This window comes from Pseudomonas sp. EMN2, assembly GCF_009650555.1.
In the GTDB taxonomy this organism is placed as follows: Bacteria; Pseudomonadota; Gammaproteobacteria; order Pseudomonadales; family Pseudomonadaceae; genus Aquipseudomonas; species Aquipseudomonas sichuanensis.
The window spans coordinates 1-57,671 of the sequence record NZ_VZZR01000067.1; the positions used below are offsets into that span (position 1 = coordinate 1).

The 57,671-nt window shown below is 65.2% G+C and carries 50 protein-coding genes and 1 pseudogene (1 of these 51 running past the window's edge); 43 read left to right on the forward strand and 8 right to left on the reverse strand.

Annotation, left to right across the window (positions count from 1 at the left end; translation table 11 throughout):
• The 23 genes and pseudogenes from F6X61_RS19485 to trxC form a co-directional block, all read left to right on the forward strand.
• The coding region (locus F6X61_RS19485; RefSeq protein WP_153788005.1) for an aldehyde dehydrogenase family protein at window positions 1-908 on the forward strand (908 nt) is incomplete at its 5' end.
• Between the two features lie 78 nt (window positions 909-986).
• Window positions 987-2,684 (forward strand): choline dehydrogenase, encoded by a 1,698-nt coding sequence (gene betA / locus F6X61_RS19490; RefSeq protein ID WP_153788006.1) that lies wholly within the window; start codon window positions 987-989, stop codon window positions 2,682-2,684.
• A 413-nt stretch (window positions 2,685-3,097) separates the two neighbouring features.
• Window positions 3,098-3,811 carry an autoinducer binding domain-containing protein gene (locus tag F6X61_RS19495; protein ID WP_153788007.1) on the forward strand — a complete coding sequence of 238 codons (714 nt, stop codon included), beginning with the start codon at window positions 3,098-3,100 and terminating at the stop codon, window positions 3,809-3,811.
• Between the two features lie 125 nt (window positions 3,812-3,936).
• The gene (locus F6X61_RS19500) at window positions 3,937-4,491 is read left to right on the forward strand and encodes an acyl-homoserine-lactone synthase (RefSeq protein WP_153788008.1); all 555 of its coding nucleotides are present in this window, start codon (window positions 3,937-3,939) and stop codon (window positions 4,489-4,491) included.
• Window positions 4,492-4,541: 50 nt separating this feature from the next.
• Window positions 4,542-5,480, forward strand: coding sequence for a diiron oxygenase (locus F6X61_RS19505; RefSeq protein WP_153788009.1), 939 nt, complete (start codon window positions 4,542-4,544; stop codon window positions 5,478-5,480).
• Between the two features lie 16 nt (window positions 5,481-5,496).
• On the forward strand, window positions 5,497-6,087 hold the full coding sequence (locus tag F6X61_RS19510) for an aminodeoxychorismate/anthranilate synthase component II (RefSeq protein ID WP_178125853.1): 591 nt from the start codon (window positions 5,497-5,499) through the stop codon (window positions 6,085-6,087).
• A 31-nt stretch (window positions 6,088-6,118) separates the two neighbouring features.
• Window positions 6,119-7,579: an aminodeoxychorismate synthase component I gene (gene pabB / locus F6X61_RS19515; protein WP_153788011.1), complete on the forward strand. Its 1,461-nt coding sequence runs from the start codon at window positions 6,119-6,121 to the stop codon at window positions 7,577-7,579.
• Complete coding sequence (locus F6X61_RS19520; protein WP_153788012.1) at window positions 7,576-8,589, forward strand: prephenate dehydrogenase dimerization domain-containing protein; 1,014 nt, start codon at window positions 7,576-7,578, stop codon at window positions 8,587-8,589. Before pabB ends, F6X61_RS19520 begins: the two co-directional genes overlap by 4 nt.
• A 37-nt stretch (window positions 8,590-8,626) precedes the next feature.
• Window positions 8,627-8,830: a chorismate mutase gene (locus F6X61_RS19525; protein WP_256671389.1), complete on the forward strand. Its 204-nt coding sequence runs from the start codon at window positions 8,627-8,629 to the stop codon at window positions 8,828-8,830.
• Window positions 8,831-8,832: 2 nt separating this feature from the next.
• Window positions 8,833-10,155, forward strand: a complete 1,323-nt coding sequence (locus tag F6X61_RS19530) for a hypothetical protein (protein WP_153788014.1) — start codon at window positions 8,833-8,835, stop codon at window positions 10,153-10,155.
• Window positions 10,152-11,858 carry a thiamine pyrophosphate-dependent enzyme gene (locus tag F6X61_RS19535; protein WP_178125854.1) on the forward strand — a complete coding sequence of 569 codons (1,707 nt, stop codon included), beginning with the start codon at window positions 10,152-10,154 and terminating at the stop codon, window positions 11,856-11,858. Before F6X61_RS19530 ends, F6X61_RS19535 begins: the two co-directional genes overlap by 4 nt.
• A gap of 37 nt (window positions 11,859-11,895) precedes the next feature.
• Window positions 11,896-15,948, forward strand: a pseudogene (locus tag F6X61_RS19540) (amino acid adenylation domain-containing protein); the annotation flags it as partial.
• Between the two features lie 6 nt (window positions 15,949-15,954).
• Window positions 15,955-17,583, forward strand: a complete 1,629-nt coding sequence (locus tag F6X61_RS27655; protein WP_371923727.1) for a (2,3-dihydroxybenzoyl)adenylate synthase — start codon at window positions 15,955-15,957, stop codon at window positions 17,581-17,583.
• A 31-nt stretch (window positions 17,584-17,614) separates the two neighbouring features.
• On the forward strand, window positions 17,615-18,502 hold the full coding sequence (locus F6X61_RS19545) for an isochorismatase family protein (protein WP_153788017.1): 888 nt from the start codon (window positions 17,615-17,617) through the stop codon (window positions 18,500-18,502).
• The gene (locus tag F6X61_RS19550) at window positions 18,499-19,269 is read left to right on the forward strand and encodes a 2,3-dihydro-2,3-dihydroxybenzoate dehydrogenase (RefSeq protein ID WP_153788018.1); all 771 of its coding nucleotides are present in this window, start codon (window positions 18,499-18,501) and stop codon (window positions 19,267-19,269) included. The genes F6X61_RS19545 and F6X61_RS19550 overlap by 4 nt, the downstream gene beginning before the upstream one ends.
• 99 nt (window positions 19,270-19,368) lie before the next feature.
• Window positions 19,369-20,013 carry a hypothetical protein gene (locus F6X61_RS27035; protein WP_178125856.1) on the forward strand — a complete coding sequence of 215 codons (645 nt, stop codon included), beginning with the start codon at window positions 19,369-19,371 and terminating at the stop codon, window positions 20,011-20,013.
• Entirely contained in the window at window positions 20,010-21,419 is a 1,410-nt protein-coding gene (locus F6X61_RS19555) for a chorismate-binding protein (RefSeq protein WP_178125857.1), read from the forward strand. The genes F6X61_RS27035 and F6X61_RS19555 overlap by 4 nt, the downstream gene beginning before the upstream one ends.
• Before the next feature lie 88 nt (window positions 21,420-21,507).
• Window positions 21,508-23,418: a threonine--tRNA ligase gene (gene thrS, locus F6X61_RS19560; protein WP_153788020.1), complete on the forward strand. Its 1,911-nt coding sequence runs from the start codon at window positions 21,508-21,510 to the stop codon at window positions 23,416-23,418.
• A 268-nt stretch (window positions 23,419-23,686) separates the two neighbouring features.
• A complete protein-coding gene (locus tag F6X61_RS19565) occupies window positions 23,687-24,754 on the forward strand; it encodes a 3-deoxy-7-phosphoheptulonate synthase (protein ID WP_153788021.1) in 1,068 nt (355 codons plus the stop codon).
• 283 nt (window positions 24,755-25,037) lie between these two features.
• Window positions 25,038-26,780, forward strand: a complete 1,743-nt coding sequence (locus F6X61_RS19570) for a potassium/proton antiporter (protein WP_110995330.1) — start codon at window positions 25,038-25,040, stop codon at window positions 26,778-26,780.
• Window positions 26,781-26,815: 35 nt separating this feature from the next.
• On the forward strand, window positions 26,816-30,124 hold the full coding sequence (mscK, locus tag F6X61_RS19575) for a mechanosensitive channel MscK (protein ID WP_153788022.1): 3,309 nt from the start codon (window positions 26,816-26,818) through the stop codon (window positions 30,122-30,124).
• A 163-nt stretch (window positions 30,125-30,287) separates the two neighbouring features.
• On the forward strand, window positions 30,288-31,748 hold the full coding sequence (selO, locus tag F6X61_RS19580) for a protein adenylyltransferase SelO (RefSeq protein ID WP_153788023.1): 1,461 nt from the start codon (window positions 30,288-30,290) through the stop codon (window positions 31,746-31,748).
• Window positions 31,749-31,863: 115 nt separating this feature from the next.
• The gene (gene trxC / locus F6X61_RS19585) at window positions 31,864-32,298 is read left to right on the forward strand and encodes a thioredoxin TrxC (RefSeq protein ID WP_153788024.1); all 435 of its coding nucleotides are present in this window, start codon (window positions 31,864-31,866) and stop codon (window positions 32,296-32,298) included.
• Between the two features lie 11 nt (window positions 32,299-32,309).
• Here the strand turns inward: trxC and F6X61_RS19590 are convergent, their stop codons facing one another.
• The 3 genes from F6X61_RS19590 to F6X61_RS19600 form a co-directional block, all read right to left on the reverse strand.
• Entirely contained in the window at window positions 32,310-32,666 is a 357-nt protein-coding gene (locus tag F6X61_RS19590) for a type II toxin-antitoxin system HigA family antitoxin (protein WP_153788025.1), read from the reverse strand.
• Window positions 32,656-32,964 (reverse strand): type II toxin-antitoxin system HigB family toxin, encoded by a 309-nt coding sequence (locus tag F6X61_RS19595; RefSeq protein ID WP_153788026.1) that lies wholly within the window; start codon window positions 32,962-32,964, stop codon window positions 32,656-32,658. Before F6X61_RS19595 ends, F6X61_RS19590 begins: the two co-directional genes overlap by 11 nt.
• A 72-nt stretch (window positions 32,965-33,036) precedes the next feature.
• Window positions 33,037-33,810 (reverse strand): ParA family protein, encoded by a 774-nt coding sequence (locus F6X61_RS19600; RefSeq protein WP_110995334.1) that lies wholly within the window; start codon window positions 33,808-33,810, stop codon window positions 33,037-33,039.
• Between the two features lie 313 nt (window positions 33,811-34,123).
• On the opposite strand from F6X61_RS19600, the gene F6X61_RS19605 reads away from it, so the two are divergent.
• The 19 genes from F6X61_RS19605 to F6X61_RS19695 all read left to right on the forward strand — a co-directional run bounded on the left by F6X61_RS19605 (window position 34,124) and on the right by F6X61_RS19695 (window position 50,605).
• Window positions 34,124-34,840 (forward strand): beta-ketoacyl synthase chain length factor, encoded by a 717-nt coding sequence (locus F6X61_RS19605; RefSeq protein WP_153788027.1) that lies wholly within the window; start codon window positions 34,124-34,126, stop codon window positions 34,838-34,840.
• Window positions 34,816-35,634 carry a 1-acyl-sn-glycerol-3-phosphate acyltransferase gene (locus F6X61_RS19610; RefSeq protein ID WP_153788028.1) on the forward strand — a complete coding sequence of 273 codons (819 nt, stop codon included), beginning with the start codon at window positions 34,816-34,818 and terminating at the stop codon, window positions 35,632-35,634. The genes F6X61_RS19605 and F6X61_RS19610 overlap by 25 nt, the downstream gene beginning before the upstream one ends.
• Window positions 35,603-35,875 (forward strand): phosphopantetheine-binding protein, encoded by a 273-nt coding sequence (locus tag F6X61_RS19615; protein ID WP_023632703.1) that lies wholly within the window; start codon window positions 35,603-35,605, stop codon window positions 35,873-35,875. Before F6X61_RS19610 ends, F6X61_RS19615 begins: the two co-directional genes overlap by 32 nt.
• Window positions 35,876-35,884: 9 nt before the next feature.
• Window positions 35,885-36,139, forward strand: a complete 255-nt coding sequence (locus F6X61_RS19620) for an acyl carrier protein (protein WP_110995337.1) — start codon at window positions 35,885-35,887, stop codon at window positions 36,137-36,139.
• On the forward strand, window positions 36,136-36,681 hold the full coding sequence (locus F6X61_RS19625) for a hypothetical protein (protein ID WP_153788029.1): 546 nt from the start codon (window positions 36,136-36,138) through the stop codon (window positions 36,679-36,681). The genes F6X61_RS19620 and F6X61_RS19625 overlap by 4 nt, the downstream gene beginning before the upstream one ends.
• Window positions 36,678-38,357, forward strand: a complete 1,680-nt coding sequence (locus tag F6X61_RS19630) for an AMP-binding protein (protein ID WP_153788030.1) — start codon at window positions 36,678-36,680, stop codon at window positions 38,355-38,357. Before F6X61_RS19625 ends, F6X61_RS19630 begins: the two co-directional genes overlap by 4 nt.
• The gene (locus tag F6X61_RS19635) at window positions 38,350-39,084 is read left to right on the forward strand and encodes a glycosyltransferase family 2 protein (RefSeq protein WP_153788031.1); all 735 of its coding nucleotides are present in this window, start codon (window positions 38,350-38,352) and stop codon (window positions 39,082-39,084) included. The genes F6X61_RS19630 and F6X61_RS19635 overlap by 8 nt, the downstream gene beginning before the upstream one ends.
• Complete coding sequence (locus F6X61_RS19640) at window positions 39,081-40,013, forward strand: glycosyl transferase (RefSeq protein WP_153788032.1); 933 nt, start codon at window positions 39,081-39,083, stop codon at window positions 40,011-40,013. The genes F6X61_RS19635 and F6X61_RS19640 overlap by 4 nt, the downstream gene beginning before the upstream one ends.
• On the forward strand, window positions 39,994-41,538 hold the full coding sequence (gene hutH / locus F6X61_RS19645) for a histidine ammonia-lyase (protein ID WP_153788033.1): 1,545 nt from the start codon (window positions 39,994-39,996) through the stop codon (window positions 41,536-41,538). Before F6X61_RS19640 ends, hutH begins: the two co-directional genes overlap by 20 nt.
• On the forward strand, window positions 41,531-41,956 hold the full coding sequence (locus F6X61_RS19650) for a thioesterase family protein (protein WP_153788034.1): 426 nt from the start codon (window positions 41,531-41,533) through the stop codon (window positions 41,954-41,956). The genes hutH and F6X61_RS19650 overlap by 8 nt, the downstream gene beginning before the upstream one ends.
• 80 nt (window positions 41,957-42,036) lie before the next feature.
• Window positions 42,037-42,642 (forward strand): outer membrane lipoprotein carrier protein LolA, encoded by a 606-nt coding sequence (locus F6X61_RS19655; protein ID WP_153788053.1) that lies wholly within the window; start codon window positions 42,037-42,039, stop codon window positions 42,640-42,642.
• The gene (locus F6X61_RS19660) at window positions 42,632-44,953 is read left to right on the forward strand and encodes an MMPL family transporter (RefSeq protein WP_178125858.1); all 2,322 of its coding nucleotides are present in this window, start codon (window positions 42,632-42,634) and stop codon (window positions 44,951-44,953) included. The genes F6X61_RS19655 and F6X61_RS19660 overlap by 11 nt, the downstream gene beginning before the upstream one ends.
• The gene (locus F6X61_RS19665; protein ID WP_153788035.1) at window positions 44,950-45,690 is read left to right on the forward strand and encodes a class I SAM-dependent methyltransferase; all 741 of its coding nucleotides are present in this window, start codon (window positions 44,950-44,952) and stop codon (window positions 45,688-45,690) included. The genes F6X61_RS19660 and F6X61_RS19665 overlap by 4 nt, the downstream gene beginning before the upstream one ends.
• Window positions 45,687-46,172: a DUF3261 domain-containing protein gene (locus F6X61_RS19670; RefSeq protein ID WP_153788036.1), complete on the forward strand. Its 486-nt coding sequence runs from the start codon at window positions 45,687-45,689 to the stop codon at window positions 46,170-46,172. Before F6X61_RS19665 ends, F6X61_RS19670 begins: the two co-directional genes overlap by 4 nt.
• On the forward strand, window positions 46,169-47,362 hold the full coding sequence (locus tag F6X61_RS19675; protein ID WP_153788037.1) for a beta-ketoacyl-[acyl-carrier-protein] synthase family protein: 1,194 nt from the start codon (window positions 46,169-46,171) through the stop codon (window positions 47,360-47,362). The genes F6X61_RS19670 and F6X61_RS19675 overlap by 4 nt, the downstream gene beginning before the upstream one ends.
• On the forward strand, window positions 47,359-47,829 hold the full coding sequence (locus F6X61_RS19680; protein ID WP_153788038.1) for a hotdog family protein: 471 nt from the start codon (window positions 47,359-47,361) through the stop codon (window positions 47,827-47,829). Before F6X61_RS19675 ends, F6X61_RS19680 begins: the two co-directional genes overlap by 4 nt.
• Entirely contained in the window at window positions 47,822-48,550 is a 729-nt protein-coding gene (fabG, locus tag F6X61_RS19685; protein ID WP_153788039.1) for a 3-oxoacyl-ACP reductase FabG, read from the forward strand. The genes F6X61_RS19680 and fabG overlap by 8 nt, the downstream gene beginning before the upstream one ends.
• A complete protein-coding gene (locus F6X61_RS19690) occupies window positions 48,550-49,776 on the forward strand; it encodes a beta-ketoacyl-ACP synthase (RefSeq protein ID WP_153788040.1) in 1,227 nt (408 codons plus the stop codon). The genes fabG and F6X61_RS19690 overlap by 1 nt, the downstream gene beginning before the upstream one ends.
• A gap of 25 nt (window positions 49,777-49,801) precedes the next feature.
• Complete coding sequence (locus F6X61_RS19695) at window positions 49,802-50,605, forward strand: hypothetical protein (protein WP_153788041.1); 804 nt, start codon at window positions 49,802-49,804, stop codon at window positions 50,603-50,605.
• A gap of 5 nt (window positions 50,606-50,610) precedes the next feature.
• Here F6X61_RS19695 and F6X61_RS19700 read toward each other — a convergent pair whose 3' ends face one another.
• Window positions 50,611-51,513: a LysR family transcriptional regulator gene (locus tag F6X61_RS19700; RefSeq protein ID WP_153788042.1), complete on the reverse strand. Its 903-nt coding sequence runs from the start codon at window positions 51,511-51,513 to the stop codon at window positions 50,611-50,613.
• Between the two features lie 111 nt (window positions 51,514-51,624).
• Here F6X61_RS19700 and F6X61_RS19705 point away from each other — a divergent pair, with 111 nt between their 5' ends.
• Entirely contained in the window at window positions 51,625-52,866 is a 1,242-nt protein-coding gene (locus F6X61_RS19705) for an MFS transporter (RefSeq protein WP_153788043.1), read from the forward strand.
• 150 nt (window positions 52,867-53,016) lie between these two features.
• Here the strand turns inward: F6X61_RS19705 and F6X61_RS19710 are convergent, their stop codons facing one another.
• From F6X61_RS19710 to F6X61_RS19725, 4 genes are all read right to left on the reverse strand, one after another.
• Complete coding sequence (locus F6X61_RS19710) at window positions 53,017-53,364, reverse strand: YgiW/YdeI family stress tolerance OB fold protein (RefSeq protein ID WP_028689103.1); 348 nt, start codon at window positions 53,362-53,364, stop codon at window positions 53,017-53,019.
• A gap of 164 nt (window positions 53,365-53,528) precedes the next feature.
• On the reverse strand, window positions 53,529-54,593 hold the full coding sequence (gene hemE / locus F6X61_RS19715) for a uroporphyrinogen decarboxylase (protein WP_153788044.1): 1,065 nt from the start codon (window positions 54,591-54,593) through the stop codon (window positions 53,529-53,531).
• A gap of 161 nt (window positions 54,594-54,754) precedes the next feature.
• Window positions 54,755-56,266, reverse strand: a complete 1,512-nt coding sequence (locus F6X61_RS19720) for an amidase family protein (RefSeq protein ID WP_153788045.1) — start codon at window positions 56,264-56,266, stop codon at window positions 54,755-54,757.
• Between the two features lie 127 nt (window positions 56,267-56,393).
• Window positions 56,394-57,671, reverse strand: the 3' portion of a protein-coding gene (locus tag F6X61_RS19725; RefSeq protein ID WP_153788046.1) for an FAD-dependent oxidoreductase. Its footprint extends 141 nt past the window's final position; only the last 1,278 of its 1,419 coding nucleotides appear in the window; the start codon falls outside the window, past its right edge; the stop codon is at window positions 56,394-56,396.

Consider the following 57,671-nt stretch of genomic DNA (forward strand, 5'->3'; position numbering starts at 1 on the left):
CCGAGATCTACACCGAAGCCGGTCTGCCGAACGGCGTGTTCAACGTCCTGACCGGCAGCGGCCGTGAAGTCGGCACCTGGCTGACCGAGCACCCACGCATCGAGAAAGTCTCGTTCACCGGCGGCACCACCACCGGCAAGAAAGTCATGGCCAGCGCTTCGAGCTCGACGCTCAAGGAAGTCACCATGGAACTGGGCGGCAAGTCGCCGCTGATCATCTGCGCCGACGCCGACCTGGACAAGGCCGCCGACATCGCCATGATGGCCAACTTCTACAGCTCCGGACAGGTCTGCACCAACGGCACCCGCGTGTTCATCCCTGCCTCGATGAAAGCGGCCTTCGAAGCCAAGATCGCCGAGCGCGTTGCCCGCATCCGCGTCGGCAACCCGGAAGACGAGAACACCAACTTCGGCCCACTGGTCAGCTTCGCCCACATGAAAAGCGTGCTGGGCTACATCGCCAAGGGCAAAGCAGAAGGCGCCCGCGTGCTGTGCGGCGGCGAGCGTCTGACCGAGGGTGAATTCGCCAAGGGCGCGTTCGTTGCCCCGACCGTGTTCACCGACTGCACCGACGACATGACCATCGTCAAGGAAGAGATCTTCGGCCCAGTGATGAGCATCCTCAGCTACGAGACCGAGGAAGAAGTCATCCGCCGCGCCAACGACACCGAATACGGCCTGGCTGCCGGTGTCTGCACCAACGACATCAGCCGCGCCCACCGCATCATCCACCAGCTGGAAGCCGGTATCTGCTGGATCAACGCCTGGGGCGAGTCGCCGGCAGAAATGCCGGTTGGCGGCTACAAGCAGTCGGGCGTCGGCCGTGAAAACGGCGTCAGCTCGCTGGCTCAATACACTCGCATCAAGTCGGTCCAGGTCGAGCTGGGCGGCTACAACTCGGTCTTCTAAGGCCCTGTCCCGCCACGCCCGTGCTCTTGCGCACGGGCGTTCCCGCTCCCTGATCACCGCCAACACGAGGGTACTTTCATGTCCCATGAATTCGATTACATCATCGTCGGAGCAGGCTCCGCCGGTAACACCCTGGCCACCCGCCTGACCGAAGACGCCAGCGTCACCGTCCTGCTGCTGGAAGCCGGTGGCCCCGACTACCGCTTCGACTTCCGCACCCAGATGCCGGCCGCCCTGGCCTTCCCGCTGCAGGGCCGCCGCTACAACTGGGCCTACGAGACCGATCCAGAGCCGCACATGGACGGCCGCCGCATGGAATGTGGCCGCGGCAAGGGCCTGGGTGGCTCTTCGCTGATCAACGGCATGTGCTACATCCGCGGCAACGCCATGGACTTCGACGGCTGGGCTGAACTGCCAGGCCTGGAAGACTGGACCTACCTGGACTGCCTGCCGTACTTCCGCAAAGCGGAAACCCGTGACATCGGCCCCAACGACTACCACGGCGGCGAAGGCCCGGTCAGCGTTGCCACGCCTAAAGCCGGCAACAACCCGCTGTTCCACGCCATGGTCGAAGCCGGCGTGCAAGCCGGTTACCCGCGCACCGAAGACCTGAACGGCTACCAGCAGGAAGGCTTCGGCCCGATGGACCGTTCGGTGACCAAGAACGGCCGCCGTTCCAGCACCGCCCGTGGCTACCTGGACCAGGCCAAGAAGCGCCCGAACCTGACCATCGTCACCCACGCCCTGAGCGACCGCGTGCTGTTCGACGGCAAGCGTGCCGTTGGCGTGACCTACCTGGTCGGCGACAGCGAAGAGCGCGTCGAAGCCCGTGCGCGTAAAGAAGTCATCGTCTCCTCCGGCGCCATCGCCTCGCCGCAGCTGCTGCAGCGCTCCGGCGTCGGCCCGCGCGCCCTGCTGGAAAGCCTCGACATCCCGGTGGTCCACGACCTGCCAGGCGTCGGCGAAAACCTGCAGGACCACCTGGAGCTGTACCTGCAGTACGCCTGCACCCAGCCGGTGTCGCTGTACCCGTCGCTGCTGTGGTGGAACCAGCCGGCCATCGGCGCCGAGTGGATGTTCAACGGCACCGGCATCGGCGCCAGCAACCAGTTCGAGGCCGGTGGTTTCATCCGTACTCGCCCTGAGTTCAAGTGGCCGAACATCCAGTACCACTTCCTGCCGGTCGCGATTAACTACAACGGCTCCAACGGCGTGAAAGAGCACGGTTTCCAGGCGCACATGGGTTCCATGCGCTCGCCGGCCCGTGGTCGCATCCAGGCCAAGTCGAAGAACCCGCGCCAGCACCCGAGCATCCTGTTCAACTACATGGCCACCGAGCAGGACTGGCAGGAATTCCGCGACGGCATCCGCCTGACCCGCGAAATCATGGCCCAGCCGGCGCTGGACCCGTACCGCGGTCGCGAGATCAGCCCGGGCGCCCACGTGCAAACCGATGAAGAGCTGGACAAGTTCATCCGCGAACACGCCGAAACAGCCTTCCACCCGTCCTGCTCGTGCAAGATGGGCACCGACGACATGGCGGTAGTGGATGGCGAAGGCCGCGTGCATGGCATGCAGGGCCTGCGAGTGGTCGACGCGTCGATCATGCCGCTGATCATCACCGGCAACCTCAACGCCACCACGATCATGATCGCCGAGAAAATCTCCGACAAGATCCGTGGCCGCAAGCCGCTGCCGCGCAGCACCGCCAAGTACTACGTGGCGGGCGATGCACCGGTGAAGGGCAAGCCGATGCGTGAGGTGAAGCAGGCCTGACCCCTGCTACCACCTCGGTTGGACTGGCCGGCCTTGTCGCCGGCCGGTCTGGCCAACCCAAGTGTCAGCGCAGTTACCTGCCCTGGCAGATGCTGCAGCCTACCCGCCCCCGATACGTTTCCACGCAACCCTGCCATTTGCGCCCTCCTTGGCCAAGATCTTGCCCGAGAGGCAACTGATCCCCCCGCCACCCAGCAAGCAGCCTCGCTTGCGCCCGCCTCTGCCACACAGATCTCAACCCGCCGATTCCCCACTGCGCAGCCAAGAGCGCCGGTTGGACGTTGATCGGATTTTCGGGACCGATGAAACATCTGTCATAAATTGGATCCAAAATCAGGAATGCCATATCCTTCATTTCCCAAGAGACCAGCGCAGCTCTAGTGGCACCCTACACAGCGACAATGAGAACAATCATGGACGGTTGGCAAATTGAGCTTTTGCATGCACTGGAAGGTGCTGTTGACGAGAACGTCATCTTCGCATTGATTCTGGAAGCCAGCGCCGCGCTGGAATTCAACTTCTGTGCCTATGGCCAGCAGATCCCGTACCCGCTCTCGAGCCCCAAGGCGATCATGCTGAACAACTACCCTGCACCCTGGCAGGAGCGCTACAGCGCGGCCAGGTACATGGAGAGCGACCCCACCATCCTCCTTGGTCGGCAGTCGGAGCGGCCCATCATCTGGAGCGACCAACTCTACGCACAGACGCCCGAGTTGTGGGAGGAAGCCCGCGCGCATGGCTTGCGCAAGGGACTGTCGCAATCGATGCTCAACGCTGGCGGCAGCTGCGCCATGCTCACGGTGGCCCGCAGCGACTCGCAAATCAGCGAACGCGAACTCCACGAAAAAGGCGACAAGCTACGTTGGTTGGCCAGCACGTCTCACGCCTCGCTCAGCTCGATCCTGAACAGACGACACAGGAACGCCGAAGCCCCCGAGCTCACCGAACGTGAGCGAGAAGTGCTCAAGTGGACCGCAGATGGCAAATCAGCCAGTGAGATCGCCGACCTGCTGACGCTGTCCAAGAACACTGTCGACTTCCACATCAAAAATGCCGTGCGCAAGCTCAAGACCGCCAACAAGACCGCTGCGGTAGTGCGCGCGGCCATGCTCGGCTTACTGTTCTGACGCCCCTGCCCATGGCTACAACATGACAACTGCATGACTGCCAACCTACTGTTTTTAGTAGGTTACACATTTGGTTACTGATGTATTTAATAGCTCCGCCCATGAGAGTCTGCGGAGCCCGAGAAATGGAATTCATCACTGGAAAGCTGGAAACACTGGACGCCAGCATACGCTCGGCAATGGCGCACTATCGGTATCAGGTATTTGTCCGAAAATTGGGATGGAACCTGGATTGCGAAGAAGATTCCGAGTTCGATCAGTTTGATAGAGACGACACGGTTTATATTCTTGCCAGGGACAGTCAGAAACAAGTGGTTGGTGTGGCGCGCTTATTGAGTACTGCCACACCTTATTTGCTCAGTGAAGTATTTCCAGACTTGCTTGCCGGCCAGCCACTGCCGGCCAGCGAGCAGGTCTGGGAGTTGTCGCGCTTCGCCGCCGCCGACACCGGCGCCTCCTCAGACTGCCTCGAGCGGCAGACTTCCTCACCCAATGCAATTGCCCTGATGCAGGCGACTTTGCGCTGCGCAGCGGAACACGGGGCACGCAAGCTGATCACCGTGTCACCGCCAGGTATTGAACGGCTGTTGCGCAAGGTCGGCATAGACGCCTCCCGTGCCGGCGAAGTCTGCAGCAAATACGGCCAACCCTTGTATGCATCCTGGATCACTGTGAACTGAGCGGCGAACAGTTCGCCCATCGTTCCCTCCCCACCTGATTGGAAATAACCATGAGCCTCGACCAGATCAACGATCATTGGTACGCGAAAGCGACTGTGCGCAGTACACCGCGAATTATCGTGCCGGATTATGACGGTGAACAACTGATCTATCCCGTCTCGCGTTGCGCAATGTGTGAGCACCCGATCATTCAAGCGCATGGCAAGCGCATTAAAAACTATGTATTGACCCAGGCGGCCTATCAGTTTCTCTATAACGTCGGCCTATTGGAAACAAAGTTTATTATCCAATGCTGCCTGGACATGCTGCATGACAAGTTCCCCGGTATCGGCGAGGTGGAAAAACTACAGGCCCTCACGGTAATCATCGACGAGGGCTACCACGCTCATGTGGCACTCGACTATCTGACCCAGATGAATGAAAAAAGCGGTATCGAGGCCATCGAGGTGCCACAGACCAACCAGAAGCTGGATGCGACCGCCAGAGCCTACGCGCAACTGCCAGAATCGCTGCGTACCGAATTCCAGCTGCTGGCCGTGACCATCGCCGAGAACGTGCTGACCGACGAAGTGGCCAACCTGGGGCGCGAGCGTGAGCTGAGCCAGTCGTTCACCACACTCATGGTCGACCATGTCCGTGATGAGGGGCGACATTCGCGGTTCTTCGCCGACGTGATGAAAAAACGCTGGCCAACCCTGCCGCTAAGCACCCGCGAGCGCTTCGGCATGATGCTACCCGCCTATCTCGACGATTTCCTGAATGTCGATCCTGAACGACGCTTCGAGCGCCGCATGCTGGCCCACTGTGGCCTGAGCCCCGAGCAAGCCGAACAGGTGATCCACGAGTCCGATCCGACCTTCCATGCCGATCACGCGCGCATGAAGAAATCGATCCTCCAGCGTCTGTACCGCCTGCTGCGGCAAATGGGCATTCTCGACCTCCCGCAGGTCAGGGAAGCATTTGCCGACCGCGACTACGTCAGCGCCTGAGTGGAGGGCAACTGCCGTGAAAACCCTGATCGTCGATAACTTCGATTCATTTACCTACAACCTTTTCCAGTTCATGGGCCAGGTTTGCGGTGAGGAACCTGATGTCTTCACCAACGACGTGTCGCCGGCGGACATCGATCTCGACCGTTACGCCGCCATCATCATTTCCCCCGGCCCAGGCACCCCAGCGCGCAAGGCCGACATCGGCCTGAGCGAGGACGTCATACGCGATGCCCGTGTACCGGTACTGGGCGTTTGCCTGGGGCACCAGTGCATGGCCCACCTGCACGGGATGGACGTGGTGCATGCCCCCGAACCGATGCATGGGCGCCTGAGCCGCATCAGCCATGACGGCCAGGGCGTGTTTTCCGGGCTGCCTGCCGACCTGACCGTGGTGCGCTATCACTCGCTGATGGTGCGCCAGATCAAATCGCCGTTCGTCGTCAGTGCCTGGGACCAGAACGGCATGATCCATGGCATCCGCCACAAGGATCGGCCACTGCACGGCATCCAGTTCCACCCCGAATCCATCTGCACCGAGGCAGGCCTGCAAATGCTAGGCAATTTCCGTGACCTCGCACACCAGCACCGCGGCACCTGTTGCTGACAGCCCGCGCCAGCCTTTCCGGAGATTCCAGATGAGTGACAACCGTGTCGAATTCCGGGCCCTTGATCATGTGCCCGACACCCTGGCGGCCTTCGAGCAAGAGTTCGCCCAGTCCCCGGCCTGCTTCCTGCTGGAAAGCAGTGTGGTGATCGAAGGGTTCTCTCGCTTTACCTTCATGGGTGACTCGCAAGGCCGTTGGGCCGAAGTACTGCGCTACCAGCAGCAGAGCGCCAGCGTCGAAGTGCGCCGACTCGAGGGCACGCAGCACGAACCGGCAGAGGATTTCCTTGAATGGCTCAGTGCGCGCCTGGCTGCCCAGCACACCCCCTGTCCTGCCGAACTGCCGTTCGACTTCAACCTCGGTTATGTCGGGGTCCTGGGCTACGACCTGAAAGTAGCCAACCTGGGCGACCCGGTCTGGTCGTCGCCAACCCCTGATGCCACCTTCCTGCTCGCCACACGCATGCTGGTGATCGACCATCAGGAAAACCGCAGCTACCTGTTGCACCTGGTCAAGGACGAATACGACCAACCAACGGCCGACGCCTGGCTCGACCACGCCAGCGCACGCCTGCAGGCACTGCCCGCCGCCCAACCCCTGACCCGGCGCCCCCGGCGCATGTCGCTTGAGCAGGTCGAACAGTGGATCGCGGCCCATGCCAACGCCCGGCACGCGAAAGCGGACTACATCGAGAAAATCCTCGAAGCCCAGCGCCAGATCGTCGATGGCGAAACCTATGAAGTCTGCCTGACCAACCTGGTGGAACTGCCTTTCGAGCATTCCGCCTACGCCCTCTACAAGATCATGCGCGAACTCAGCCCCGCGCCCCACGCTGCGTACTACGCCATTCCCGGTTTTGAAATGGCCAGTTCCTCCCCCGAGCGCTTCCTCAAGGTCGACCGCCTGGGCCAGGTTGAAGCCAAGCCGATCAAGGGCACTCGACCACGCAGCAACGACCCCCGGGAAGATCAGCGCCAACTCGACGATCTGCGCCAGGACGAAAAAGACCTTGCCGAGAACCTGATGATCGTCGACCTGCTGCGCAACGACCTGGGCCGGGTGTGCCAGATCGGCTCAGTGAAAGTACCCGGTCTGTTCGTGGTGGAGAGTTACTCCCATGCTCACCAACTCGTGTCGACTATCCAGGGCCAGCTCAAGCCCGGCATGCAGGCCCTCGACTGCGTCAAAGCCAGCTTCCCCGGGGGTTCGATGACCGGCGCCCCGAAAAAGCGCACCATGCAGATCATCGGAGCGCTGGAGCAAGGCGCCCGGGGCGCTTACTCAGGTTCGCTGGGTTGGCTGTCGCTGAGCGGCGCCTGCGACCTGAGCATTCTCATCCGCAGCGTGGCGGTGCACGATGCACTGGCTCGCTTCGGTGTCGGCGGGGCCATCACCGCGCTGTCCGACCCTGAGAGCGAATACGTCGAGACCGTGGTCAAGGCTAGCGGCGTGGTGGAAGCGATCGCCCTGCTTGACGAGGTGAGCGCATGAGCCTGCCCCGCCACGAGAACGACAGGCAAGCGATCGTGGTCGGCGCCGCCGGCTCGATCGGGCGCATGCTCTGCGAACAGCTGAGCGCAACCGGCCTGAAGGTGCTGGGCGTCGACCTGGAGCCGACGCAGCCGCCTGCAGGCTGCGAAGTCATCCAAGGCGACATCCGCGCCCCAGGCACGGCACTGTGCCAGCAACTGGCGAGTGCGCACATGCTGGTGCTGGCGGTCTCGGAGAACGTGCTGTTGCAGGCGCTTCCCGCCTTGCTGCCGCACCTTGCGCTGGACTGCCTGCTGGTCGAAACCCTGTCCATCAAGAATGCCTTCGCCACGCTGGTTCGCGATGTCTCGCTGCCGCAGACGGTAGTTGGGCTCAACCCGATGTTCTCGGGTGACCTGGCGCCCGAGGGCCGGCCGGTGGTAGTGGTGCCCTACCAGGCTGGCGCGGCAATCGATGACCTGCGCGAACGCCTGACAAGCCGCGGCATGCGCCTGTACACGCTGACGGCGCAGCAACATGACCAGACCATGGCGCTTTTGCAGACCGTCGGCCACTCCATGGTGCTCGCCTTTGGCCACACCCTGGCGGCCAGCGACGTGCCCTTGGCGCAATTGATCGAGCTGGCGCCACCGCCATTCAAGGTCATGCTTGCCCTGCTGGCCCGCATGATGACCAACCACCCGGACGTGTACTGGGAAATCCAGGCCGGCAACCCGGCCTCCGGAGCCACCCGCGAACAGGCCATTGGCTACCTGCAACACCTTGATGGACACGCCCGCAACGACGCCCACGTCGAATTCCTGGCCGCCATGGCCAGCCTGCGCAATTACCTGCAAGAGGCCCAGCCTCAACTGGCGGCCAGCTGCAGACAGCTGTTCGAGGTGGTGCAGGCGCACACGCCCGACGCCGTGGCAAAAAGCCCGGTGCTGGGCACTCACCGTGAACGCATCGACCGCATCGACGATCAGCTCGTCGACCTGATCGCGCAGCGGGCTGGACATCATTCGTGAGGTTGCCGACAGCAAGCGCGACAGCAACACCGCCGTGATGCAGCCCGAACGGGTTCGCCAGGTGCTCGCCCGCTGCACGGCACGAGGGCGCACGCTCAATGTGCCGGCGCAACTGATCGAGCAGCTCTACCACGCCATCATCGAGCAGTCCTGCCAGATCGAATACGACGTCATCGGCGGCCCTCGCCAGACACTGCTTGCCGTCACACCGGAAGTGTTTTCACAGACAGGAGTCCGCTGAACATGAACCAGCACAAGCACAACGCCGGCCCGCTCATCGAGTGGCTGGCCCAGACCCTCGACCAGGACTACCAGTACCGTCAGGACACCCTCAGCCTGACCGCCAACGAGAACTACCCGAGCGAACTGGTACGCCTCACCTCCGGCAGCACCGCCGGGGCGTTCTACCACTGTTCCTTCCCCTTCCCGGTACCCATGGGCGAGTGGCACTTCCCCGAACCTGGGCAGATGAACGAGATCGCCGACGACCTGCGCGGGCTGGCCCGGCGCATGCTCGGGGCACAGGCATTCGACTGGCGGCCCAATGGCGGGTCGCCCGCCGAACAGGCGCTGATGCTGGCGGCCTGCAAGCCAGGCGAAGGTTTCGTCCACTTCGCCCATCGCGACGGCGGGCACTTCGCGCTGGAACAGCTGGCGAGCAAGATGGGCATCGAAATCTTCCATCTGCCGGTCGACCCGAACAGCCTGCTGATCGATGTTGCCAGGCTCGATGACCTGGTGCGCCGCAACCCGCACATCCGCATCGTCATCCTCGACCAGTCGTTCAAGCTGCGCTGGCAGCCACTGGCAGAGATTCGCGCGGTACTGCCCGAATCCTGCACCTTGACCTACGACATGAGCCATGACGGCGGCCTGATCCTCGGCGGCGTATTCGATTCGCCCCTGGCCTGCGGCGCCGATGTGGTCCATGGCAATACCCACAAGACCATCCCCGGCCCGCAAAAAGGCTACATCGCCTTCAAGTCCGCCCAGCACCCGTTGCTGGTCGATACGTCGATGTGGGTCTGCCCGCACTTGCAGAGCAACTGCCACGCCGAGTTGCTGCCCTCAATGTGGGCGGCCTTCAAGGAAATGGAAGTCTTCGGCATCGCCTACGCCCAGCAGATGGTGCGCAACGCCAAGGCCCTGGCCAACCAGCTGCACGAGCTTGGCCTGGAGGTTTCCGGGGAGTCGTTCGGCTTCACCGAAACCCACCAGGTGCACTTCGCCGTCGGTACGCTGCAACAAGCCCTGGCCATGTGCGTGGACAGCCTGCATGCCGGCGGCATTCGCTCGACCAACATCGAGATCCCCGGCAAACCGGGTGTTCACGGCATTCGCCTGGGCGTGCAGGCCATGACCCGTCGCGGCATGCGCGAGGACGATTTCCGCCAGGTGGCCGGGCTGGTGGCGGACCTGTACTTCAAACGTACCGAACCCGCGCGCGTAGCGGCCAGGGTCAAGGAGCTGCTGGCTGGCTTCCCATTGGCACCGCTGGCGTTCTCCTTCGACGGGCACATCGACGAGGCATGCCGCCACCTCATCGAGCGGGGTATCCAGCGATGAACGTACTGACCCGGTTGTTCACCGGCTCCCGGGAACTGACCCTGGGACAACTCGTGGGCCATGTGCTGGTTGAAAGCGACATCAGCGACCTGTTCTGCATTCCCGGCGACTTCACGATGCAGCTTTCGCGGGAAATGCTCGGCACGCCCGGCCTGACCTTGCGCACCATGTCCCACGAATACAGCACCACCTTGACCGCCCTGGGGTACGCCTTGGGCGGCCAGGCCCCCGGCGCTGTGTGCTTCACCTACGGCGTGGGCGCCCTGAACGCCATCAACGGCATCGCCCAGGCCTATGTGGAGCGCCTGCCACTGGTGGTGATCTCCGGCTCGCCCGGGCACAAGGAGCGGCAAGGTTCGATGTTCGCTCACCACACCATCGTCGACCACGGCACACAACTGCGCCTGATGCAGGAAGTCACCGTGCACCAGGCGTGCATCGAAGACCCGCACCAGGCCCAGGAACAGCTGCGTGAGGCGATCGCCATCGCCCTGCATGAGTCGCGACCGGTGTACATCGAGATCCCCCGCGACCTGTTCCTGCACAAGGTGCGCCACACACCTCGGCGCACGCCCCTCGGGCGTCAACCGGCGTTGTTCGACCAACAGGCGTTGAGCGCCGCCGAACAGGCATTGAAACTGCTCGATCAGGCCAGCCAGCCGGTGCTGGTGCCTGGCCTGGACATCAAGCGCTGGCACCTCGGCGTCGAAGCCTTGGCGCTTAGCGAGGCGCTCGGCCTGCCCTGGGTCGAAACCCCCATGTCCCGGGGCGGCCTGCCGACAGCGCATGCCAATTACCGAGGCATTTATGCAGGCCCGGCCTCGCCTTCTCGCCTCACCCAGACACTGGTCGACAGTTGCGACGTACTGATGCTGCTGGGCGAGCCCAACTCCGACGTCAACATGGGCATCGTCAGCCAGATCGCCGGGGGCCGACTGATTCACGCCAACGACGGCGTGGTGATGGTCGGCCGTCAGCGCTTCGAACTGAGCACCGAGGCTTTCCTGCGAGCCCTGCTTGGTCTGGCCACGACTGCCCGCCGGCATGGCCAGGCATTGGCACCGCTGGATACGAACCAGGCCACGTTCATCCACCAGGCGGCCCCGGAAGCACTGCCCGCGGCGGATTCGCCGCTGACCCCCTTCGAAATCATCGTCGAGTTCAACAGGGTGTTCAGTGAGCATCCCGACCTTGACCTGATTGCCGATTGCGGTGACGCCTTTTTCATGTCGCTGGGCATGTTCCCGCGCGACGTACTGGCCTCTTCCTTGTACATGAGCATGGGCCTGGCGGTACCGGGCGCCATCGGCTACCAGCTGGCAAGTGGCAAGCGCCCATTGGTGCTGGTGGGGGACGGAGCGTTTCACATGACCGGCAACGAGCTGATGCATGCCGCCCGCTTCGGCACCACGCCCATTGTCGTGATTCTCAACAACCAGCGCTGGACCTCTCTGTCGAGCAAGCCGCAGGACCGCCCGCTGACCGAACAGCCGGACCTTGAGTTCATCGACATCGCCCGCTTCCACAAAGTGCAGGGTTTCACTGCCAACACCTCGCAGCAGCTTCGCGAACAGCTTGCCGAAGCCTTGGCCATGAACCGGCCGGTACTGATCGACGCGCGCGTCGCACCAGACTCCCGCTCCTATCTTTGCGAGCGGTTCTTCGATGCGGTGCAGAAACAGCAGCATCTGCCTAAAGCCTGAGCACCAGTGCCCCAGCCTCAGAATGGAGTCGTTTGAAATGGAAGCCGTCACCACACTCGCGCTCACTGCCGCCCAGCACTCGATCTGGCTGGGCCAGCAGCTCGCCAGCGAGAGCGCCGCCTACAACATCGCCAGCCTGCTGCACCTGGACGGCCGCGTGGACACACAGCGCCTGCAGGCTGCGCTGGACCAGGCGATGAGCGAGAGCACCTGCCTGCGGGCACGCATGGTCGAAGCACAAGGCCTGGTACAGCAGCAAATTCTGCCGATGGCGCAAAGTGTCATCGCCGAACACGCCTTCGCCAACGATAGCCTCGCCCGCCAATGGCTGGCCGGCGACCTGTTGACGCCAGTGGACCTGGAGCACGGCCCATTGCTGCAGGCCAGCGTGGTGCGCGTCGCTGAAAACGCCGATTGCCTGTACGTGAAGAGCCACCATATCGCGCTGGACGGCGTAGGCCTTGGCCTGTTCCTCAAGCGCTGGGCGGCGCTGTACAGCGGACAAGGCGACAGCGCAGCGCCACTGGGAGCCTTTCACAAGGTGCTGGAGGCCGAACAGGCCTACCAGGCATCGCCAGCCTTCACCCAGGACCGTGACTACTGGCACCAACAGGTCGACAGCAGCCTGACCGTGGCCAGCCTCAACCCACAGGTGAAACTGCCGACCAGCCAGGCACTGCTGCACCGCGGCCAGTTGTCCGAAGCGGCGTTCCAGCGCCTGCGCCAATGCGCCACTCAATCGCAGAGCCATTGGGTGCACGCGCTGATAGCTGCCTTTGCCGCCTTCATTGGCCGTAGCACCGGCCAGCGCGATGTGGTCGTCGGCATCCCGATGATGAACCGCCTTGATACCCAGGCGCACGATGTCCCCTGCACATTGGCCAACGTGCTGCCATTGCAGGCGCGAATAGACCCATGGACGCGGGTAAGCGAACTGCTAGCCCAGACCGGCAACGCCCTGGCCGGCATGCGCGCGCATCAGCGCTACCGGGCAGAGGACATCCGCCGCGACTGCAACCTGGTTGGCGAAGGACGGCGACTCACCGGCCCGCAGATCAACATCGACATCTATTCGCCCGCGCTGGCATTCGGCTCGCTTCACTGCGAGGTCGAGGTACTCAGCGCCGGCGCCGCCGACGACCTTTCACTGCAGGTCATGCCCCTGCCTGGCCAAGGGCTGCAAGTATGCGCCATGGCCAACCCGGCGCTGTACGACGCGGGTGCGCTGGCAAGCCACGTCGAGCGTTTCCTTGCCTTCGTTGAAGCGTTCGCCAGCGACGCCGAGCGCCCGCTCGGCCAACTCAGTGCCCACCCACAACAGCCCAGCTCGTCGCTGGCACCAGCCAGCCAACACCAGGCCACACTGCTCGATGGCTTCGCCCACTGGGTTGCCAGCACGCCAGACGCCATTGCGCTGACCTTGGGCGAACGGGCACTGAGCTACCGGGCGCTGGATCGCCAGGCCAATCGCCTGGCGCATCTGATCAAAGCCAACCTGTCGCCCCGTCCATCGTCACCGCAGCGAACCATCGCCCTGCTGCTGGAGCGCTCCCTGGAAACCGTGGTGACCATCCTGGCCGTGCTCAAGTGCGGGGCGGCCTACGTGCCGCTGGACCCCGACGCGCCACATGAGCGCTTGGCCAGCATCCTTGACGAGTGCAACGCCGATATCTTGCTGTGCAGCGAAGCCACGGTGGCCAAGGCCTGCGAGCTGCAGCCTGGCAAGCAACCGTTGAGCATCGACGCCAAGACTGCACTGGAGGCCTTGCAGGAGGCCGCAGATCACGCACCACCGGGCGGGCCACAGCCTCAGGACCTGGCGTACGTCATCTATACCTCAGGTTCCACCGGCAAACCCAAGGGTGTGTGCGTCAGCCACCATAACGTGGTGCGGCTGTTCGGCAGTACTCACAGCTGGTTCGACTACCGCAACAGTGACGTCTGGACCGGCTGCCATGCCTACATGTTCGATGCCTCGGTGTGGGAGATGTGGGGAGCCCTGCTGCACGGCGGGCGCCTGGTGATCGTGCCTGTGGCAATTACCCGCGACCCTCATGCCTTGCTGGAGCTGGTGGTGGACGAACAGGTCACGGTGTTCGGCCAGATTCCCTCGGCGTTCTACCGTTTCATGGAGGCCGAAGCCGACCGCCCCGAACTGACCGCACGCATGACGCTGCGCTACCAGTGCTTCGGTGGCGAGCCCCTCGACCTGGGCCGCCTTGCCCCGTGGTTCGACCTGCCGCGCCCGGCGAACACGCAATTGCTCAATTTGTATGGCATCACTGAAACCACCATCAACACCTGCCATCGTTTCATCACCCGTGAACAGGTAATGGCAAATGCCGGCAGCCTGATCGGCCGCCCCTACGCCGACATGGACGTACTGGTTCTGGATGACGCCTTGCAGCCAGTGCCCGAAGGTGAACAAGGTGAGATGTATGTGCGTGGCGAAGGCTTGGCCCAGGGTTACCTGGCACGCCCCGAACTGGATGCCGTACGCTTCGTCGCTGACCCGTTCGGTGCTTCGGGGCAACGCATGTACCGCAGCGGTGACGTGGCGATCCGCCTGGCCGACGGTGAGCTCGAGTACATCGGCCGCGCCGACCAGCAGGTGAAGCTGCGAGGCTATCGCATCGAACTGGGGGAAATAGAAAGCTGCCTGCGTGCCCACCCATCGGTTTCAAATGCCGTAGCCCTGGTGACAAACGACCGGGCCAACGATCCGAAGCTGATCGCCCATGTCGTGCCGGCACCGGGTTATGCGGTTGGTGACGTAGACAGCGAGGCCTTGCGCGAGCACCTGCGTGAACATTTGCCAGCCTACATGGTGCCAGCAGCTATCGGGGTGCAGCAGGCATTTGCCATCACCGCCAACGGCAAGCTCGATCGCCGTGCCCTGCCCGCGATCGAAGCAAACCATGCGCGCCACCTGGAACCTGCCCGGGACCGCCTCGATGAACAGGTTCTGGCCCACTGGTCAACGCACCTGGACCTGCCACGCATCGGCCTGGACGACGATTTTTTCAGCATCGGCGGCGACTCGATCAAAGCCATCGGCCTGTGCCGGGACATGGGCCTGCCCGTGCTGCAACTGTTCGAACAACCAACGCCCCGCGGCTGCGCCGACTACCTGCGCCACAGTGGCCTGAGCGCCGCTGCCAGCGGCTGGACCCAGGCCATGGGAGCCAGTGCCCAGGCAGGCCGCGCCACGCTGCTGCTGGTGCCGTTCGCCGGCGGCAACGTGTTTGCCTATCGCCAACTGGTAGAGCAGCTTGGCAGCGCCTTCAACTACCTGTGCGTACGCCTGCCGGGCCACGATGTGGTACAGGCCGATGAACCTTTCGCAGACAACGCCACCATTGCCGCCGGCGTGGTCGCCGAAGTGCTGGGCAAGGTGCAAGGGCCGTTGCTGGTTTATGGCCACTGTGCCGGCAATGCGCTGGCCCTGGACATCAGCCGCCGCCTGGAACAGGCCGGCGCCGACCTGCGGGGGTTGACCATCGGCGGCATGTTGCTCGACCTGCAGCCTGAAGAGGTGGAGCAGCAGGTGGCCCAGCGTTCTGGCGAGCAGATCATCGATTTCCTGCGTGAGCTGGGCGGCTTCAGGGAGGTGCCCGATGCCCACAGCCTGGCCGCCATTGCCAGAATGACCAAACACGATGCCGGCCAGACCGCTGCATTCTTCAGCAATGAAGCCAGGCAGCGCGGCAGGCTGCGCGCGCCCATCCATGTCATCGTCGGCAGCGCCGACCCGTTGACCCCGGACTACACCAGTCGCTACCTCGACTGGCAGGCCTACAGCGCAGATGTTTCGCTGGACGTGATCGAAGGTGGCGGCCACTACTTCGTCAGCGAGCAGCCAGAAACACTGGCGCAAGTGCTGCTGCGGCACAACGCAACGCTGGTCACGCCTCAGGCTCGGCGCCTGCAGCGTGTGCTGCGCGACTTCCACAACCCGTTCGATGCCCCCCACGGCCAGTTCCTGCTGCTACGCAACAGCGCCTTGCAGCCTTCGCTATGGCCAAGCTTCAGCCCGATACCGCAAGGCTGGCAGGTGGCATTCGGCCCGGCTTCGCGCCAGCAGTGCCTGGACTACCTGGAGGCCCACGCTCAACCTGCAGCCCCGCAGCTGCCCGGCCTTGACGCCCCCTACTGGCCAGAGCGCTTCGAGCGCTACTACCGCCAGCAGGGCGCCTGGACCGGCGAAACCCTCGATGCCTGTATCGCCCGCCATGCCGGCCACGCCCCCGAGCGGATCGCCTTGACTGACGGGGAGCGCAGCCTTACCTACGCCGAACTGCACAGCCGCTGCAACCAACTGGCCGACGGATTCACCCGCCTGGGGCTACGGCCGGGCGATCGTATCGTGGTGCAACTGCCCAACGTGCTGGAGTTCATCGAGACCACCTTCGCGCTGTTCCGTCTTGGCGTGGTCCCGGTGTTCGCCCTGCCCACCGATCGGCGCAACGAGATCACCCATATTGTCCAGGCCAGCAAGGCCGTCGCGTACCTGATCAAGGATCACGCCCTGGGCTTCGACTATCGGGAGATCGCCCGCGAGCTGCAAACCCTGCCGGATGCGATTCGTCACGTGATCGTACTGGGCGAAGCCGCAGAGTTCACACCCTATGCCAGCCTGTATGGCCGCGACCTTCCTGTTCCGGCCACAGACAGCCGCGCCCCAGCGCTGATCACGCTTTCTGGCGGCAGCACTGCCATGCCCAAGTTGATCCTGCGCCGGCATGACGACTATCTGTACAGCATCCGGGTCAGCGCCAGCATCTGCCAGTTGAGCCCGCAAAGCGTCTACCTGTGCGTGCTGCCTGCCGGGCACAACTTCACACTCAGCTCCCCAGGGTTCATCGGAACCCTGCTTGCGGGCGGCCGTGTCGTGATGCAGGCAGACCCCAGCGGCTCGGCCTGCTTCGCCAGCATCGCCCGGGAAGGGGTGACCTTCACCGCCCTGGTCCCAAGCCTGGCGCAGGCCTGGCTGCACGCGCCACGCCAGCACGACCTGAGCAGCCTGCGCTTCCTGCAAGTGGGTGGCGCGCGCCTGAGCGACGAGGTGGCGGCACGCTTGAGCGAAAGCTTCGACTTCACTCTGCAGCAGGTCTATGGCATGTCCGAAGGGCTGGTCTGCTACACCGACCTCAAGGGCGACCTGGACCAACTGCTGCATACCCAAGGGCGGCCAATGAGCCCGCTGGACGAAATCCTGGTGGTCGATGACGACGATCTGCCGGTCGCCGTCGGGCAGCCAGGGCACCTGCTGGTACGTGGGCCATACACCATCCGTGGCTACCTCGACGCCCCCCAGCAAAATGCCCGGGCATTTACCGCTGATGGCTTCTATCGCACCGGCGATGTGGTTTGCCTGCGCGAGGACGGCTACCTGGTCGTCACCGGCCGCCACAAGGACCAGGTCAACCGTGGCGGTGAAAAAATTGCCGCAGAAGAGATCGAAGGCCACCTGCTGGCCCACCCCGGAGTGCTGGAAGCAGCAGTGATTGGCGTTCCCGACCCGCATCTGGGTGAGCGCACGTGTGCCGTCCTGGTCGTCGCCCCCGGCCAGGGCTGTGACACCGACACCCTGAAGGCCCATTTGCAGGCACGCGGCGTTGCTGCGCAGCGCATTCCCGATCAGTTCCAGTGGCTGCCCAGCCTGCCCAAGACCACCTTGGGCAAGACCGACAAGAAGGTACTGCGCCAGCAATTCGCGGCGTGAACCGCCCCATTTCGATTTCAAGGATACTTCGATGGCAATTCCACAGATTCAGCACTACCCGATTCCCGACCATGCCCCACTGAGCCGACCAGCGCTGCCTTGGTCACCTGCGCCTGAGCGGCTGGCCCTGCTGATCCATGACATGCAGAACCACTTTCTCAAGCCCTATGCCTCACCGGCCTTGGTCGATGCCCTGGTCAAGCGCATCCAGGCCCTGCGCGAAGCGTGCAATGCCCTTGGCATTCCAGTGTTCTATACCGCCCAGCCCGGCGACCAGCCCGTCGATTCACGTGGCCTGCTCTGCGACTTCTGGGGCCCGGGGTTGGCCGATGACGGCTTCAGCCCCAACATCGTCAGCGGGCTGGCACCCGATCCGCAGCGCGATGTGGTGCTGGTCAAGCATCGCTACAGTGCCTTCGCCCGCTCCGACCTGCTCGAGCGACTGCAAGCAGCCGGCCGCGACCAGCTGATCATCTGCGGTGTCTACGCCCATATCGGGTGCCTGGCCACCGCCACCGACGCCTTCATGGCAGACATCCAGCCGTTCGTCGTGGCCGATGCCCTGGCCGACTTTTCCCTGGAGCGTCACCAGTTGGCGCTGGAGCAGATGGCGCACTGTTCGAGCGTTGTGCTGTCGACGCAACAGCTGCTCGATACCCTCGCCCCGTCGAGCGTCGCCCATGACCTGCCGGGCGACGTCGCACGCTGCCTGGCGCTTCCCGTGAACCAGGTCGTGGACGTGGACGACCCGGTACAGCTGGGTCTGGACTCGGTGCGCTTGTTGATGCTGTTCGAGCAGTGGCAGCAAATCGGGCTGCCACTGACTTTCCTCGAACTGCTCGAGCGCCGCAGCATTCGCGCCTGGGTACAACTGGTCGACCGGCGCCTGCAAGCGCAAGCCGCGGGAGCCCCGGCATGAAGCGCTTCCTCGATAAATCCGTACTGGTAACCGGTGCCGCGCGCGGCATCGGTGCGGCAGTCGCCACGCGCCTGCTGGCCGAAGGCGCCACGGTAATCGCCCTGGACTGCGACAGTCAGGGCCTGGAGGCGCTCGCCGAACGCCTGCACTCGGACAACCTCAAGCTTCATTGCGCCGACATCACCGACCGGCAAAAGATCATGAGCCTGGTCGAACGCATCGACGAGCATTACTCACTCGATGGCCTGGTCAACGCCGCCGGCGTAATGGCGTCAGCGCCCTTCGAGCAGCTATCGGCACAGGCCTGGTTGCAGCTTTTCGAGGTCAACGTGCACGGCACCTTCCATGTTTCCCAGTCGGTCGCCCGATGCATGGTGCAACGGCGTCGGGGCGCCATCGTCAGCGTTGCCTCCAACGCCGCGAGCACTCCGCGGGTCAACCTGAGCGGCTACTGCGCTTCGAAGGCCGCGGTGGCCATGCTCACCCGCTGCATGGGCCTGGAGCTCGGCAAGCAGGGTGTGCGCTGCAACGTGGTATCGCCCGGCTCCACCCGTACTCCCATGCTGCACCAGCTGGCCGGCAGCGACGCCACCTTGGACCAGCGCATGGTCCAGGGTGATCTCGGCCTGCACCGCATCGGCATCCCGCTGGGCAAGATCGCCGAGCCCCAGGACATTGCTGCCGGCATTACTTTCCTGCTGTCGGACGATGCCAACCACATCACCTTGCAGGATCTGGTCATGGACGGCGGCGCCACCTTCGGCTGAGCGCCCATCAAGGACAGAGTGAGGCAGACTCCAATGAACATCACCGTTTCGCCCCTCCCCAGGCACGCGCCCAGCAGTGCTGAGGTTTCCCCTGGCCACGTGCGCCAGCTCCTGGACCAGGCCCTCTGCGGCGAAGGCTTCATCCAGTGGATTGAACTGCCGAGCGAGGCAGACCTGGATCGTCACGCCATCGAGATCACCAACCAGCGCCTGCGTCGTTACCTGCAATGGATGATTGCCGGCCCGATACTGACGATTCTGCACGTCACCCCAGCCCAGGCCAGGCAACTGCAGGGTATCAACGATGCCTACCTGGCCATCGGCACGAGCACCGGCCCCGACTGCGCAAGCACGTTGAGCCTGCTCGACAGCCAGCTGCTACCCGCCTGGCCGCATGCGACAGCCCGCCCCCTGTCACTGCAGGCGCATGGGCTCAGCCCGGAGCAAATCAGCCAACGGCTGGCCGACGCCAACCCGGGGAACCCCCACGGCCCAGCCCTGCTGCTATGCGATACGCCGCCACGACACGACGCCGGCCTCTGGCTGTTCGACCCACGCGACAACCTGTACGCCCTGCGCAACGTGGCGCAGCCACGCAGCCTCCCGCACGGCCTGGTGCACCGCTGGCAAGGCAGGCTCGGCCCAACGTCCCGGCCACCGCTACCCGCCCCCACGGACTTCGAAAAAGGACTGCAACTTTGCAGCCATCTGGCCCATGTATTGAGGGAGCCAACCTGCGCATGATCAGCCACTTTGACCTACTCCTCCCCGTGCCCGCGCTGGGCGTGCCCGATACCGGCATCGGGCTGCTCGCCGAACTGAGCAACGTCTTCCCGGAACTTGCCGGGCAGTTCAGCTGCGTGTTCAGCGAACACACCGATGGCTGTGACCGCTCACTGGTCGGGCTTGGCAGCCAGTATCGCCTGCGCGTGACTCGCGAAGCCCAGGCACTGCGCATCGACTGGCTGGACCAGGAGCGCGTGCTGCATCGCGACTCGCTGCACCTGGACAACGAGCGGCCGTTTCATGAGCAACTGTTCCAAGGGGTGGCACACGCCTGGAAAACCCTGGGCGATACCTCGCCAGAGCTGGCAGGTTTGCCCGGCAACGTGCCTCTGCTGGGTGGCTGGCGTTGTGCGACCCACCCCGAGCGCCTGACCGAGCCGATGATCATGACCCTGCCCCGCGTGTTTCTGTGGGTGGAGCATGGGCGTGTCCACGGCGCGAGCTTCGATCCAGCCCACAACCCGCTGATCGAGCAGGCCGTGGCGCGGCTGGCGCCGCGCACTTACCCGGCCTTGCCCGGCGTCAGCAGCTGCGAACTCATTCCGCAGTGCACCGACTACGTCGACAACCTGCTCGACCTCTTGAACGAGATGGCCGTCAGCGATTCGGACAAGGTCGTGATCGGGCGTGAAGTGCGCCTGCGCATGCGCGAAGCAGTAGACCCGTTGCAGTTGCTCGACCAGGTCGCACCCCGCCCCAACCCGCATTATGAGTACCTGTTCCGCTGGGATCAGGGGCCGGCATGGATCGGTATTTCACCGGAAACCCTGATCCGCACCGACGGCAGGAAAGTCGTCGTCGAACCCCTTGCCGGCACCCGTAAAGGCTCAAGCGAAGCGCTCAAGCGCGACCGCTACCGCCAGGAACTGCTGTCGGACAGCAAGGAGCTGGAAGAACACGAAACCGCTGCCCAGCTGTTTCTTGAACAGCTTCAACAGGTTTGCCGGCCGGGTTCCCTGGACATGCGCGAATCCAGGAATGTCATCGACCTGGGCTATGTGCAACACCTCAAGAGCCGCATCGAAGGTGAACTGGCCAGCGAAGCGAACGTGTTCGATGCCCTGGCCGCTGTCTACCCGCCGGCAACCATCTGGGGCAAGCCCCTGGCCATGAGCGGCGACCGCATCCGCCGCTTCGAGTACATCGACCGCGAGTTCTTCACCGGCGGCCTGGGCTACCTCACCCTCGAAGGCCGCTGCAACTTCGCCCTGGCAATCAGAACCGCCAAGGTGACAGAAGCGCATGTGCATATCTTTGCCGGCAGCGGCATCGTCAAGGCCAGTGACCCGTACCGGGAATGGCTGGAAACCGGCAACAAGATGAAACCGTACCTGCAAAACAGCTCTTGGACATATGAAGGGTGATAACGTCGCAACACCTTGCACAGGATTACGCAGGGCTCTCTACACCGGCACAACAGTGCCAACGTCAAACTACATGGACAGCAAAAACATGATCTCTATCGCTCTGCCGGATGGCAGCCGCAAGCAATTCCCGGAGCCACTCAACGTCCAGCAACTGGCACAGACCATCGGCAGCGGCTTGGCGGCCGCGACCCTGGCGGCAAAGGTCGACGGGCGTCTGGTCGATGCCTCGCACCTGCTGACCGGCGACAACACGGTCGAGATCATCACAACCAAAAGCGCAGATGCCCTGGAGATCATTCGCCACTCCACCGCGCACCTGATGGCACAGGCCGTCCAGCGCCTGTACCCGGGCACCCAGGTGACCATTGGCCCGGTGATCGACAACGGGTTCTACTACGACTTCGTGGCCGAGCGCCCTTTCAACCAGGACGACCTGCCGCTGATCGAGGCCGAGATGCAGCGGATCGTCGACAGCGCACTGGCCATCGAACGCCGGGAGCTGCCTCGCGCGCAGGCCATCGAGCTGTTCAGCAGCCTGGGTGAGTCGTACAAGGTGAAGATCATCGAGGATATCCCGGCAGGCGAAACCCTCTCGGTGTATCAACAAGGTGAGTTCATCGACCTGTGCCGTGGGCCACATGTGCCGGATACCGGCAAGCTTGGCGCGTTCAAACTGATGAAGGTGGCCGGGGCCTATTGGCGCGGCGACTCCAGCAACGCGATGCTCAGCCGCATCTACGGCACCGCCTGGTTGAACGACAAACAGCTCAAGGCTTACCTGTCGCAGCTGGAAGAAGCGGAGAAGCGCGACCACCGCAAGCTGGCCAAGCAGCTCGACCTGTTCCACCAGCAGGAGGAAGCGCCAGGCATGGTGTTCTGGCACCCCAAGGGCTGGGCGATCTGGCAGACCGTGGAGCAGTACATGCGCAAGGTGTACCGCGACAGCGGTTATCAGGAAGTGCGCTCCCCGCAGGTGGTGGACAGCTCGCTCTGGCGCCGGTCCGGGCACTGGGACAACTACAAGGAAAACATGTTCGTCACCGAATCGGAAAACCGCCAGTACGCGCTCAAGCCCATGAACTGCCCGGGCCACATTCAGATCTTCAAATTCGGCCTGCGCAGCCACCGCGAGCTGCCGATTCGTTACGGCGAGTTCGGTGGTTGCCACCGCAATGAACCTTCAGGGGCCCTGCACGGCATCATGCGGGTGCGTGCCTTCACCCAGGATGACGGGCATATCTTCTGTACCGAGCAGCAGATCGAGTCGGAGATCCGCACCTTCCATCACCAGGCACAGAAGGTCTACAAGGCCTTCGGCTTCGAGGATGTGGCGGTCAAGATCGCCTTGCGCCCGGAACCCAGCAAGCGCCTGGGCAGCGATGATGTCTGGGACAAAGCGGAAAACCAGCTGCGCTCGGCGCTGCGGGCCTGCGGCGTGAGCTGGGAGGAGCTGCCAGGCGAAGGCGCATTCTACAGCCCCAAGATCGAGTACCACCTGCGCGACGCCATTGGCCGGGAATGGCAGGTCGGCACCATCCAGGTCGACTACCACATGCCCGACCGTCTGGGCGCCGAGTACGTCGACGAACACTCACAGCGGCGCCGCCCGGTCATGCTTCACCGGGCAATCGTCGGCTCGTTGGAACGTTTCATCGGCATCCTCATCGAGCACCACGCAGGGGTTTTCCCAACCTGGCTGGCACCTGTGCAGGCCATGTTGCTGACCGTGACCGAGGCACAGAACGGCTATGCCGACCTGGTTCGCCAGCAGCTGTGTGACCGTGGGTTGCGAGTCGAGGCAGACCTGCGCAACGAGAAAATCGGCTACAAGATCCGCGAAAGCACGCTGCAGCGCGTGCCTTACCTACTGGTGATCGGCGACCGCGAGAAAGACAGCGGCACAGTCGCCGTCCGCAGCCGTGCCGGCGAGGACCTCGGCATACTCAGCGTCGATGACTTCGCCGAACTGCTGCTCAAGGACACCCAGATGCACTGATACGGCCCGCCGCAGGTTCTGAACCCACAGAGCCTGCGGCCAGACCAGGCATCAGCCGGTTTGCCACGGACGCTGAACTCAGGAGACCGTGATGTTCGAAGCCCCACCCGACTAGCGCGGCACGCCGCCTCCCTCTCGAGACCATTCTGCTTTGCCTTGCAGCTACGCGCATGCGTCGTCGGCTCGTGCCTGTGCGTCGACGGCAAAGCGCTGCTTACCCCCGTCAGCGGGCCCTCTGTTCTCCAGAACGACAACCAGGATGTCAGACATGAACACCATTGCCACTTTGCGTTCGCCCGCCCTTGCTTCAGCCAGCCGTACGGACATGGATGCCGTTACCCAGGCACTGCCCAGCGCCCAAGCGCTGAGGGCTGCGCTGCCACTGCACGAACACCTGGCAGTACAGGTGCAACGACAGCGCCAGCACGTTCGCGACATCATCCATGGCACCGACCCGCGCCTGCTCGTGATCGTCGGCCCTTGTTCGCTGCATCATGGCCAGGCTGCCGTCGAATATGGAGGAAAACTGGCCGAACTCGCCGACGAACTGCGTGACCGGCTGCTGATCGTCATGCGTGCCTATGTGGAAAAGCCACGGACCACGGTCGGTTGGAAAGGCCTGATGTACGACCCCAACCTCGACGGCAGCGACGACATGCTGGCCGGCCTGGAGTTGTCCAGGTCGCTGATGCTGGAGCTGGTCGGGCTCGGCCTGCCGTTAGCCTGTGAGATGTTGCAACCCATGGCCGCACAGTATTTCAGCGACCTGCTGAGCTGGGTCGCGATCGGTGCCAGGACCTGTGAATCGCAGATCCATCGCGAGCTGATCAGCAGCCTGGACGTACCGGCGGGTTTCAAGAACGGCACCGATGGCGGCCTGGGGGTGGCCTGCGACGCCATCAACAGCGCTGCCCACCCGCACCGCTATTTCGGCATCGACCTGTATGGCCAGCCGGCGCTGATCAGCAGCACCGGCAACCGCGATAGTCATCTGGTGCTACGCGGTGGACGTAACGGCCCTAACCATCACGCCGACTCCGTCGCCCAGGCACGCGCGCAGCTCATGGCCGCCGGCATCGCCCCACGCTTGCTGGTGGATTGCAGCCATGCCAACAGCAACAAGGACTTTACCCGTCAACCACAGGTACTGGAGCAAGTGCTGGCACAGCGCCAGGCAGGTAACCATGACCTGTTCGGTGTCATGCTGGAGAGCAATCTGAACCCCGGCCGGCAGGACCTTTCGAGGCAACTGCGCTACGGCGTGTCCATTACCGACGCCTGCCTCGGCTGGGACGATACCCGCACGCTGTTGCGCCGCGCCGCCGAACGGGTCTGAAACCGAGCGGCTCGGCCCTGCTTTGCGGCCGATGCAGCGGCCTGCTGAAGGCACCTTCCTGGAGGCATCTCCTTCAAGGTCGTGGAAGGGTCGGATCGAGCGCCGTGCGGGCGGCGCTCGATCTGCTCGAACACCTTGAAAGGCATGGCTTCTCAAGGTGCCTTTTTCATATGCAGAAACGCTTTACATGCTGCCAATTCATCAGGTTAGAATCGATTGGCACGCGACCTGCTAGTTCACACCTTCAGGTCCCTTCCCCCGCGATGTACCGGAGTAACTGCCTTTGGATGCAAGCACCATCAACAGCCTGTTCTTGATCGGCGCATTGCTGGTGGGTGCAAGTATCCTGGTCAGCTCGCTGTCATCGCGCCTGGGCATCCCGATCCTGGTCATCATCCTCGCCGTCGGCATGGTCGCCGGCGTGGACGGCGGCGGCATCATCTTCAACAACTACCCGACCGCCTACCTGGTAGGCAACCTGGCGCTGGCGGTGATCCTGCTCGACGGCGGCCTGCGCACCCGGGTCGCAAGCTTTCGCGTAGCCCTGTGGCCGGCGCTGTCGCTGGCCACGGTGGGCGTGATGATCACCACCGCGCTGACCGGCATGGTCGCCGCCTGGCTGTTCAACCTGAGCATGATCCAAGGCCTGCTGATCGGCGCCATCGTCGGCTCCACCGACGCGGCGGCAGTGTTCTCGCTGCTCGGCGGCAAAGGCCTCAACGAACGGGTCACCGCCACCCTGGAAATCGAGTCGGGCAGCAACGACCCGATGGCGGTGTTCCTCACCGTCACCCTGATCGACATGATCGCCAGCGGCCAGACCGGCCTGCACTGGAGCCTGCTCACCCACCTGCTGCGCGAATTCGGCATCGGTACGCTGCTGGGCCTGGGCGGCGGCTGGCTGATGCTGCAGCTGGTCAACCGCATCAACCTGGCTGGCGGCCTGTACCCGATCCTGGTGATAGCCGGCGGCCTTGCGGTGTTCTCGCTGACCAACGCCCTGCACGGCAGCGGCTTCCTCGCCGTCTACCTGTGCGGCCTGGTGCTGGGCAACAAGCCGGTGCGCAGCCGCCATGGCATCCTGCACATGCTCGACGGCATGGCCTGGCTTGCGCAGATCGGCATGTTCCTGGTGCTGGGCCTCTTGGTCACGCCCCACGACCTGCTGCCCATCGCCCTGCCGGCATTGGGCCTGGCGCTGTGGATGATCGTGGTTGCAAGGCCGCTGTCGGTGGTCGCCGCGCTGCTGCCGTTCAAGGCCTTCCATGGCCGTGAAAAGGGCTTCATCAGCTGGGTCGGCCTGCGCGGCGCGGTACCGATCATCCTCGCGGTGTTCCCGCTGATGGCCGGGCTGCCGGACGCGCAGCTGTTCTTCAACCTGGCGTTCTTCATCGTGCTGGTGTCGCTGCTGGTGCAAGGCACCAGCCTGCCGTGGATGGCCAAGCTGCTCAAGGTCACGGTACCGCCAGACCCGGCACCGATTTCGCGCTCGGCGCTGGAAGTGCACATCACCAGCGAGTGGGAGCTGTTCGTCTACCGCCTGGGCGCCGAGAAGTGGTGCATCGGCGCCGCCCTGCGTGAGCTGAAGATGCCCGAGGGCACGCGCATCGCCGCGCTGTTTCGCAGCGAACAACTGCTGCACCCTTCGGGCAGTACCGTGCTGGAAGTCGGCGACATGCTTTGCGTGATCGGCCACGAACACAACCTGCCGGCGCTGGGCAAGCTGTTCAGCCAGGCACCGCAACGTGGCCTGGACCTGCGCTTCTTCGGTGACTTCGTCCTCGAAGGCGATGCCGAACTGGGCGCGGTGGCCGCACTTTATGGCCTGAAACTCGACGGCCTGGACGCGAAAATGCCGCTGGCGCAGTTCATCCGACAGAAGGTCGGAGGCGCTCCAGTAGTAGGCGACCAGATCGAATGGCACGGCACGATCTGGACCGTCGCGGTCATGGACGGGAACAAGATCCAGAAAGTCGGCGTCAGATTCCCCGAAGGTACCCGGCCTGGCCCCGGCTTGTTCCTCTAAACTCCGATTTGCCCCGTAGCACAAGAATCCTGCCTATGTCCCTGCGCCATTACTGCCGCGCAGCCCTGCTGGGGCTGTGCCTGACCCTCTCGTTCGCGGCCACCGCGGCGGAGGTCCCGACCACCTCGGGTATCCAGAACAGCCTCGACAAGATCGCCGAGCGCAAGCTGCCCGAAGCCGAACAGAAGGCAGTGCAGCAAGTGCTGGAGCAGACCCTGGCACTGCTGGCCAGCAAGGAGGACAGCGAGAAAAAACTCGAAGCCCTCAAGCAGCAACTGGCCACTGCCCCCCAGGAAACCCGCGACAGCCAGCGCGAGCTGGACAAGCTCAAGAACGCCAGCGCCATACCCGTGGCCCAACGCTATGCCAGCCTTACGGTGCCGCAGCTCGAACAGATGCTCAGCGAGCGCAGCACCCAGCAGGGCGAGTTGCAAAAGGCCCTGTCCGAAGCCAACAGCCTGATCATCAACTCGCAGACCCGGCCCGAACGGGCCCAGGCCGAGATCAGCAGCAGCCAGACCCGCGCCCAGCAGATCAACAACAGCCTCAAGAGCGGCAAGGACGGCGGCAAGGCGCTGACCAGCGACCTGCGCAACCAGCTCAACGCCGAGCTGGCCTCGCTCAACGCCCTGACCCTGCTGCGCCGCCAGGAACTGGCCGCCAACAGCCTGCTGCAAGACTTGGGCAACGCCCGTCACGACCTGCTGATCGCCCGCGCCGCGCGGCTGGAGCAAGAGATCCAGGACCTGCAGACGCTGATCAACGACAAGCGCCTGGCCCAATCCCAGCAGGCTGTCACCCAGCAGTCGATCGAAGCGCAGAAGGCCGGCGGCAGCACCGTGCTGGCCAACGAGAGCACCGCCAACCTCAAGCTGTCGGATTACCTGCTCAAGAGCACCGACCGCCTGAACGAGCTGACCCAGCAGAACCTCAGGACCAAGCAGCAGCTGGACAGCCTGACCCAGGCCGACCAGGCACTGGACGAGCAGATCAACGTGCTCAAGGGCAGCCTGCTGCTGTCGAAGATCCTCTACAAACAGAAGCAGGCCCTGCCGCACCTGAAAGTCGACCGCGACCTGGCCGACCAGATCGCCGATATCCGCCTGTACCAGTTCGAGATCAACCAGCAACGCGAGCAGATGAGCAGCCCGTCCAGCTATGTCGACAAGCTGCTGGCCAGCCAGCCGCAGGAAGACGCCACACCGCAGTTGCGCAAGGCCCTGCTGGAAGTGGCGATCACCCGTGGCGACCTGCTCGAACGCCTGAACCGCGAGCTTTCCGCGCTGCTCAACGAATCGATCACCCTGCAACTGAACCAGAAGCAACTGCTCGGCACCGCCCAGAACCTGCGCACCACCCTGGACGAGCAGATGTTCTGGATCCCCAGCAACAAGCCGCTGGACTGGGAATGGCTGCGCTTCGTGCCGGAGCGCCTGGCCGACCAGGTCGCCAGCCTGCCCTGGGGCTCGGGGATCAAGGAACTGGCGGACGGCCTCAGCCAGCGCCCGCTGCTGTTCCTGCCGCTGCTGCTGGTGATCGGCGCCCTGCTGTGGCGACGCAAGTACCTGTACCAACGCCTGGGCAAGGTTCACCAGGACATCGGCCACTTCAAGCGTGACAGCCAGTGGCACACGCCCCAGGCGATCCTGATCAACATCCTCCTGGCCATGCCGGTGGCCCTGGCCCTGGCGCTGGGCAGCTACGCCCTGCAGATCGACGCCCGCGGGCAAAACGCCAACCTCGGCGCCGCCCTCTGGCAACTGGCCCAGGCCTGGCTGGTGTTCTACACCGCCTACCGCATCCTCGCCCCGGGTGGCGTGGCCGAGATCCACTTCCGCTGGCACAAGCCGCAGGTCGAGTTCCTGCGTGGCTGGGTGCGCCGGCTGGGCACCGTGGTGCTGGCCCTGGTGGGCGTGGTGGCGGTGGCCGAACACCAGCCCTCGGCACTGGCCGACGACGTGCTGGGCATCGGCGTGGTGCTGGCCTGCTATGCGCTGATGGCCTGGCTGCTCAGCCGCCTGCTGCTGAGCAGCCCGGCGCACCGCGACACCTCGCTGTTCCGCCGCGCGGTCGGGGTGGCCTTCACCGCCCTGCCCATCGCCCTGTTCGTGGCGGTGTGCTTCGGCTACTACTACACCGCGCTCAAACTCACCGACCGCCTGATCTACACCCTCTATCTGCTGCTGTTCTGGCTGGTGATCGAGGCCGCCTTCGTGCGCGGCCTGTCGGTGGCGGCGCGGCGCCTGGCCTACCAGCGCGCCCTGAGCAAACGCCAGGCGGCCAAGGAAGGCCTGGACGGCGAAGTGCCGGTCGAGGAGCCGACCCTGGACATCGAGCAGGTCAACCAGCAGTCCCTGCGCCTGATCCGCCTGGCCCTGCTGGGTGGTTTCATCGCCGGCCTGTACTGGGTGTGGGCAGACCTGATCTCGGTGTTCTCCTACCTCAACAACTTCACCCTCTACGAATACACCAGCGGCACCGGCGCCGCCGCCAGCATGGTGCCGATCAGCCTCGGCGACCTGCTGGGGGCGCTGGTGATCGTCGGCATCACCTTCGCCCTGGCCGGCAACCTGCCAGGCCTGCTCGAAGTGCTGGTGCTGTCGCGGCTCAACCTGGCTCAGGGCAGCGCCTACGCCACCACCACGTTGCTGTCGTACATCATCGTCGGGGTCGGCATCGTCAGCACCCTGTCGACCCTCGGGGTCAGCTGGGACAAACTGCAATGGCTGGTGGCGGCGCTGTCGGTGGGCCTGGGCTTCGGCATGCAGGAGATCTTCGCCAACTTCATCTCCGGCATCATGATCCTGTTCGAGCGCCCGGTACGGATCGGCGACACCATCACCATCGGCAACCTGTCCGGCACGGTGAGCAAGATCCGCATCCGCGCCACCACCATCACCGACTTCGACCGCAAGGACATCATCGTCCCCAACAAGACCTTCATCACCGGCCAGCTGATCAACTGGTCGCTGACCGACACGGTCACCCGCGTGACGCTGAAGCTGGGCATCGACTACGGCTCGGACCTGGACCTGGTGCGCGATATCCTGCTCAAGGGCGCCCACGAGAACCCGCGGGTGCTCAAGGACCCGGAGCCGATCGTGTACTTCCTCAACTTCGGCGAGAGTTCGCTGGACCATGAACTGCGCATGCACGTGCGCGACCTGGGCGACCGCAACCCGACGCTGGATGAGCTCAACCGCTACATCAATCGGGAGTTCAAGGCGCACGACATCAAGATCTCGGTACGCCAGGTGGAGGTGTTCGTGATGGATACCAAGGGCGGCAAGCAGCAACTGATCCCGATGGAGCAGCCGAAGCCGGATGGCACGCCGGGCGCCTGACCGGCCTCAGATCCTTTATCCTGTCGAGAATCGCTGCGAGGGCTGCGCCCTCGTTCGCGGGTAAACCCGCTCCCACAGAGCCAGCGCGATCCCTGTGGGAGCGGGTTTACCCGCGAAGGGCCGCAAAGCGGCCCCAATCGCACCGAATCCAGGAGCAGGCCCCGTGAAGTCCCTCGACCACCTCAGCTTCGACAACCGCTTCGCCCAGCTCGGCGACGCCTTCTCCACCCAGGTTCTGCCCGAGCCGATCGCCGAGCCGCGTCTGGTCGTCGCCAGCACCTCGGCCATGGCCCTGCTCGACCTCGACCCGGCCCAGGCCGAGCTGCCGGTATTCGCCGAGCTGTTCGGCGGCCACAAGCTATGGGAACAAGCCGACCCGCGGGCGATGGTCTATTCCGGCCACCAGTTCGGCTCGTACAACCCGCGCCTGGGCGATGGCCGCGGTCTGCTGCTGGGCGAAGTACTCAACGACGCCGGCGAGCACTGGGACCTGCACCTCAAGGGCGCCGGCCAGACCCCCTACTCGCGCATGGGCGACGGCCGCGCGGTGCTGCGCTCGTCGATCCGTGAGTTCCTCGCTTCCGAAGCCCTGCACGCCCTGGGCATTCCCAGCAGCCGCGCACTGTGCGTGATCGGCTCGAGCACCCCGGTGTGGCGCGAAACCCGCGAAAGTGCCGCCATGCTCCTGCGCCTGGCCCAGAGCCACGTGCGCTTCGGCCACTTCGAATACTTCTACTACACCAAGCAGCCCGAGCAGCAGCGGGTGCTGATCGACCATGTGCTGGACCAGCACTACCCCGAATGCCGCGACGCCGAGCAGCCCTACCTGGCCATGTTCCGCACCATCGTCGAGCGCAACGCCGAGCTGATCGCCCGCTGGCAGGCCTATGGCTTCTGCCATGGGGTGATGAACACCGACAACATGTCGATCCTTGGCATCACCTTCGACTTCGGCCCTTACGCCTTCCTCGACGACTTCGACGCCAACTTCATCTGCAACCACTCCGACGACCGTGGCCGCTACAGCTATGCCAACCAGGTGCCGATCGCTCACTGGAACCTGAGCGCCCTGGCCCAGGCCCTGACCACGGTGATAGAGGTCGAGCCGCTTAAAGAAGTGCTGGCGCTGTTCCTGCCGCTGTACCAGGCCCACTACCTCGACCTGATGCGCCGCCGCCTGGGCCTGACCACGGCAGAAGATGACGACATGGCGTTGGTAGAACGCCTGCTGCAGCGCATGCAAAGCGGTGGCGTGGACTACACCTTGTTCTTCCGCAAGCTCGGCGACCAGCCAGCGGCCGAAGCGCTGCAAGTGGTACGCGATGACTTCGTCGACCTGGCCGGTTTCGACGCCTGGGGCGCCGAGTACCTGGCACGCTGCCAGCGTGAGCCGGGTAACGCCGAGGGGCGGCGTGAGCGGATGCATGCGGTCAATCCGTTGTATGTGCTGCGCAATTACCTGGCGCAGAAGGCCATCGAGGCGGCGGAGGCGGGTGACTACAGTGAAGTGCGGCGGCTGCATCAGGTGTTGAGCAAGCCGTTCGAGGAACAGGCCGGCATGCAGGCTTATGCCGAGCGGCCGCCGGAGTGGGGCAAGCATCTGGAGATAAGCTGCTCTTCCTGACATTCACCTGTGGGAGCGGGCTTGCCCCGCGATAGCGTCAGCCGCTACAACGTCACTGCCTGATCTGACGCCATCGCGGGGCAAGCCCGCTCCCACGCCCCCCTTGGAGCAATACATGACTGCAACCCTGGTAATCCCCTGCCCCCACTGCAACGGCCTCAGCCGCCTGCCCGCCGACCGCCTGGGCGACAGCCCGAAATGCGGCCGCTGCAAGCAGGACATGCTGTTGTCCCGCCCCTTCGACCTGACCGAAGCCAACTACGCCGCCCAGATCAAGGGCGACCTGCCGCTGCTGCTGGATGTGTGGGCCGACTGGTGTGGCCCGTGCAAGAGCTTCGCCCCGACCTTCGAACAGGCGGCCCGCCAGCTGGCTGGCCGTTGCCGCCTGGCCAAACTCGACAGCGAGGCCAATCGCAATCTTGCCGGGCAACTGGGCATTCGGTCGATTCCTAGCTTGATTCTGTTCAAGAATGGCCGTGAAGTGACTCGCCAGGCCGGCGCGTTTCCACTCCAGTCGCTGCTGGAGTGGCTGCGTGGGCAAGGGGTCTAGAGAGGGGTTTATTACGCTCCCGCAAGGAGCGACTCGTAGGGGATCCTCAAGCCATCGTGAAGGCGCTTGATCATCGAAAGACTCAGGCCACGCTTGCCATTCAACACTTCGGAAACGCGTCCACTCGGGCCGATGTAGCGCTCAAGATCACGTGCTGTAAGCCCCTGTTGATCCATGCAGAACTTGATAGCCTCGATAGGGTCGGCGGCCTGAATGGGATAGTGTTTGTTCTCATAGACTTCGATCAATGTAACAAGCACTTCCATTTCATCCGCCTCGGGCGTGCCGGGCTCGGCCTGGAAAATGGCCTCTAACCGTTTGAACGCGGCCTGCAGATCATCATCACTGCGGATAGGCTTAATATTCATTGATCGTCTCCACATCGATCTCGTCATAACGCCTGTGCGTGCCGACGAACTTCACCCAGGCAATGCCGGCCCGGTACTGCATTTCCACCACGAGGCGGTACTTGTTGCCCCCGATGTTGAACACCACTCGATTGTTGGCACAAACACTGGCAGTTCTGATCTGAGCCTTCACGTCCTGGGGAGAAGACCAGTCTGCCTTGAGCACCAAGTCATGCCAGCTTTCAAGCGGGGCCTTGGCATCCTCATGCCCAGGCATTTCCCAAAACTTGACCAACGTTCGCTTAGCAATTATCCGCATCCCAGCGCAATCTCCCGTTTTGGGAGATATTAGACAGCTGCTGCGAGACCTGCAAGTACGGTTACGTCTGCGCTAAGCGCTACGTTCGAGCAGATCATGCAACTCAACAAACTGCTGAGTCAGCTTATGCCGTGGCTCCAGATGGATCAGCGGCAAACTGGCATGGTGGGATTCGCGCATCTTCACCGAACTGCTCAGATACACCGGCAGCACCGGCAACCCCTCGGCCAGCAATTCATCGAGCATCTGCTGCGGCAGGCTGGCGCGTGACTGGAACTGGTTGACCACGATGCCTTCGACCACCAGTTCGTCGTTGTGGTCTTCCTTCAAATCGTCGATCTCGGCCAGCAGGCCATACAGGGCCTGACGCGAGAAGCTGTCGCAGTCGAAGGGGATCAACACGCGATCAGCGGCGATCAGCGCGGAAACGGCATAGAAATTAAGGGCCGGCGGGGTATCGATGTAGATCCGCTCGTAGTCCTCGTCCAGCTCTTCGAGCAGTTTGCGCAGCTTGTTGATCTTGTGCTTGGCCTCGAGCTTGGGCTGCAGGTCGGCCAGCTCTGCCGTGGCGGTGACCACATGCAGGTTGTCGAACGGTGTTTCGTAGATATCGACCTTGTTCTTCTTGGCGAACGGGCCGCTGGACAGCGACTGCTTGAAGAAGTCGGCGATGCCCATGGGGATGTCGTCGCCGGTCAGGCCGGTCAGGTACTGGGTCGAGTTGGCCTGGGCATCCAGGTCGATCAGCAGGGTCCGATAGCCTTCGCTGGCACTCACCGCCGCCAGATTGCAGGCAATGCTCGATTTGCCCACGCCACCTTTCTGATTGAACACCACGCGCCGCATGTCAGACCTCCGTGTATCAACGAATGCCCGAGTATGTGGCGACACTGCGCCATTGGCCAGCGTTGTTCGCTCAAGTTGACGGCATGCAGCCCGACAACCTGCGCGTAACCGACTGTCGGAAACCGTGCAGCCATGGAAGCGGACATGACGCATATGCGTGTGGATGTTGTCCGATAGCCATCATGTGGATTGATACACGTCCCGTGCACCGGGATAATGCGCGCCACCTTCCCGTGCGCCAAGCCCGCACGGCGCGTGCTCCGAGTCATTCCCACGGACAGGAACTCCCTCAGGGCGGAACGTCACACTCATCATGATCACCTTCGACATCAGCCAATGGCGTGCCTGGGCCCCGGGCCTGCACAGCCCTGCCGACTGGCAGGCCTGGGCGGACGGCGCCGAACGCGAGCCCGGTGCCGAGCAGGCGCCGGACGTGGCGTTCCTGCCAGCCTTGCAGCGCCGCCGCCTGAGCCATATGGCGCGCATGGCCTTTGCCGTCGGCTGGCCATTGGCCGAAGGCCACGCCCAGCTGCCACTGGTGTTCGTCTCGCGCCACGGTGAAACCCCGCGCACCTTCTCGATCCTCAGCGAACTGGCCAGCCAGCAGCCGTTGTCGCCGACCCAGTTCAGCCTGTCGGTGCACAACGCGATGATCGGCCTGTGGTCGATCATGCGCGGGCAAACCTGCGAGATGACCGCCCTGGCCGCCGCCGGCGACGGCTTCGAGCAAGGCGCCATGGAAGCCGCCGCGCTGCTCGCCGAAGGTGCACCGGCGGTGCTGCTGATCGTCACCGAGGAACAACCCCCGGCCGCCTACGCGCCCTGCATCAGCGATGTGCCGTTCGCCTACGCCGTGGCGCTGCTGCTCACCCCCGGCCAGCAATGGCAGCTGTCCCTTGGGCCGGCACAAACGGCGCCAGCCCCCGAGCTGCCCCATGCCCTGGCGTGGCTGCACGCCTCGCTCAGCGGCCACAACGCCTTTTCCCACACCTGGAGCCGTCGCACATGGAACTGGCAACGTCAGCCATGAACCGCCCCCGCGACGCCTACCTGTGGCGCCTGGCGGCCACCGCCCTGAGCTTCCTGCTGTTCGGCCTGGGCGGGCTGTGCCTGCGCCTGCTGGTGTTCCCACTGCTGGCCTGCCTGCCGGGCAGTGGCGAACAGCATCGCCAACGCGCCCGACGCACCATCGGCTGGCTGTTCTGGCGGTTCATCCTGATCATGCGCGGCCTCGGTGTGCTCACCTTCGAGATCAGCGGCGCCGAACGCCTGGGCCGGCGCGGGCAGATGATCATCGCCAACCACCCTTCATTGATCGACGTGGTGTTCCTGCTCGGGCAGGTGCGCGACGCCAACTGCGTGGTCAAGCACAGCCTGTTCGGCAACCCCTTCACCCGTGGGCCGGTGCGCGAGGCGCAGTACATCGGCAACGACGGCAGCCTGGACATGCTCGACAGCGCCGCCGCCTCGCTGCAGCAGGGCCAGCCGCTGGTGATCTTCCCCGAAGGCACCCGCACCCCGCCCGGCCAGGCCCCGGCCTTCCATCGTGGCGCCGCCGCGATCGCCCTGCGCGGTGCGAAAATCATCACACCGGTGATCATCCAGGTCAGCCCCACCACCCTGACCAAGCACGAGCCCTGGTACCGCATCCCCCGGCGGCGCGTGCACTTCAGCCTGCGCGTCGGCGCCGACATCGACCCCCAGGCCTTCGCCAGCCTTGGCCCGGCCCCCCTGGCGTCGCGCAAACTTAACGATTACCTGCACCAGTACTACAACAAGGAGCTCGCCACCGATGAGCGATGCACAGCACGACCTGAACCGTGACATCAAGCAACTGATCATCGACGCCCTGGGCCTGGAAGACATCAGCGTGCAGGACATCGACGACGCACAGACACTGTTCGGCGAAGGCTTGGGCCTGGACTCGGTGGACGCCCTCGAGCTGGGCCTGGCGATCCAGAAGCGCTACGGCATCAAGATCGACGCCGATGCCAAGGACACCCGCAGCCATTTCACCAACGTCGCCACCCTCGCGGCGTTCATCACCGCCCGCCAGGCCGCCTGAGACCGCACCATGCAAACCCGCGAAGACATCTTCAACACCCTCCGTGACGCCCTGGTCGAGCTGTTCGAGCTCGAGCCCGAGCGCATCAGCCTGCAATCGCACCTGTACCAGGACCTGGAAATCGACAGCATCGACGCCATCGACCTGCTCGATCACATCAAGCGCAAGACCGGCAAGAAGATCAGCGCCGAGGACTTCAAGTCGGTACGCACCGTCAACGATGTGGTCGAAGCGGTTCATCGCCTGGTAAACAGCGCGGCATGAAACGCCTGGTCGGCCTCGGCCTGCTGCTGGCCGGCGTGCTGTATCCGTTTGCCGTGCACTACGGCCTGGGCCACTTCGCCCCGTGGCAGTTCGCCCTGCTGCTCGGCGGCCTGTGGCTGGCCCGCGCACTGAGCGCGCCACAACGCCCCGGCGGCCTGTGGATGGCGCTGGCGGCGCTGGGTTTCTGCGCGCTGCTGGCGCTGTCCGACAGCGCGCAACTGCTGCGCTGGTACCCCGTGCTGATCAGCGCCTTCTTACTCGGCCTGTTCGGCAGCAGCCTGCTGCAGGGCATGCCAATGGCCGAGCGCCTGGCGCGGCTGCGCGAACCCGAACTGCCACCGGCGGCGGTGCGCTACACGCGGCGGGTGACCCAGGCCTGGTGCCTGTTCTTCCTGGTCAACGGCCTGATCGCCGCCGGCCTGACCCTGTGGGCGCCGCTGGCCTGGTGGACCCTGTACAACGGCCTGATCGCCTACGCCGCGATGGGCCTGCTGTTCGCCGTGGAATGGCTGATACGTCAACGTGTGCGAGGACGCTCATGAACTGGATCAACCTCGAACACCTGTTGCGCCCGCTGGCCACGTCACGCCCGGTGACCGAGGCGCCGGCCCTGGACCACGCCGCGCTGTGCCGGCAAGCCCTGCGCCTGGCCGGTGGCCTGCAAGCCCGGGGCGTGCAACGCCTGGCGGTGCATGTGGATGACGCAGCGACGCTGGCCATCGCCCTGCTCGGCGCCTGGCGCGCCGGGGCGCAGGTGCTGTTGACCGCCGACCTGCAAGCGCAGACCCGCGCCCGCTGGCAGGCCCAGGTCGACCTGTGGCTCAGCGACCAGCCGGGCGACCCACAACTCGACGACCTGCTGGGCGAACCACTGGCCAGCGCCGACCTCGACCCGGACCTATGCCGCATCAGCCTGTGCACCTCGGGCTCCAGCGGCGAGCCCAAGCGCATCGACAAATGCCTGCGCCAACTGGCCAACGAAGTCATCGCCCTGGAGCAGTTGTGGGGCGCATCGTTGGGCGATGCGCACATCCTCGGCAGCGTCGCCACCCAGCACATCTACGGCCTTTTGTTCCGCGTGCTGTGGCCGCTGTGCGCCGGTCGCGGCTTCGCCCGCAGGGCCCAGCCGTTCCCCGAAGACCTGCAACGCGCCAGCCGCGAACACCCGGCGTTCGCCTGGGTGGCCAGCCCGGCGCTGCTCAAGCGCATGGGCGACAACCTCGACTGGCCCGGGCTGAGCACGGTGCGACGGGTATTCTCCTCCGGCGGCGAACTGCCCGCCGAAGCCGCCGAACGCCTGCACCAGCGCCTCGGCCAGTGGCCCACGGAAATCCTCGGCAGCTCCGAAACCGGCGGCATCGCCTGGCGCCAGGGTGAAGCCCTGTGGCAGCCGTTCGCCGGCGTGGTACTCAGCCAGGATGCCGACGGCGCCCTGCGCATCGCCTCGCCCTACCTGCCTGCCGGCCACGTCGAGCAAAGCGCCGATGCCGCCGAGTTCGCCAGCGACGGGCGCTTTCGACTGCTCGGCCGCCTCGACCGCACCGTCAAGCTGGAAGAAAAACGCATTTCCCTGCCCATGCTCGAACAGGCCCTGTGCGCCCACGCCTGGGTCGCCGAGGCGCGCCTGGGGGTGATCGAAGAAGGTCGCGCCTTCCTCGGTGCCCTGCTGGTGCCAAGCGCCGAAGGCCTGCATGCGCTGCGTAACCAGGGGCGCCGCGCACTGCTGGAGGGCCTGCGTGCGCACCTGGCCGAACACTGCGAGGCCATCGCCCTGCCCCGGCGCTGGCGCCTGCTGCGCCAGCTGCCGTGCAACGCCCAGGGCAAGCTGCCCCAGGCCGAGGTCACGGCGTTGCTGCTGGCCGCTCGCAGCCAGGCCCCCGAGGTGCTGGAACAGGCCCGTGAAGGCAACCAGCTGCAACTGCGCCTGGCCGTGCCGCTGGACTTGCCCTGCTTCACCGGCCATTTCCCGCAGACCCCGGTACTGCCCGGCGTGGTCCAGCTCGATTGGGCCATCGCCCTCGCTGCACCCCTGCTGGCCGCCAACCTGCGCTTCGCCGGCATGGAAGTGCTCAAGTTCCAGCAACTGGTGCGCCCCGGCGACACACTGCAGCTGGACCTGCGCTTCGAGCCGGACCGCAGCAAGCTGTACTTCAGCTACACCCGCGCCGGCCAAGCCTGCGCCAGCGGCCGCATCCTGCTGGAGGCCGCCAGTGCATAAACCCTGCGCGGTGATCCCGGTGTACAACCACGAACAGGCCGTGCCCAAGGTGGTCGACGACCTGCTGCGCGCCGGCCTGCCTTGCGTGCTGGTGGATGACGCCAGCCATGCGCCGTGCGCCAAGGTGCTGCGCCAGCTGGCCGAGCGCGAGGATGTGCACCTGGTGCAACTGGCGGTCAACCAGGGCAAGGGCGGCGCGGTGATGGCCGGCCTGCGCGAGGCCGCGCGGCTGGGCTTCAGCCACGCCCTGCAGGTGGACGCCGACGGCCAGCACGACCTGGCCGATGTCGGCCACTTCCTGGCCCAGTCGCAGGTTTATCCACAGGCGCTGGTGTGCGGTTATCCACAGTACGACGCCAGTGTGCCCAAGGGTCGTCTGTATGCCCGCTACCTCACCCATGTATGGGTGTGGATCAACAGCCTGTCGCTGGCCATTCCCGATTCGATGTGCGGCTTTCGCGTCTACCCGCTGCCGCCAACCCTGGCGCTGATCGACAGCGTCCAACTGGGCAAACGCATGGACTTCGACCCCGAGATCCTGGTGCGCCTGGCCTGGCGCAACCAGCCGATGCGCTGGCTGCCGACCCGGGTGCGCTACCCGCAGGACGGCCTGTCGCACTTTCGCCTGGTGCACGACAACGCGCTGATCTCGAAGATGCACGCCAAGCTGTTCTTCGGCATGCTCCTGCGCAGCCCACTGATCCTATGGCGCCGGTGGCGCCGATGAGCGAGCAGCACTGGGCCGCGCAACGCGAGCGCGGCAGCTTCCGGTTGATGCAGCTGACCGCGCTACTGGCACGCCTGCTCGGGCGCCGGCTGCTCAGCCCGCTGATCCATGTGATCGTCGCCTACTTCTTCCTGTTCGGCCGCCGCGCCCGGCGCAGCGCCTGGCAGTACCAGCAGCGCCTGCACCGCTGGAGCGCAGGGCACACGCCAGCGCCCAGCCAGTGGCAGGTGTTTCGCCAGTTCATGGCCTTCGCCGACGCCCTGCTGGACAAGCTCGACGTGTGGAACGGCCGCCTGCGCCTGGAAGACATCGATATCGTCGACCCAGCCGGATTGCGCGGGCAGCTGCGCGGCGAGCGCGGGCAACTGCTGGTGGGCGCCCACCTGGGCAACCTCGAGGTGTGTCGGGCGTTGGCCGAACTGGGCGAGCAGGTGACCATGAACGTGCTGGTGCATACCCGCCATGCCGAGCAGTTCAACCGCCTGCTCGGCGAGGCCGGGGCCACCCACCTGCGGCTGATCCAGGTCAGCGAGCTGGACCCGGCGATCATGCTGCAGCTCTCGCAACGCCTGGAGCGTGGCGAGTGGCTGGCGATCGCCGGCGACCGCGTGCCGCTGCATGGCGCGCGCACCGCCAGCGTGGACTTTCTCGGCCAGCCGGCCGCGTTCCCGCAAGGCCCGTGGCTGCTGGCCGGGCTGCTCGGCTGCCCGGTCAACCTGCTGTTCTGCCTCAAGCTCGACGGCCGCTACCAGATCACCCTGGAACCTTTCGCCGCACAGCTGCAATGGCGGCGTGCCGAGCGTGACCAGGTGATCCAGCAATGGACGGCCCGCTACGCCGAACGCCTGGCCCATTACTGCCGCCAGGCGCCACTGCAGTGGTTCAATTTCTACCCTTTCTGGAAGAGCGATGACGATGCAACCCCATGAGCCTGTCACCTTCGGCGAAGCGCCGCTGGCCATCGAGGACGTGCTGGCCGTGGCCGAGCGCCGTGCCGCCAGCCGCCTGCAGGACGATGCCGAGTACCGCGAGCGCATCGCCCGTGGCGCACGCTTTCTCGACACCCTGCTCGACCAGGAAGGGGTGATCTATGGGGTCACCACCGGTTACGGCGACTCCTGCGTGGTGGCCGTGCCGCTGGAGCATGTCGAAAGCCTGCCGCGTCACCTGTACACCTTCCACGGCTGCGGCCTGGGCCGCCTGCTCGATGCAGCGGCCACCCGCGCGGTGCTGGCGGCGCGCCTGCGCTCGCTGAGCCATGGCGTGTCGGGGGTGCGCATGGAACTGCTGGAGCGCCTGCAACTGTTCCTCGAACACGACATCCTGCCGCTGATCCCCGAAGAGGGCTCGGTGGGCGCCAGCGGCGACCTGACGCCGCTGTCCTACGTGGCCGCCACCCTCTCCGGCGAGCGCGAGGTGCTGTATCAGGGCGAGCGCCGCAGCAGTGCCGAGGTGCACCGCGAGCTGGGCTGGCAGCCGCTGGTGCTGCGCCCCAAGGAAGCGCTGGCGCTGATGAACGGCACCGCGGTAATGACCGGCCTGGCCTGCCTGGCCTTCGCCCGCGCCGACTACCTGCTGCAATTGGCCACGCGCATCACCGCGCTCAACGTGATCGCCCTGCAGGGCAACCCGGAGCACTTCGACGAGCGCCTGTTCGCCGCCAAGCCGCACCCGGGCCAGACCCAGGTGGCCGCCTGGCTGCGCCAGGACCTGGCCATCGACGCGCCGCTGCCGTCGCTGCACCGCCTGCAGGACCGCTACTCGCTGCGCTGCGCGCCCCATGTGCTCGGCGTGCTGGCCGACAGCCTGGGCTGGCTGCGCGGCTTCATCGAAACCGAACTGAACAGCGCCAACGACAACCCGATCATCGACGGCGACGCCGAGCGCGTGCTGCACGGCGGGCACTTCTACGGCGGGCATATCGCCTTCGCCATGGACAGCCTGAAAACCCTGGTGGCCAACGTCGCCGACCTGCTCGACCGGCAGCTCGCGCTGCTGGTGGACGTGCGCTACAACCACGGCCTGCCGAGCAACCTGTCCGGCGCCGAGGCCGAGCGGGCCATGCTCAACCACGGTTTCAAGGCCGTGCAGATCGGCGCCAGCGCCTGGACCGCCGAAGCCCTCAAGCAGACCATGCCGGCCAGCGTGTTCTCGCGCTCCACCGAATGCCACAACCAGGACAAGGTGAGCATGGGCACCATTGCCGCGCGCGATGCCCTGCGGGTGCTGGAGCTGACCGAGCAGGTCGCCGCCGCCACCTTGCTGGCGGCCAACCAGGGCGTCTGGCTGCGTGGCCGCCAGGCCGACGCCCGGCCTCTGCCGCCCGCGCTCGAACAGATGCACCAACTGCTGCTGGCCGACTTCGCCCCGGTGATCGAGGACCGCGCCCTGGAACACGACCTGCGCCTGTGCCTGACCCGTATCGGCCAGCGCCACTGGAGGCTGCATGCGTAACCCCGGGGTGTTTCACGTCGACAGCGAGATCGTCGTGCCGTTCTTCGATGTGGACAGCATGCACATCGTCTGGCACGGGCATTACGTCAAGTACCTGGAAGTCGCCCGCTGCGCCTTGCTCGAACGCCTGCAGCACGATTACCGCGGCATGCAGGCCTCCGGTTATCACTGGCCGGTGATCGACCTGCAGCTGCGCTACATCCGCGGTGCCACCTTCGGCCAGCGCCTGACCGTACGCGCCAGCCTGGTGGAGTGGGAGAACCGCTTGAAGATCCATTACCTGATCAGCGATGCCGAAACCGGCGAGCGCATGACCCGTGCCAGCACCGTGCAGGTAGCCGTGCATATCGACAGCGGCGAGATGCAACTGGCCTCGCCGCAGGCGATGCTCGATGCGGTTGCCAAGGTGCTGTCATGAGTCGCCTGCTCTGGCCTCATCGCTGGCAAGCCAGCTCCCACAAAGGCTGCGCGGTTCCTGTGGGAGCCGGCTTGCCGGCGATGGGCCGCAACGCGGCCCGCTTCCTCATCACGCTCGGCCTGCTGCTCGCCAGCCCCCTGACCCTGGCCTTCAGCCTCGACGACCTGCAAAAGCAGCTCAGCCAGCCCGCCGTGGTCAAGGGCCCGTTCATCCAGGAAAAACACCTGCGCGCCCTGCCCCAGCCGCTGCTGAGCAAGGGTCGCTTCGTTCTCGCCCGTGACCACGGCCTGCTGTGGCTGCTGGACACCCCGCTGCGCCAGGATTACCGCATCGACGCCAAAGGCATCGCCCGGCGCGACCCGAACGGTTGGCAAACCCTGCCCAGCCGCAGCGCCGGGGCCGAGCAGAACCGCCTGTTCTTCGCCGTGCTGCAGGGCGACAGCAGTGGCCTGCAACGTGATTTCGAACTGGCCCTGTCCGGCGACGCCGGGCACTGGCAACTGCGCCTGACGCCGCGCTCGCTGCTGCTCAAACAGGTGTTCAACCGCATCGACATCGCCGGCGGGCAGTATGTGGAGCGCATCGAGCTGAGCGAAACCCAGGGCGACAGCACCGTGCTGCGCATGCCGGCCAGCACCGCCGCAGCGGCCCTGAGCGACACGGAGCGCAGCGATTTTGCCGACTGAACGCCTGCTGCCGCGCCTGTTCCTCGGCTTGCTGCTGGTGATGCTGGCCATCGCCGGCTGGCAGTGGCACCGCGGCGCGCCGCTGTCGGCCGACCTGATGACCCTGGTGCCCGGCGCCACCCAGGACCCGCAGGTCTTGCGGGCCGAACAGCGCATGCAAGAGCCGCTCAACCGCGAAATTCTGGTGCTGGTAGGCCACCCCGAACGTGAACAGGCACTGGCCCTGACCGAGCGCCTGGCCACGCAATGGCAAGCCAGTGGCCTGTTTGAAAAGGTCCAGTGGAGCCTGCAGACCGACCTGTCGGCATTGCGCGCGCAACTGCTGCAAGGCCGCCTGGCCCTGCTCTCGGCGAACGACCGCGAGCAGTTGATCACCCAGCCCCAGGCCTTCATCGAACAGCGCGTGAAAAGCCTGTTCGACCCCTTCGCCGGTTTCAGCCTGGTACCCAGCCAGGACGACTGGCTGGGCCTGACCGGGCGCATCCAGAACAGCCAGCCGATGCCGGTCAACGTGCAGCTGGATACCGCCAGCGGTGCGCTGGTCGCCGAGGCCGACGGCCAGCAGTGGGTACTGCTGCGGGCACGCACCCAGGGCAACGCCTTCGACATGCACCTGCCATTGCAGGTGGCCGAGCTGCTCGCAGCCAGCCGCCTCGACGCCGACCAGCACGGTGCCCGGCTGCTGGCGGCCAGCGGCCTGCTGTACGCCGCCGCCGGCCAGCAGCAGGCCAGCCGCGAGATCACCTGGGTCGGCGGTGGCGCCACACTGGGCATCCTGCTGCTGTTGCTGTTGGCCTTCCGGCGCTGGCGCGTGCTGCTGGCCTTCGTGCCGGTGCTGGTGGGCATGCTGTTCGGCGCGGTGGTGTGCGTGGCGCTGTTCGGGCAGATGCATGTGATGACCCTGGTGCTGGGCTCGAGCCTGATCGGCGTGGCGGTGGATTACCCGCTGCACTACCTGTCCAAGAGCTGGAGCCTCAAGCCCTGGCACAGCTGGCCGGCCCTGCGCCTGACCTTGCCGGGGCTGAGCCTGAGCCTGGCGACCAGCGTCATCGGCTACCTGGCCTTGGCGTTCACGCCGTTCCCGGCGCTGACCCAGATCGCCGCGTTTTCCGCCGCCGGGCTGCTGGGCGCCTACCTCGGCGCGGTGTGCCTGCTGCCCGCGCTGCTTGCAGGCGTCGAGTTGCGCCCGGCGCAGTGGCCGCTGCGCATCGCGCAATCCCTGACCAGGCTGCGTGAACGCCTGCTGGCCAAGGTGCCGAGCGCGGTGCTGCTGATCCTGGTGCTGCTGTTCTGCGCCGCCGGCCTGTGGCGCCTGGACAGCCGCAACGACATCCGCCAGTGGGTCGGCAGCCCGCCGCAGTTGCTGCAAGAGGCCCAGGCCGTGGCGCGCATCACCGGCTATCAGCCCACCAGCCAGTTCTACCTGGTGCGCGGCAACGATCCGCAGCAACTGCTCGCACGCCTGCAGGCGCTGAGCGGCAAGCTGGGCGAACTGGTCGAGCTGGGCAAGCTCAAGGGCTACATGAGCCTCAGCCAGCTGCTCGCCAGCCCTGCGCAACAGGCCCAGCTGCAACAGGCCCTCGGCCAGTTGCCAGCACATTGGCAACCCTTGCTGGCACTCGGCGTGCCCGAGGCCGCGCTGGCAGGCGAGCTCCAGCACCTGCAACAGCTGCCGCCGCAAAGCATCGACCAAGTGCTGGCCGGCCCGCTGGGCGAAGCCTGGCGGCCCTTGTGGCTGGGCCCGGACGGCGATGGCGTGGCCGCCATCGTCAGTCTGCAAGGCCTGGGCGACACCGCCTTGCTGCGCCTGCAGACCGACGACCTGCCCGGCGTGCAACTGGTCGACCGCCTCAGCGAGCTGAACCAGCTGTTCGCCGCCACCCAGCTCAGCGCCGCCGAACTCAAGCTGTTGTCGTGCCTGCTGATCGTGGTGCTGCTGGTGCTGCCGTTCGGCCTGCGCGGCGCCCTGCGCATCGTCGCCCTGCCGCTGCTGGCGGCACTATGCAGCCTGGCCAGCCTCGGCTGGCTGGGCCAGCCGCTGACCCTGTTCAGCCTGTTCGGCCTGCTGCTGGTGACGGCCATCAGCGTCGACTACGCCATCCTCATGCACGAGCGCATCGGCGGCGCCGCCGTGAGCCTGCTGGGCACCCTGCTGGCGGCAGTGACCACCTGGCTGTCGTTCGGCCTGCTGGCGTTGTCGAGCACCCCGGCAGTCAGCAACTTCGGCCTGGCGGTAAGCCTGGGCCTGGCTTTCAGTTTCCTGCTGGCCCCCTGGGCCGCCCCCCGCGAAGGAGCGCATCCACCGCCATGAACAGCAGCACGTCCAAGGCCTTTTTCAGCGACACCTATGTCGAGGAAACCCGTTTCGGGTTCTGGTTCCTGCGCAGCCACACCTGGCAGCACCATGTGCTGCGGGTGGCAATCAACGACCTGCGCCGGCTGTTCGACGGCAACCCGCCGGCCGCGCCGGTGCTGCTGGATGTCGGCTGCGGCCAGGGCAAGTCGTTCCGTCACCTGCACCAGGTGTTCGCCCCTTCGCGCCTGCTGGGCACCGACGCCGACCCGCACAGCCTGGCGCTCAGCGCCGCCGAGGCCGAACGCCTGGGCATCGCGGTGGAACTGCATGGCAGCGACTGCGCCGCGCTACCCTACGCCGACGCCAGCGTCGATATCCTGTTCTGCCACCAGACCTTCCACCACCTGGTGGAACAGGAAAAAGCCCTGGCTGAATTCCACCGGGTGCTCAAGCCGGGCGGCTACCTGCTGTTCGCCGAGTCCACCGAGGCGTATATCGATACCTGGGTGATCCGCTGGCTGTTCCGCCACCCGATGCATGTTCAGAAGAGTGCCAAGGGCTACCTGCAGATGCTCAGCGCCCAAGGCTTCGAGTTTGCGCCACGGCATGTCTCGTACCCGTACCTGTGGTGGAGCCGCGCCAAGGACTTCGGTCTGCTCGAACGCTTCGGGCTGCGTAACCCACCGCCGGTCGGGCAACGCGAAGAGACCTTGCTCAACGTGGTCGCGCGCAAAGCGCAGGAGACCCCATGAAAGCCTTGCTGGCCATGCTCTGCTGCCTGCTGCTCGGTGCCTGCGCCGCGCGACCGCCCTTGCCTGAGCAAGCGCCCGCGCTGGAACTGCCACGCCAGTTGCACGTCGAACGGGAGCAGGCCGGGCAACGCCAGGACTGGCTGCTGGTGATCCAGCGCGAAGACACCCGCCTGCGCTGGTCGCTGCTCGATCTGCTGGGCATCCCCCAGGCCCGCCAGCTGCTCGATGGCCAGCAGTGGCAGGCCGACGGGCTGCTACCGCCGAACCCGGCGGCGCGCGAACTGTTCGCCGCCGTGCTGTTCGCCCTGACCCCGGCGCAGCAACTGCCACAGGCCTACCCCCAGGCCCGCCAGCAGGATGACCGACGCTGGCTCGGCGAGCGCTGGCAGGTGCGCTATCAGGGCGCCGATACCTTTACCTTGAACCTGGGCCAAGGGCTGCGTTATCACGTCAGCCCGTTGCCCGACGAGAACACCCCATGAGCGCCTATCTCAATGCCCTGGGCCTGGTCTGTGCCCTCGGCCACGACCAGGCCGATATCGCCCGCCGGCTATTTGCCGGCGACTGTTCGGGCATGCTGTCGCAAGCGGGCTGGGTGCCCGCGCGCAGCCTGCCGGTGGGCGCCGTCGCTACCCCGCTGCCCGAGCTGCCGCTGGCGGAACACCACAGCCGCAACAACCAGCTGCTGTACAGCGCCGCGCTGCAGATCGAACCGGCTATCCGTGAAGCGATCGAGCGCCACGGCGCCCATCGGCTCGGCGTGGTGCTGGGCACCAGCACCTCGGGGATCGCCGAGGCCAGCGACGGCATCGCCCACTACCTGCGCGAGCAGCGCTTTCCCGAGGGCTACCGTTACGCCCAGCAAGAGCTCAGCGCCCCGGCCAACTTCCTCGCCGACTGGCTGCAACTGAGCGGCCCGGCCTATGTAATTTCTACCGCCTGCACCTCCAGCGCCCGGGCGCTGATGAGCGCGCGCCGGCTGCTCGACCTGGGGCTGTGCGACGCGGTGCTGTGCGGCGGCGTCGACAGCCTGTGCGGCCTGACCCTCAACGGTTTCAGTGCCCTGGAGGCGGTCAGCGACACCCGCTGCAACCCGTTCTCGCGCAACCGCGCCGGCATCAACATCGGCGAAGGCGCGGCGCTGTTTCTGATGACCCGCGAGGCCAACCTGCAAGGCCCGCGTATCGCGCTGCTGGGCGCCGGCGCCAGCTCCGACGCCCACCATATCTCGGCGCCGGAGCCCACCGGCAAAGGCGCCTTGCAGGCCATGGGCAAAGCCTTGGACAATGCCGGCCTTGCGCCAGCGCAGATCGACTACCTGAACCTGCACGGCACCGCCACCGTGCACAACGACGCCATGGAGGCCCTGGCCGTGCACAGCCTGTTCGGCGCCGGCCTGCCCTGCTCGTCGAGCAAGCCCATGACCGGTCACACCCTGGGCGCTGCCGGCGCGCTGGAAGCGGCGTTCTGCTGGCTGGCCCTGAGCGGGCACAACCCGCAGGGCCTGCTGCCGCCACATGCCTGGGACGGCCAGCAGGACCCGGGATTGCCGGCCCTGGCGCTGGTCGATGGCAACCAACGGCTTGCGCTGGAGCGCGCGCGTTACCTGATGAGCAACTCGTTCGCCTTTGGCGGCAACAATGTCAGCCTGATTCTCGGAGACGCCCCATGATCCCCTGGCCCCTGGCCGAGCTGCTGCCCCATGCCGGTGACATGATCCTCATCGAGCAGATCGACAGCTGCGACGACGAGCAGATCCACACCCGCACCACGGTGCGCCCGGGCGGCCTGTTCAATCGCGCCGACGGCAGCCTGCCGGCCTGGCTGGGCCTGGAGCTGATGGCCCAGAGCGTGGCCGCCTTCGCCGGCTGCCGCGCCCGTCGCCTGGGCCTACCGGTGGAGCTGGGCTTTCTGCTCGGCACGCGCAAGTTCGAATGCGCCGTCGAGCACTTCCCCGCCGGCGCCGAACTGCTGATCCACGCGCAGCGCTCGCTGGAAGACGACAACGGCATGGGGGTGTTCGAATGCCACCTGCGCGGCCCCGGCATCCATGCCACGGCCCGCCTGAATGTATACCGCCCGCCACAGCCCGACCGCTACCTGGCCGAAACCGGCCCAGAGGAACCACAGCATGACTGACAGCATTCTCGTTACCGGCTCCAGCCGTGGCATCGGTCGGGCCGTTGCCCTGCGCCTGGCACAGGCCGGCTTCGACCTGGTGCTGCATTGTCGCAGCGGCCGTGCCGAGGCCGACGCCGTGGCCGCCGAAGTGCGCGCACTCGGCCAGCAGGCCCGGGTGCTGCAGTTCGACGTGGCCGATCGCGCCAGTTGCAAGGCAGTGCTGGAAGCCGATGTCGAAGCCCACGGCGCCTACTACGGCGTGGTGTGCAATGCCGGGCTGACCCGCGACGGCGCCTTCCCGGCGCTGACCGACGATGACTGGGACCAGGTGATGCGCACCAACCTCGACGGTTTCTACAACGTCCTGCACCCGCTGACGATGCCGATGATCCGCCGCCGCGCGCCGGGGCGTATCGTCTGCATCACCTCGGTGTCGGGGCTGATCGGCAACCGCGGCCAGGTCAACTACAGCGCCTCCAAGGCCGGCCTGATCGGTGCCGCCAAGGCCCTGGCGATCGAGCTGGGCAAGCGCCGCATCACGGTCAACTGCGTGGCCCCCGGCCTGATCGACACGGCCATGCTCGACGAAAACGTGCCGGTCGATGAACTGCTGAAGATGATCCCGGCCGGGCGTATGGGCACCCCGGAAGAAGTAGCCGGCGCGGTGAATTTTTTGATGTCGCCCGAGGCGGCCTATATCACCCGCCAGGTGCTGGCGGTCAATGGAGGGCTGTGCTGATGCGCCGCGTCGTGGTCACCGGCATGGCCGGCATTACCGCCCTGGGCAACGACTGGGAGAGCATCGCCGCGCAGTTCGCCGCCGGGCGCAGCGGCATCCGCCGCATGGACGAATGGGACCGTTACGCCGAGCTCAACACCCGCCTGGCTGGGCCCATCGATGACTTCCAGGTGCCCGCGCACTGGACCCGCAAGCAACTGCGCAGCATGGGCCGGGTGTCGCGCCTGGCGGTGGCCGCGGCCGAGCGGGCGCTGGCCGACGCCGGGCTGCTCGACGACCCGAGCATCCGTGACGGGCGCATGGGCGTGGCCTGCGGTTCGTCCACCGGCAGCACCGACGAGATCAAGACCTTCGGCAACATGCTGCTCAACTCCACCTCGGAGGGGCTCAACGCCAACTCCTACGTGCGCATGATGCCGCACACCACAGCGGCCAATATCAGCATCTACTTCGGCCTGACCGGGCGCCTGATCCCCACCTCCAGCGCCTGCACCAGCGGCAGCCAGGGTGTCGGCTATGCCTATGAAGCGATCAAGTTCGGACGCCTGCCGCTGATGCTCGCCGGCGGTGCCGAAGAGCTGTGCCCCACCGAGGCCATGGTGTTCGACGCACTCTATGCCACCAGCCTGAAGAACGACACCCCGCACCTGAGCCCACGCCCCTACGACCTCGACCGCGACGGCCTGGTGATCGGCGAGGGCGGCGGCATGCTGGTGCTCGAAGAGCTGGAGCATGCCCTGGCCCGTGGCGCGCGGATCCACGCCGAAGTGGTGGGTTTTGGCAGCAATGCCGACGGTCAGCACATCACCCGGCCCGAGCAGGTGACCATGCGCCGGGCCATGGAACTGGCGCTGGAAGACGCGGGCCTGGCACCCGAGGCGATCGGCTATGTGAATGGCCATGGCACCGCCACCGAGCAGGGCGATATCGCCGAGACCCTGGCCACCAGCAGCCTGTTCGGGCCGCACATGCCGATCAGCTCGCAGAAGAGCTACCTGGGCCACACCCTGGGTGCCTGCGGCGCCCTGGAATCCTGGTTCAGCATCGAGATGATGAACCGCGAGCAGTACGCCCCCACGCTCAACCTCGACAAGGTCGACCCGCAGTGCGGCGAGCTCGACTACCTGCAAGGCGCCTTCCGCGCCATGGGCCACGAATACGTGATGAACAACAACTTTGCCTTCGGCGGCGTCAACACCTCGTTGATCTTCCGCCGCTGGCGCTGACACGCAAAACCACGGAGTGAAAGGAATGACTCGGATTCACCGCACCCTCGCCTTGCTGGCCATGGCCCTGATCTTCACCGGGTGCACCAGCAAGCCGGTGTACAACGCCAAGGAAGACTTCGCCAGCAGCCTGAACTTCAGCGACGACCAGATGAAACGGGCAATCGTCACCGCGCTCAACGACCGCCAGTGGGTCGTCCAGTCGGTGCGCCCGGGCATGGTCAAGGCGGCCATCACCGTGCGCGGCCGCCACCACGCCGAGGTCGATATCCCCTACAGCCCCACCGAGTTCCAGATCGTCTACCGCAGCAGCTGGGGCCTGGACTACAAGGACGGCAAGATCCACGGCAACTACAACCGCTGGATCAACCGCCTGCGCGACAACGTGCTCAAGGAGCTGTCGTTCAATCCGGACATCGAAGCGGTCAACGCGCTGGGCATCGTCAACCAGGGCGTCGACGGACCGACCTACCTGAGCTTTCGCGAGGGTGTGAAACGCGCCACCGAAGCCGGCCTGCTCGACGGCAGCGTGAAGTTCTACCTGGCCGGCGAAGCACTGCCGACCTCGGTGCGCACCCTGCGCACGGTGAGCAGTAGCCGCAAGACCAACGGCAGCAACAAGAGCGACAGCGAGGCCTGCTTCTGGGCCCTGCAATCGGCGCTGGCAACCCTGCAGCGTGCCGCCCAGGAAGCTGACGCCAACGCCGTGGTGAACATCGCCAGCGTCGACCAGCGCGACCTGTACAAGGACCCGGAGAAGTTCCAGTGCCGCGCCGGCATGCTGGTCAGCGCGGTGGCCCTGCGCGGCGAGCTGGCCCACGTCGACTGACCGGCTCAGGCGGGTGGCGTGATCCGCTGCCCGCCCAGCAGTTCGGCGAAGGCGCGCGCCATCGCCGAGCCCTCGCCGACACGCCGCACCAGCCACACGGCGGTGTCGGCGCCCTCGTCCAGCAAGGTCCTGTAGACCACCCCGTCGATGCGCATGCGCTGGAACGATGCTGGCAGTACCGACACACCCAACCCCGCCGACACCAGGCCGATGATGGTCATCGCCTCACCCGCTTCCTGGGCGAAGTGCGGGCTGAAGCCGGCCTGGCGCGCCAGGCTCAGCAGTTGCGCGTGCAGGCCGCTGCCGTAGCTGCGCGGGAAGAACACGAACGGCTCGTCGGCCAGTGCCTGCATGTACAGGCCCTGCTCGCTGCCTGCGGCCAGCGGGTGGGAGGCATTGATCACCGCCACCAACGGCTCGCGCAGCAATTCGTTGACCTCCAGCCCCTGGGGCAGGGGCATCGGCCGCATCAGGCCGACTTCGATGGACTCGTCGAGCACCGCTTCGGCGACATCGCGGCTGCTCATTTCCTTGAGGTTCAGGTGCACCGCCGGGAACTGCTGGCGGAACGCGTGCAGCGCCTTGGGCAACTTCGAGGTGAAGGGCGCCGAGGAGGTGAAGCCGATCTTCAGCTCACCCAGCTCCCCCAGTTGCGCACGCCGGGCCACGTCGGCGGCCTTTTCCACCTGGGCCAGCACCTGGCGGGCTTCGTCGAGGAACAGCCGCCCGGCCTCGCTGAGCTCGACCCGACGGTTGGTGCGTTCGAACAGCCGCGCGCCCAGCTCCTGCTCCAGGGCCTGGATCTGCTGGCTCAGCGGTGGTTGCGAGATGCCCAGTTGCTGGGCGGCGCGGCCGAAGTGCAGCTCTTCGGCCACGGCGATGAAATAACGAAGGTGACGCAGCTCCATGATCGGCTCCGAACAGGTCGTGAAACGTCTTAAACAGGTCGAACAATATATTGGATCTAATCATTAGCCAGCTATATGATTTTTCCATCGCAACGCCCCGAGGTACCCTCCGTGAGATCCGCCGTCGCCCCCCTGCCCGTCGAACCTGAACCTGCCTTCAACGACATCTGGATCGAGAAAGGCACGCCCGCCTTCATGAAAACCGTGCTGGCGCTGTTCAGCGGCGGCTTCGCCACCTTTGCCCTGCTGTATTGCGTGCAGCCGATGATGCCGCTGCTGTCCCAGGAGTTCGCCATCAACGCGGCGCAGAGCAGCCTGGTGTTGTCGGTGTCCACCGCCATGCTGGCCATCGGGCTGCTGGTCACCGGGCCGATTTCCGACCGTATCGGGCGCAAGCCGGTGATGGTCTGCGCCCTGCTATGCGCGGCCCTGGCCACCCTGGCCAGCGCGGTGATGCCGAGCTGGGAGCTGGTGCTGGCCAGCCGCGCGCTGGTGGGCCTGGCGCTGAGTGGCCTGGCGGCGGTGGCGATGACCTACCTGAGCGAGGAGATCCACCCCCAGCACATCGGCCTGGCCATGGGCCTGTACATCGGCGGCAACGCCATCGGCGGCATGAGCGGGCGGCTGATCACCGGGGTGCTGATCGACTTCGTCAGCTGGCACACGGCGATGCTGGTGATCGGTGGCCTGGCATTGGCGGCGGCCGTGGTGTTCTGGAAGGTGCTGCCCGAGTCGCGCAACTTCCGCCCCCAGGCCATGAACCCGCGCAGCCTGCTGGACGGCTTCGTCATGCATTTCAAGGACGCCGGGCTGCCCTGGCTGTTCCTCGAAGCCTTCCTGCTGATGGGTGCCTTCGTCACCCTGTTCAACTACATCGGCTACCGCCTGCTGGCCGGGCCTTATCACATGAACCAGGCGCTGGTTGGCCTGCTCTCGGTGGTCTACCTGTCAGGGATCTACAGCTCGGCGCAGGTTGGCGCGCTGGCCGACAAGCTGGGACGGCGCAAGGTGTTCTGGGCCAGCATCCTGGTGATGGCCGGCGGCCTGCTGCTGACCCTGGCCAGCCCGCTGGCGCTGATCATCGTCGGCATGCTGGTGTTCACCTTTGGTTTCTTCGGCGCGCATTCGGTGGCCAGTAGCTGGATTGGCCGGCGAGCGCTTAAAGCCAAGGGGCAGGCGTCGTCGCTGTACCTGTTCTGCTATTACGCGGGGTCGAGCGTAGCGGGGACAGCGGGCGGGGTGTTCTGGCACCAGTGGGGCTGGAATGGCATTGGGCTGTTCATCGGCAGCCTGTTGGCAGTGGCCCTGCTGGTGGCGCTGCACTTGAGCAAGTTGGCGCCGAAATCAGCTTGAAAGCGTGGGAGCGGGCTAGCCCCGCGATGACGTCATATCAGCAAACGAAGAATGCACCTGCTGACGCCATCGCGGGGCAAGCCCGCTCCCACGCTTTGAAGCTTGAGGCTTGAGGCTTGAGGCTTGAAGCTTGAAGCTTGAAGCTTCGGATCAGTTGATGATCTCGACGATATCCACATCCACTTCACGGCTCATCAGGTGCTTCTCCACCTCGCCGGTCAGCTTGACCTTGGTCTTGTCGTTGAACGGCGTCGGCGGCAGGTCTTCATCGTCGATCTCGACGGTGATGGTGCCGGTGTTGTCCTTGAACTCGTACTTGTCATCGTTGTTGATCTTCTTGGTCACAAAGCCTTGCAGCACAACCGGGGTGTCGTCGGCGGCGTCGTTGGCGGCAGCGACGGTGGTCACGGCCTGGGCGCCAGGGCCGGTGTAGCCGGCGGCCAGGGCAGCGGTGCTGAACAGCGGGGCGAGGATCAGGGGCAGGTAACGGGCTTTCATGGTGATCGGGTCCTGTTTGCGTTTTGATGGGACCAGATTACCGACGATCGCTGAATTGAAACTTAATGCAAAAAATCGCGGGGCAAGTCGGGGCGCCGAACCGCCGCTCCCACAGGTTCACTGAACACTGTGGGAGCGGGCTTGCCCCGCGATAGGCCTGACGATTACTGGTGATACTGCGCCGACAGCTCGTGTACGGCGTTGATGAACACGCCAGCGTGCTCCGGATCGACTTCAGGGGTGATGCCGTGGCCCAGGTTGAACACATGGCCGCTGCCCTTGCCGTAGCTGGCGAGGATACGCGCCACTTCGTTGCGGATGGCTTCGGGCTTGGCGTACAGCACGGTCGGGTCCATGTTGCCCTGCAGCGCCACCTTGTCACCGACGCGGCGGCGGGCGTCGCCGATCTCGCAGGTCCAATCCAGGCCCAGTGCGTCGGCACCGGCCTCGGCGATGCTTTCCAGCCACAGGCCGCCATTTTTGGTGAACAGAATGACCGGCACCTTGCGCCCTTCGTGCTCGCGGATCAGGCCGCTGACGATCTTGCGCATGTAGGCCAGGGAAAACTCCTGGTAGGCCGCCGCCGACAGGTTGCCGCCCCAGGTGTCGAAGATCTGCACGGCCTGGGCACCGGCGAGGATCTGGCCATTGAGGTAGCTGGTGACCGACTGCGCCAGCTTGTCCAGCAGCAGGTGCAGGGCTTGCGGGTTGTCATAGGCCATGGCCTTGGTCTTGCGGAAGTCTTTCGACGAGCCGCCTTCGACCATGTAGGTGGCCAGGGTCCAGGGGCTGCCGGAGAAGCCGATCAGCGGTACACGGCCGTTGAGCTCGCGACGGATGGTGCTGACCGCGTCCATCACGTAGCCCAGGTCTTTCTGTGGGTCGGGGATCGGCAGCGCCTCGATGTCGGCTGGGGTGCTGATGACCTTCTTGAAACGCGGGCCTTCTCCGGTTTCGAAGTACAGACCCAGGCCCATGGCATCGGGGATGGTGAGGATGTCCGAGAACAGGATCGCCGCGTCCAGCGGGTAGCGGTCCAGCGGCTGCAGGGTCACCTCGCAGGCGAACTGCGGGTTCATGCACAGGCTCATGAAGTCGCCGGCTTTGGCGCGGCTGGCGCGGTACTCCGGCAGGTAGCGGCCGGCCTGGCGCATCATCCACACCGGGGTGACGTCTACGGGTTGCTTGAGCAGTGCACGCAGGAAACGATCGTTCTTCAGGGCAGTCATGTCGGCATCCGGAAAAAAAGTGCGGGCATTTTCTCAGACGCCGACGTAAAAGGCACGGCCATGGTCATGCGTTTTGTCTATCAGGTGCCATGGATCAAGGCTTTTTGTATACAAAACCGAGGCAACAACGCTGCCTCGGCGTCCGTCCGACAGAGCCGCTATTACGCCTCGCTCTTCTCGAAGGCATACCCCAGGGAGAGCAGCGCCTGGTCGCTCCAACGCGAGCCGCTGAAGTGCAGGCCTTTGAGCATGCCGGTATCGTCCACCCCTGCCGGCACCGTCAGGCCGGGGTAGCCCGCCTGGGCACCATAACCGACCAGTCGCCCCATGGGCAGGTCGACCAAGGCGGTCAGTTCATGTTCGGCCAACGCATCGTCGATCAGTGCTTGGCTCTGGCCGCGCAGCAGCCCGGCAAGGCTGGTGTAGAGTTCCTCGTCGAACTCCAGCGCCTCGGCCCCGACCAACAGGGCCTGGCCATATTCCTCGGGCACGGGATTGGCCTCGTTGAATGCAATCACATCGGCCAGCGTGTTGACCCCAATGCCCGTACGGCTGCCAAGGTACTGGGCCAGTTCACGTTTGAAGTCGAATCTCAACACCGCCATCTGGGCCTGGAACAGATCGGGGAACTCGAAGTCGATCGGTATCAGCGTTGCGCCGGCGTTCTCCAACCTTGGCGCAAGGGCGGCGAACACAGGGTCCTCGAGCATCGGCGTGCCAGACGGGGTCTTCAACGGGTAACCCAGCCTGGCGCCATCCAGGGCCGTGGCATCCAGGCCGCCTGCATAGTCGATCATTTCGGTGGGTGCCCCTTCCGGCGCGGGTATCGGCATGTCCAGGCCAAACATCGCATCGAGCAGGGCCGCCGCATCGGTTACCGTCCGCGCCATGGGCCCCGGGGTATCCTGCCTGCTGGTCAAAGGCACCAGGCCGGACGCACTGAGCAGGCCCAAGGTGGGGCGCAGCCCCACCACCTGATTGAAGAATGCAGGCCCTACCAGCGAGCCATTGGTTTCAGTGCCCACGGCCGCCGCCACGAAGCCGGCACTGACCGCGACCGCGGAGCCTGCGCTGGAACCGAAGACGGACAATTCCTCGCCCAACGCGCTCTGCGTCTGGCCACCACGACCGCTCCAGCCCATTGGGGTCGTCCAGTCGCGAAAGCCCATCCACTCGGAGGTATTGGCCTTGCCCAGAATGATCGCACCCGCAGCGCGCAGGCGCTGGACCAGGTAGGCGTCGGCGGGGGCCGGCTCACCCACCAGTGCCAGCGAGCCAGCGCTGGTCTGCATGCTGTCGCCGCTGTCGATGTTGTCCTTGATCAGTACGGGAATGCCGTGCAGGCGGCCACGCGACTTGCCGCCGGCACGCTCGGCATCGAGGGTTTCGGCGATGGTGAGGGCATCGGGGTTGGTTTCGATGACTGCCCGCAATTGCGGGCCTTGCCCATTGAGGGCGGCGATACGCGCGAGTGCACGCCTCACCAGATCGGCAGAACTCACCTCGCCCTCGGCCAGCAGGGCCTGAAGCTCGGCGATGGTGGCGAAATCCTTACTGTCCGGCTCGATGATCGAGCCGAAGATCGGACCGTCGAAATTGCCCTGCGCCACGCTGTTGGGAGGGAAATAATTGCCTATTACAGAAATTGGCGGCTTTTGAAGCAGATTATTCATACATCAGATTCCTTGACTGGATGTTAGCTCTTTGTTGAGCACCTCCAGTCTCGGAATCATTGGGCAGTGGAACTAGCCCGACAATTCGTCGGGCTAGGTAGGATCCGTCCTACTTTGAGGCGCCCAATTACACACCCAGGTAATCGAGGATTCCTTCAGCCGCTGTGCGCCCTTCGAAGATCGCCGTTACCACCAGGTCCGACCCACGCACCATGTCGCCACCGGCGAACACTTTCGGGTTGCTGGTCTGGTGCTTGAACTTGCCCTTCTCCGGTGCCACCACGCGGCCCTGGCTGTCCATCTGGATGCCATGCTGCTCGAACCACGGTGCCGGGCTCGGGCGGAAGCCGAAGGCGATCACCACGGCGTCGGCCGGCAGGATCTCCTCGGAGCCGGGGATCGGCTCGGGGCTGCGGCGGCCACGGGCGTCCGGCTCGCCGAGACGGGTCTCGACCACCTTCACGCCTTCGACCTTGTCTTCGCCGACGATGGCGATGGGCTGGCGGTTATAGAGGAACTTCACGCCTTCTTCCTTGGCGTTCTTCACCTCTTTGCGCGAACCCGGCATGTTGGCTTCGTCACGGCGATAAGCACAGGTCACCGCCTTGGCGCCCTGGCGGATCGAGGTGCGGTTGCAGTCCATCGCGGTGTCGCCACCGCCCAGTACCACGACCTTCTTGCCCTGCATGTCGACGAAATCTTCCGGCGACTTTTCAAAGCCCAGGTTGCGGTTGACGTTGGCGATCAGGAAGTCCAGTGCGTCATGCACGCCTGGCAGGTCCTCGCCGGGGAAGCCGCCCTTCATGTAGGTGTAGGTGCCCATGCCCATGAATACGGCGTCGTACTCGGCGAGCAGCTGCTCCATGCTGACGTCCTTGCCCACCTCGGTGTTCAGGCGGAACTCGATGCCCATGCCGGTGAAGACTTCGCGGCGGTTGCTGAGCACGGTCTTTTCCAGCTTGAACTCGGGGATGCCGAAGGTCAGCAGGCCACCGATCTCGGGGTTCTTGTCGAACACCACCGGGGTCACGCCGGCACGTACCAGCACGTCGGCACAGCCCAGGCCAGCGGGGCCGGCGCCGATGATGGCGACGCGCTTGCCGGTGGGTTTGACCTTGGACATGTCCGGGCGCCAGCCCATGGCGAAGGCGGTGTCGGTGATGTACTTCTCCACCGAACCGATGGTCACCGCGCCGAAACCGTCGTTGAGGGTGCAGGCACCTTCGCACAGGCGGTCTTGCGGGCACACACGGCCGCACACTTCCGGCAGGGTGTTGGTCTGGTGCGACAGTTCAGCGGCGGCGAGGATGTTGCCTTCGGCGACCAGCTTCAGCCAGTTGGGGATGAAGTTGTGGACCGGGCACTTCCACTCGCAATACGGGTTGCCGCAGCCCAGGCAGCGGTG

What these genes read in the sequence shown, in the direction of transcription:
- betA (WP_153788006.1), top strand. Translation starts at nt 987, where the DNA reads ATGTCCCATGAATTCGATTACATCATCGTCGGAGCAGGCTCCGCCGGT.
- F6X61_RS19495 (WP_153788007.1), top strand. Translation starts at nt 3,098, where the DNA reads ATGGACGGTTGGCAAATTGAGCTTTTGCATGCACTGGAAGGTGCTGTT.
- F6X61_RS19500 (WP_153788008.1), top strand. Translation starts at nt 3,937, where the DNA reads ATGGAATTCATCACTGGAAAGCTGGAAACACTGGACGCCAGCATACGC.
- F6X61_RS19505 (WP_153788009.1), top strand. Translation starts at nt 4,542, where the DNA reads ATGAGCCTCGACCAGATCAACGATCATTGGTACGCGAAAGCGACTGTG.
- pabB (WP_153788011.1), top strand. Translation starts at nt 6,119, where the DNA reads ATGAGTGACAACCGTGTCGAATTCCGGGCCCTTGATCATGTGCCCGAC.
- F6X61_RS19520 (WP_153788012.1), top strand. Translation starts at nt 7,576, where the DNA reads ATGAGCCTGCCCCGCCACGAGAACGACAGGCAAGCGATCGTGGTCGGC.
- F6X61_RS19525 (WP_256671389.1), top strand. Translation starts at nt 8,627, where the DNA reads ATGCAGCCCGAACGGGTTCGCCAGGTGCTCGCCCGCTGCACGGCACGA.
- F6X61_RS19530 (WP_153788014.1), top strand. Translation starts at nt 8,833, where the DNA reads ATGAACCAGCACAAGCACAACGCCGGCCCGCTCATCGAGTGGCTGGCC.
- F6X61_RS19535 (WP_178125854.1), top strand. Translation starts at nt 10,152, where the DNA reads ATGAACGTACTGACCCGGTTGTTCACCGGCTCCCGGGAACTGACCCTG.
- F6X61_RS19545 (WP_153788017.1), top strand. Translation starts at nt 17,615, where the DNA reads ATGGCAATTCCACAGATTCAGCACTACCCGATTCCCGACCATGCCCCA.
- F6X61_RS19550 (WP_153788018.1), top strand. Translation starts at nt 18,499, where the DNA reads ATGAAGCGCTTCCTCGATAAATCCGTACTGGTAACCGGTGCCGCGCGC.
- F6X61_RS19555 (WP_178125857.1), top strand. Translation starts at nt 20,010, where the DNA reads ATGATCAGCCACTTTGACCTACTCCTCCCCGTGCCCGCGCTGGGCGTG.
- thrS (WP_153788020.1), top strand. Translation starts at nt 21,508, where the DNA reads ATGATCTCTATCGCTCTGCCGGATGGCAGCCGCAAGCAATTCCCGGAG.
- F6X61_RS19565 (WP_153788021.1), top strand. Translation starts at nt 23,687, where the DNA reads ATGAACACCATTGCCACTTTGCGTTCGCCCGCCCTTGCTTCAGCCAGC.
- mscK (WP_153788022.1), top strand. Translation starts at nt 26,816, where the DNA reads ATGTCCCTGCGCCATTACTGCCGCGCAGCCCTGCTGGGGCTGTGCCTG.
- trxC (WP_153788024.1), top strand. Translation starts at nt 31,864, where the DNA reads ATGACTGCAACCCTGGTAATCCCCTGCCCCCACTGCAACGGCCTCAGC.
- F6X61_RS19590 (WP_153788025.1), bottom strand. Translation starts at nt 32,666, where the DNA reads ATGAATATTAAGCCTATCCGCAGTGATGATGATCTGCAGGCCGCGTTC.
- F6X61_RS19595 (WP_153788026.1), bottom strand. Translation starts at nt 32,964, where the DNA reads ATGCGGATAATTGCTAAGCGAACGTTGGTCAAGTTTTGGGAAATGCCT.
- F6X61_RS19600 (WP_110995334.1), bottom strand. Translation starts at nt 33,810, where the DNA reads ATGCGGCGCGTGGTGTTCAATCAGAAAGGTGGCGTGGGCAAATCGAGC.
- F6X61_RS19605 (WP_153788027.1), top strand. Translation starts at nt 34,124, where the DNA reads ATGATCACCTTCGACATCAGCCAATGGCGTGCCTGGGCCCCGGGCCTG.
- F6X61_RS19610 (WP_153788028.1), top strand. Translation starts at nt 34,816, where the DNA reads ATGGAACTGGCAACGTCAGCCATGAACCGCCCCCGCGACGCCTACCTG.
- F6X61_RS19615 (WP_023632703.1), top strand. Translation starts at nt 35,603, where the DNA reads ATGAGCGATGCACAGCACGACCTGAACCGTGACATCAAGCAACTGATC.
- F6X61_RS19620 (WP_110995337.1), top strand. Translation starts at nt 35,885, where the DNA reads ATGCAAACCCGCGAAGACATCTTCAACACCCTCCGTGACGCCCTGGTC.
- F6X61_RS19625 (WP_153788029.1), top strand. Translation starts at nt 36,136, where the DNA reads ATGAAACGCCTGGTCGGCCTCGGCCTGCTGCTGGCCGGCGTGCTGTAT.
- F6X61_RS19630 (WP_153788030.1), top strand. Translation starts at nt 36,678, where the DNA reads ATGAACTGGATCAACCTCGAACACCTGTTGCGCCCGCTGGCCACGTCA.
- F6X61_RS19640 (WP_153788032.1), top strand. Translation starts at nt 39,081, where the DNA reads ATGAGCGAGCAGCACTGGGCCGCGCAACGCGAGCGCGGCAGCTTCCGG.
- hutH (WP_153788033.1), top strand. Translation starts at nt 39,994, where the DNA reads ATGACGATGCAACCCCATGAGCCTGTCACCTTCGGCGAAGCGCCGCTG.
- F6X61_RS19650 (WP_153788034.1), top strand. Translation starts at nt 41,531, where the DNA reads ATGCGTAACCCCGGGGTGTTTCACGTCGACAGCGAGATCGTCGTGCCG.
- F6X61_RS19655 (WP_153788053.1), top strand. Translation starts at nt 42,037, where the DNA reads ATGGGCCGCAACGCGGCCCGCTTCCTCATCACGCTCGGCCTGCTGCTC.
- F6X61_RS19665 (WP_153788035.1), top strand. Translation starts at nt 44,950, where the DNA reads ATGAACAGCAGCACGTCCAAGGCCTTTTTCAGCGACACCTATGTCGAG.
- F6X61_RS19670 (WP_153788036.1), top strand. Translation starts at nt 45,687, where the DNA reads ATGAAAGCCTTGCTGGCCATGCTCTGCTGCCTGCTGCTCGGTGCCTGC.
- F6X61_RS19675 (WP_153788037.1), top strand. Translation starts at nt 46,169, where the DNA reads ATGAGCGCCTATCTCAATGCCCTGGGCCTGGTCTGTGCCCTCGGCCAC.
- F6X61_RS19680 (WP_153788038.1), top strand. Translation starts at nt 47,359, where the DNA reads ATGATCCCCTGGCCCCTGGCCGAGCTGCTGCCCCATGCCGGTGACATG.
- fabG (WP_153788039.1), top strand. Translation starts at nt 47,822, where the DNA reads ATGACTGACAGCATTCTCGTTACCGGCTCCAGCCGTGGCATCGGTCGG.
- F6X61_RS19690 (WP_153788040.1), top strand. Translation starts at nt 48,550, where the DNA reads ATGCGCCGCGTCGTGGTCACCGGCATGGCCGGCATTACCGCCCTGGGC.
- F6X61_RS19695 (WP_153788041.1), top strand. Translation starts at nt 49,802, where the DNA reads ATGACTCGGATTCACCGCACCCTCGCCTTGCTGGCCATGGCCCTGATC.
- F6X61_RS19700 (WP_153788042.1), bottom strand. Translation starts at nt 51,513, where the DNA reads ATGGAGCTGCGTCACCTTCGTTATTTCATCGCCGTGGCCGAAGAGCTG.
- F6X61_RS19710 (WP_028689103.1), bottom strand. Translation starts at nt 53,364, where the DNA reads ATGAAAGCCCGTTACCTGCCCCTGATCCTCGCCCCGCTGTTCAGCACC.
- hemE (WP_153788044.1), bottom strand. Translation starts at nt 54,593, where the DNA reads ATGACTGCCCTGAAGAACGATCGTTTCCTGCGTGCACTGCTCAAGCAA.
- F6X61_RS19720 (WP_153788045.1), bottom strand. Translation starts at nt 56,266, where the DNA reads ATGAATAATCTGCTTCAAAAGCCGCCAATTTCTGTAATAGGCAATTAT.